Source organism: Ktedonobacter robiniae (genome assembly GCF_016587375.1).
Lineage (GTDB): Bacteria > Chloroflexota > Ktedonobacteria > Ktedonobacterales > Ktedonobacteraceae > Ktedonobacter > Ktedonobacter robiniae.
Genome location: NZ_BNJG01000002.1, coordinates 173,015 through 230,046, shown reverse-complemented (window position 1 = coordinate 230,046; position 57,032 = coordinate 173,015). Strand labels below are relative to the sequence as shown.

52 protein-coding genes and 4 pseudogenes (2 of these 56 running past the window's edge) are annotated in these 57,032 nt (G+C 53.7%); 19 read left to right on the top strand and 37 right to left on the bottom strand.

Annotated elements, in window-relative coordinates; genetic code table 11:
- On the bottom strand, positions 1-474 hold the 5' portion of the coding sequence (locus JMJ04_RS21695) for a DUF2071 domain-containing protein (RefSeq protein ID WP_236038260.1). It extends 180 nt beyond the left edge of the window; only the first 474 of its 654 coding nucleotides appear in the window; the start codon lies at positions 472-474; its stop codon lies beyond the left edge, outside the window.
- A 1,275-nt stretch (positions 475-1,749) separates the two neighbouring features.
- Here JMJ04_RS21695 and JMJ04_RS21690 point away from each other — a divergent pair.
- Entirely contained in the window at positions 1,750-3,207 is a 1,458-nt protein-coding gene (locus JMJ04_RS21690; protein WP_201372578.1) for a sensor histidine kinase, read from the top strand.
- 356 nt (positions 3,208-3,563) lie between these two features.
- Here the strand turns inward: JMJ04_RS21690 and JMJ04_RS48770 are convergent.
- Positions 3,564-4,573: pseudogene (locus JMJ04_RS48770) on the bottom strand (NADP-dependent oxidoreductase).
- 117 nt (positions 4,574-4,690) lie between these two features.
- Positions 4,691-4,816: pseudogene (locus JMJ04_RS21675) on the bottom strand (zinc ribbon domain-containing protein); the annotation flags it as partial.
- 380 nt (positions 4,817-5,196) lie between these two features.
- On the opposite strand from JMJ04_RS21675, the gene JMJ04_RS21670 reads away from it, so the two are divergent.
- Positions 5,197-8,244: a PAS domain S-box protein gene (locus JMJ04_RS21670; protein ID WP_236038254.1), complete on the top strand. Its 3,048-nt coding sequence runs from the start codon at positions 5,197-5,199 to the stop codon at positions 8,242-8,244.
- On the opposite strand, the pseudogene JMJ04_RS21665 reads toward JMJ04_RS21670, so the two are convergent.
- The 3 genes and pseudogenes from JMJ04_RS21665 to JMJ04_RS21655 all read right to left on the bottom strand — a co-directional run.
- Positions 8,229-8,774 (bottom strand): annotated as a pseudogene (locus tag JMJ04_RS21665) (IS5 family transposase); the annotation flags it as partial. The gene JMJ04_RS21670 and the pseudogene JMJ04_RS21665 sit on opposite strands and share 16 nt — an antisense overlap.
- Positions 8,775-8,971: 197 nt before the next feature.
- Entirely contained in the window at positions 8,972-9,298 is a 327-nt protein-coding gene (locus tag JMJ04_RS21660) for a hypothetical protein (protein ID WP_201372575.1), read from the bottom strand.
- A 19-nt stretch (positions 9,299-9,317) separates the two neighbouring features.
- Positions 9,318-9,644 carry a hypothetical protein gene (locus JMJ04_RS21655; RefSeq protein WP_201372574.1) on the bottom strand — a complete coding sequence of 109 codons (327 nt, stop codon included), beginning with the start codon at positions 9,642-9,644 and terminating at the stop codon, positions 9,318-9,320.
- Positions 9,645-9,877: 233 nt separating this feature from the next.
- Between JMJ04_RS21655 and JMJ04_RS21650 the strand changes: the two genes are divergently transcribed.
- Both JMJ04_RS21650 and JMJ04_RS21645 read left to right on the top strand, forming a co-directional pair.
- Positions 9,878-10,780 carry a LysR family transcriptional regulator gene (locus JMJ04_RS21650; protein WP_201372573.1) on the top strand — a complete coding sequence of 301 codons (903 nt, stop codon included), beginning with the start codon at positions 9,878-9,880 and terminating at the stop codon, positions 10,778-10,780.
- A gap of 357 nt (positions 10,781-11,137) precedes the next feature.
- The gene (locus JMJ04_RS21645; RefSeq protein ID WP_201372572.1) at positions 11,138-11,878 is read left to right on the top strand and encodes a hypothetical protein; all 741 of its coding nucleotides are present in this window, start codon (positions 11,138-11,140) and stop codon (positions 11,876-11,878) included.
- A gap of 378 nt (positions 11,879-12,256) precedes the next feature.
- On the opposite strand, the gene JMJ04_RS21640 is transcribed toward JMJ04_RS21645, so the two are convergent.
- Positions 12,257-13,237: a GNAT family N-acetyltransferase gene (locus JMJ04_RS21640; RefSeq protein WP_201372571.1), complete on the bottom strand. Its 981-nt coding sequence runs from the start codon at positions 13,235-13,237 to the stop codon at positions 12,257-12,259.
- Positions 13,238-13,379: 142 nt separating this feature from the next.
- Between JMJ04_RS21640 and JMJ04_RS21635 the strand changes: the two genes are divergently transcribed.
- Positions 13,380-13,754, top strand: a complete 375-nt coding sequence (locus JMJ04_RS21635; protein WP_201372570.1) for a hypothetical protein — start codon at positions 13,380-13,382, stop codon at positions 13,752-13,754.
- Between the two features lie 335 nt (positions 13,755-14,089).
- Here the strand turns inward: JMJ04_RS21635 and JMJ04_RS21630 are convergent, their stop codons facing one another.
- Together JMJ04_RS21630 and JMJ04_RS21625 are read right to left on the bottom strand one after the other, a co-directional pair.
- Positions 14,090-14,908 (bottom strand): hypothetical protein, encoded by an 819-nt coding sequence (locus JMJ04_RS21630; protein ID WP_236038252.1) that lies wholly within the window; start codon positions 14,906-14,908, stop codon positions 14,090-14,092.
- A gap of 206 nt (positions 14,909-15,114) precedes the next feature.
- Complete coding sequence (locus tag JMJ04_RS21625) at positions 15,115-15,849, bottom strand: SDR family oxidoreductase (protein ID WP_201369414.1); 735 nt, start codon at positions 15,847-15,849, stop codon at positions 15,115-15,117.
- Positions 15,850-15,997: 148 nt separating this feature from the next.
- Between JMJ04_RS21625 and JMJ04_RS21620 the strand changes: the two genes are divergently transcribed.
- Both JMJ04_RS21620 and JMJ04_RS21615 read left to right on the top strand, forming a co-directional pair.
- The gene (locus tag JMJ04_RS21620; RefSeq protein WP_201369413.1) at positions 15,998-16,885 is read left to right on the top strand and encodes a helix-turn-helix transcriptional regulator; all 888 of its coding nucleotides are present in this window, start codon (positions 15,998-16,000) and stop codon (positions 16,883-16,885) included.
- Positions 16,886-17,261: 376 nt separating this feature from the next.
- Positions 17,262-17,981, top strand: coding sequence for a transposase (locus tag JMJ04_RS21615; protein ID WP_201372569.1), 720 nt, complete (start codon positions 17,262-17,264; stop codon positions 17,979-17,981).
- Positions 17,982-18,549: 568 nt separating this feature from the next.
- Here JMJ04_RS21615 and JMJ04_RS21610 read toward each other — a convergent pair.
- The 8 genes from JMJ04_RS21610 to JMJ04_RS21580 form a co-directional block, all read right to left on the bottom strand.
- On the bottom strand, positions 18,550-19,596 hold the full coding sequence (locus tag JMJ04_RS21610; protein ID WP_236038250.1) for a hypothetical protein: 1,047 nt from the start codon (positions 19,594-19,596) through the stop codon (positions 18,550-18,552).
- A complete protein-coding gene (locus JMJ04_RS46655; RefSeq protein WP_236038249.1) occupies positions 19,589-20,143 on the bottom strand; it encodes a tetratricopeptide repeat protein in 555 nt (184 codons plus the stop codon). Before JMJ04_RS46655 ends, JMJ04_RS21610 begins: the two co-directional genes overlap by 8 nt.
- Positions 20,041-20,526, bottom strand: coding sequence for a hypothetical protein (locus JMJ04_RS46650; protein ID WP_236038246.1), 486 nt, complete (start codon positions 20,524-20,526; stop codon positions 20,041-20,043). The genes JMJ04_RS46655 and JMJ04_RS46650 overlap by 103 nt, the downstream gene beginning before the upstream one ends.
- Positions 20,527-20,639: 113 nt before the next feature.
- Entirely contained in the window at positions 20,640-21,404 is a 765-nt protein-coding gene (locus tag JMJ04_RS21600) for a 3'-5' exonuclease (protein ID WP_201372568.1), read from the bottom strand.
- 208 nt (positions 21,405-21,612) lie between these two features.
- On the bottom strand, positions 21,613-22,026 hold the full coding sequence (locus JMJ04_RS21595) for an ArsR/SmtB family transcription factor (protein WP_201372567.1): 414 nt from the start codon (positions 22,024-22,026) through the stop codon (positions 21,613-21,615).
- Positions 22,027-22,035: 9 nt separating this feature from the next.
- Positions 22,036-22,746 carry a hypothetical protein gene (locus tag JMJ04_RS21590; RefSeq protein WP_201372566.1) on the bottom strand — a complete coding sequence of 237 codons (711 nt, stop codon included), beginning with the start codon at positions 22,744-22,746 and terminating at the stop codon, positions 22,036-22,038.
- Positions 22,747-22,841: 95 nt separating this feature from the next.
- Positions 22,842-23,618: a hypothetical protein gene (locus tag JMJ04_RS21585; RefSeq protein ID WP_201372565.1), complete on the bottom strand. Its 777-nt coding sequence runs from the start codon at positions 23,616-23,618 to the stop codon at positions 22,842-22,844.
- 134 nt (positions 23,619-23,752) lie between these two features.
- Positions 23,753-24,949, bottom strand: coding sequence for a tyrosine-type recombinase/integrase (locus JMJ04_RS21580; protein ID WP_236038244.1), 1,197 nt, complete (start codon positions 24,947-24,949; stop codon positions 23,753-23,755).
- A gap of 305 nt (positions 24,950-25,254) precedes the next feature.
- Between JMJ04_RS21580 and JMJ04_RS21570 the strand changes: the two genes are divergently transcribed.
- Complete coding sequence (locus tag JMJ04_RS21570; protein WP_201372564.1) at positions 25,255-25,899, top strand: hypothetical protein; 645 nt, start codon at positions 25,255-25,257, stop codon at positions 25,897-25,899.
- Here the strand turns inward: JMJ04_RS21570 and JMJ04_RS21565 are convergent.
- A complete protein-coding gene (locus JMJ04_RS21565) occupies positions 25,879-26,247 on the bottom strand; it encodes a VOC family protein (protein WP_201372563.1) in 369 nt (122 codons plus the stop codon). The genes JMJ04_RS21570 and JMJ04_RS21565 overlap by 21 nt on opposite strands.
- Positions 26,248-26,318: 71 nt before the next feature.
- The gene (locus JMJ04_RS21560; RefSeq protein ID WP_201372562.1) at positions 26,319-26,537 is read right to left on the bottom strand and encodes a hypothetical protein; all 219 of its coding nucleotides are present in this window, start codon (positions 26,535-26,537) and stop codon (positions 26,319-26,321) included.
- A 70-nt stretch (positions 26,538-26,607) separates the two neighbouring features.
- On the opposite strand from JMJ04_RS21560, the gene JMJ04_RS21555 reads away from it, so the two are divergent.
- A complete protein-coding gene (locus JMJ04_RS21555) occupies positions 26,608-26,760 on the top strand; it encodes a hypothetical protein (protein WP_201372561.1) in 153 nt (50 codons plus the stop codon).
- Positions 26,761-26,769: 9 nt separating this feature from the next.
- On the opposite strand, the gene JMJ04_RS21550 is transcribed toward JMJ04_RS21555, so the two are convergent.
- The 7 genes from JMJ04_RS21550 to JMJ04_RS21520 all read right to left on the bottom strand — a co-directional run bounded on the left by JMJ04_RS21550 (position 26,770) and on the right by JMJ04_RS21520 (position 35,965).
- Positions 26,770-29,982: a winged helix-turn-helix domain-containing protein gene (locus tag JMJ04_RS21550; RefSeq protein WP_236038242.1), complete on the bottom strand. Its 3,213-nt coding sequence runs from the start codon at positions 29,980-29,982 to the stop codon at positions 26,770-26,772.
- A 492-nt stretch (positions 29,983-30,474) separates the two neighbouring features.
- A complete protein-coding gene (locus JMJ04_RS21545) occupies positions 30,475-31,794 on the bottom strand; it encodes a hypothetical protein (protein WP_201372559.1) in 1,320 nt (439 codons plus the stop codon).
- Positions 31,787-32,701: a tetratricopeptide repeat protein gene (locus JMJ04_RS21540; RefSeq protein ID WP_201372558.1), complete on the bottom strand. Its 915-nt coding sequence runs from the start codon at positions 32,699-32,701 to the stop codon at positions 31,787-31,789. The genes JMJ04_RS21545 and JMJ04_RS21540 overlap by 8 nt, the downstream gene beginning before the upstream one ends.
- A 201-nt stretch (positions 32,702-32,902) precedes the next feature.
- The gene (locus JMJ04_RS21535) at positions 32,903-33,091 is read right to left on the bottom strand and encodes a hypothetical protein (protein ID WP_236038240.1); all 189 of its coding nucleotides are present in this window, start codon (positions 33,089-33,091) and stop codon (positions 32,903-32,905) included.
- Positions 33,084-34,658 (bottom strand): transposase, encoded by a 1,575-nt coding sequence (locus JMJ04_RS21530; RefSeq protein WP_201372557.1) that lies wholly within the window; start codon positions 34,656-34,658, stop codon positions 33,084-33,086. Before JMJ04_RS21530 ends, JMJ04_RS21535 begins: the two co-directional genes overlap by 8 nt.
- Positions 34,659-35,009: 351 nt before the next feature.
- Positions 35,010-35,318 carry an ArsR family transcriptional regulator gene (locus JMJ04_RS21525; RefSeq protein ID WP_201372556.1) on the bottom strand — a complete coding sequence of 103 codons (309 nt, stop codon included), beginning with the start codon at positions 35,316-35,318 and terminating at the stop codon, positions 35,010-35,012.
- Positions 35,319-35,335: 17 nt separating this feature from the next.
- Positions 35,336-35,965, bottom strand: coding sequence for a hypothetical protein (locus JMJ04_RS21520; RefSeq protein ID WP_236038237.1), 630 nt, complete (start codon positions 35,963-35,965; stop codon positions 35,336-35,338).
- 370 nt (positions 35,966-36,335) lie between these two features.
- Between JMJ04_RS21520 and JMJ04_RS46645 the strand changes: the two genes are divergently transcribed.
- Positions 36,336-37,031, top strand: coding sequence for an FUSC family protein (locus JMJ04_RS46645; RefSeq protein WP_236038235.1), 696 nt, complete (start codon positions 36,336-36,338; stop codon positions 37,029-37,031).
- A 139-nt stretch (positions 37,032-37,170) separates the two neighbouring features.
- Here the strand turns inward: JMJ04_RS46645 and JMJ04_RS21510 are convergent, their stop codons facing one another.
- The 3 genes and pseudogenes from JMJ04_RS21510 to JMJ04_RS21500 form a co-directional block, all read right to left on the bottom strand.
- Positions 37,171-37,941: a hypothetical protein gene (locus tag JMJ04_RS21510; protein WP_201372555.1), complete on the bottom strand. Its 771-nt coding sequence runs from the start codon at positions 37,939-37,941 to the stop codon at positions 37,171-37,173.
- Positions 37,942-38,083: 142 nt separating this feature from the next.
- Positions 38,084-38,905 (bottom strand): annotated as a pseudogene (locus JMJ04_RS21505) (IS5 family transposase).
- A 198-nt stretch (positions 38,906-39,103) separates the two neighbouring features.
- The gene (locus JMJ04_RS21500; protein WP_201372554.1) at positions 39,104-40,885 is read right to left on the bottom strand and encodes a CocE/NonD family hydrolase; all 1,782 of its coding nucleotides are present in this window, start codon (positions 40,883-40,885) and stop codon (positions 39,104-39,106) included.
- A 165-nt stretch (positions 40,886-41,050) separates the two neighbouring features.
- Here JMJ04_RS21500 and JMJ04_RS21495 point away from each other — a divergent pair, with 165 nt between their 5' ends.
- The gene (locus tag JMJ04_RS21495; protein ID WP_201372553.1) at positions 41,051-41,602 is read left to right on the top strand and encodes a PadR family transcriptional regulator; all 552 of its coding nucleotides are present in this window, start codon (positions 41,051-41,053) and stop codon (positions 41,600-41,602) included.
- Positions 41,603-41,631: 29 nt separating this feature from the next.
- Here JMJ04_RS21495 and JMJ04_RS21490 read toward each other — a convergent pair whose 3' ends face one another.
- The 3 genes from JMJ04_RS21490 to JMJ04_RS21480 all read right to left on the bottom strand — a co-directional run bounded on the left by JMJ04_RS21490 (position 41,632) and on the right by JMJ04_RS21480 (position 43,179).
- Positions 41,632-42,516, bottom strand: a complete 885-nt coding sequence (locus JMJ04_RS21490; protein WP_201372552.1) for a tyrosine-type recombinase/integrase — start codon at positions 42,514-42,516, stop codon at positions 41,632-41,634.
- A gap of 82 nt (positions 42,517-42,598) precedes the next feature.
- Positions 42,599-42,826: a hypothetical protein gene (locus JMJ04_RS21485; RefSeq protein WP_201372551.1), complete on the bottom strand. Its 228-nt coding sequence runs from the start codon at positions 42,824-42,826 to the stop codon at positions 42,599-42,601.
- 149 nt (positions 42,827-42,975) lie between these two features.
- A complete protein-coding gene (locus JMJ04_RS21480) occupies positions 42,976-43,179 on the bottom strand; it encodes a carbon storage regulator (protein WP_201372550.1) in 204 nt (67 codons plus the stop codon).
- Between the two features lie 198 nt (positions 43,180-43,377).
- On the opposite strand from JMJ04_RS21480, the gene JMJ04_RS21475 reads away from it, so the two are divergent.
- Positions 43,378-43,962: a helix-turn-helix domain-containing protein gene (locus JMJ04_RS21475; RefSeq protein ID WP_201372549.1), complete on the top strand. Its 585-nt coding sequence runs from the start codon at positions 43,378-43,380 to the stop codon at positions 43,960-43,962.
- Between the two features lie 20 nt (positions 43,963-43,982).
- Complete coding sequence (locus JMJ04_RS21470) at positions 43,983-44,429, top strand: VOC family protein (protein WP_201372548.1); 447 nt, start codon at positions 43,983-43,985, stop codon at positions 44,427-44,429.
- 45 nt (positions 44,430-44,474) lie between these two features.
- On the opposite strand, the gene JMJ04_RS46640 is transcribed toward JMJ04_RS21470, so the two are convergent.
- From JMJ04_RS46640 to JMJ04_RS21460, 3 genes are all read right to left on the bottom strand, one after another.
- Positions 44,475-45,146 (bottom strand): transposase, encoded by a 672-nt coding sequence (locus JMJ04_RS46640; RefSeq protein WP_236038233.1) that lies wholly within the window; start codon positions 45,144-45,146, stop codon positions 44,475-44,477.
- Positions 45,073-45,693 carry a helix-turn-helix domain-containing protein gene (locus JMJ04_RS46635; protein ID WP_236038232.1) on the bottom strand — a complete coding sequence of 207 codons (621 nt, stop codon included), beginning with the start codon at positions 45,691-45,693 and terminating at the stop codon, positions 45,073-45,075. Before JMJ04_RS46635 ends, JMJ04_RS46640 begins: the two co-directional genes overlap by 74 nt.
- Before the next feature lie 262 nt (positions 45,694-45,955).
- Positions 45,956-46,909 (bottom strand): LLM class F420-dependent oxidoreductase, encoded by a 954-nt coding sequence (locus tag JMJ04_RS21460; RefSeq protein WP_201372547.1) that lies wholly within the window; start codon positions 46,907-46,909, stop codon positions 45,956-45,958.
- A gap of 410 nt (positions 46,910-47,319) precedes the next feature.
- Here JMJ04_RS21460 and JMJ04_RS21455 point away from each other — a divergent pair, with 410 nt between their 5' ends.
- Entirely contained in the window at positions 47,320-47,712 is a 393-nt protein-coding gene (locus JMJ04_RS21455) for a winged helix-turn-helix transcriptional regulator (RefSeq protein WP_201372546.1), read from the top strand.
- A 418-nt stretch (positions 47,713-48,130) separates the two neighbouring features.
- On the opposite strand, the gene JMJ04_RS21450 is transcribed toward JMJ04_RS21455, so the two are convergent.
- The gene (locus JMJ04_RS21450; protein WP_201372545.1) at positions 48,131-49,498 is read right to left on the bottom strand and encodes a CoA transferase; all 1,368 of its coding nucleotides are present in this window, start codon (positions 49,496-49,498) and stop codon (positions 48,131-48,133) included.
- A 286-nt stretch (positions 49,499-49,784) separates the two neighbouring features.
- Between JMJ04_RS21450 and JMJ04_RS21445 the strand changes: the two genes are divergently transcribed.
- The 3 genes from JMJ04_RS21445 to JMJ04_RS21435 all read left to right on the top strand — a co-directional run bounded on the left by JMJ04_RS21445 (position 49,785) and on the right by JMJ04_RS21435 (position 52,648).
- Positions 49,785-50,834 (top strand): leucine-rich repeat domain-containing protein, encoded by a 1,050-nt coding sequence (locus tag JMJ04_RS21445; RefSeq protein ID WP_201372544.1) that lies wholly within the window; start codon positions 49,785-49,787, stop codon positions 50,832-50,834.
- Between the two features lie 502 nt (positions 50,835-51,336).
- Positions 51,337-52,011 (top strand): transmembrane-type terpene cyclase, encoded by a 675-nt coding sequence (locus JMJ04_RS21440; protein ID WP_201372543.1) that lies wholly within the window; start codon positions 51,337-51,339, stop codon positions 52,009-52,011.
- Between the two features lie 124 nt (positions 52,012-52,135).
- Complete coding sequence (locus JMJ04_RS21435) at positions 52,136-52,648, top strand: hypothetical protein (RefSeq protein ID WP_201372542.1); 513 nt, start codon at positions 52,136-52,138, stop codon at positions 52,646-52,648.
- A 674-nt stretch (positions 52,649-53,322) separates the two neighbouring features.
- On the opposite strand, the gene JMJ04_RS21430 is transcribed toward JMJ04_RS21435, so the two are convergent.
- Complete coding sequence (locus tag JMJ04_RS21430) at positions 53,323-53,619, bottom strand: alpha/beta fold hydrolase (RefSeq protein ID WP_201372541.1); 297 nt, start codon at positions 53,617-53,619, stop codon at positions 53,323-53,325.
- A 389-nt stretch (positions 53,620-54,008) separates the two neighbouring features.
- Between JMJ04_RS21430 and JMJ04_RS21425 the strand changes: the two genes are divergently transcribed.
- Both JMJ04_RS21425 and JMJ04_RS21420 read left to right on the top strand, forming a co-directional pair.
- Positions 54,009-54,452, top strand: coding sequence for a hypothetical protein (locus tag JMJ04_RS21425; protein ID WP_201372540.1), 444 nt, complete (start codon positions 54,009-54,011; stop codon positions 54,450-54,452).
- On the top strand, positions 54,449-57,032 hold the start of the coding sequence (locus JMJ04_RS21420; protein ID WP_201372539.1) for a HEAT repeat domain-containing protein. Its footprint extends 2,807 nt past the window's final position; 2,584 of the gene's 5,391 nt are visible here — the first part of the coding sequence; its start codon is at positions 54,449-54,451; the stop codon falls past the right edge of the window. The genes JMJ04_RS21425 and JMJ04_RS21420 overlap by 4 nt, the downstream gene beginning before the upstream one ends.

The window sequence follows — 57,032 nt, the reverse complement described above, 5'->3', positions numbered from 1 at the left end:
CACCTGCAGGGGCTCGACCTTCCAGTTCCTGCATCGCAGTTCTAAGCAATCGAGTTTTCCCACCTGATTAGTTACTGAATAGCCGAGCGAACCGTGTTCGAAAAACGCAGAAGCCTCTTCCAGAGACGCAAAAATCGAGTGCTCAGGCAGGTGTGAAGCGACACGAGCCTCAACTGTCACCCTGGTTTCCCTATCGTCGCTTGCCAGTTGCACGGAGAAAAACTCGTCCTCTTCCCTCACCTGAAAGCTCGCATGATGATGAACGCCGGGAAACAGTCTTCCCCCGATAAGAATATTGAACTGCGAAGAGGTATCTCGCCTGGGAATATAGACCCCTTCTCGATGTTGGCCATGCTCTTCCCATTCCACTGCAATGCGGTGAGCGGCATTCTCCGAAGAGAAACCGAGTAGCGCAGGGAGCAGGCGGGGGCGAAGCTGTTTGAGGCGAATGAGACAGATGCCTGCGATTCCCATTCCATGGATGCGTTTTGGCCGAAATGGGTCAGGTAAGAGTTTTTTGGAGATAGTCGGGATCAACACGGTAATTCACGAGGAGACGCCGATCAATAGTGCCTTGGAGGGTTGGAATGTACATATGCTACCTCGCCGTCTGAAGCAAAGAGTGCCTGAAAACAGGACAGAAGACTCTTTCATCTGTTCATCAGATTATAGCTGATGAACAGATGAAAAAACCAATGAGCCAGCTTTCGTTTGATCAGGACGCATACCTCCATACTGACTCTTCAAGAACCAACTTTTTACTTTTATATGCGTTAGCAACGAAAATACATAGAATAATCCTGCATAGCCCACGGGATGCGCAACGAGTTCTACCTCATTGGCCTGAAAGCGCCCATCATTGCTAGAAAAAATTGAGAACATGGAATGGGCCTGCGGAGCCACCTCAGCCGAAGATACATCTCGTTGCGCATCCCGTGGGCAGTTCCACATTTTAAATCTGGTTCGTTAGTTTGTGCAAGGGATTGAGCAGGATCGTGCCTCAGTAGAAGTAGCACGATCTCGCTCAGGAAGCAATGGGCGAACTGAAGGCTAGGTGACCAGCTTGAAATTGATCAAGCGTGAAATGTATTGTTCGAGCCACGTTTGACGTACTCCGCTCATGAAGAAATTTAGATTGTGCACAATATTATTGACAACAATACAATTTTGGGGTAATCTTTTTTATACGTTGACCATTGTCTGTTGACGTTTGTGAACAAGGCTGTTCTCGACAGGAATAGTCATGGGAACTCTTGCTCAGGAGAGAGCGTCTTTCACCTCTATTGCGCATGGTACCCCTCCTTTCAAAGAGAGGAAGACGGTACTTGTCGTAGAGCGCATGCGAAGTTGCAGAATACCTTCTCTTGAAGAAGGGTGACGTGGTGAACGTCCAGCTAGGTTAGAACATATCGTTTCATTGAGCGAGCACGTCTGCTCCTTTTGTCCAAAGGACTGAGCAGGGGGAAAGGAGAGAGGTCATGCTATGTGCCCAGCTGATACATCAGTGGGCGCACTGCTCACATCACGTCCACCTCTATTGGAGGCGCTTCCCCGTGCCTCATGTGTCGTCGATGGCATCGAGACGGTTGTGTATGCCAATACGAGCGCACAGGCCGTGACTGGCAATATGACGTGCCAGCTCGCTTGTTTCTCGAAGAGAGTAGATCATTTCTGTAGACATCTTGAGTTCAGAGCAGGTACGCATCTTCACCACCAGGGATGGGGACACGTGAAAGGGAGGTTTCCCGTATGCAGAAGACAAAGCAAACCAGGCGTGTTACTCCTGCGTCATGTGACGCACTGATCAATGCTATCCCCCAGTTGGTCTGGGTGAGACGACCCGACGGCCTGCACGAATACACGAATCAGCGCTTGCGGGACTATACCGGGCTTGTGCTTGAGCAGGTACAACCCGACCGATGGGCTCATCTCCAGTTCATCCATCCTGAGGATCAGGAAAGTAACCGAGCGCGCTTGCAGCATGCCCTAGACACGGGAGCTATGTTTGAGCACGAAGAGCGTGTCAGACAGAGCCAGACGGGGAAGTATCGCTGGTTTTTAGTCCGCGGCATGCCGGTCCGTGATGAAACAGGCCAGATCGTCAAGTGGGTTGGCACCCACACCGATATTGAGGAGCAGAAGCGGATCGAGGACGTCTTGCGAGAGAGTCAGGAACGCGCAGACGCCTTGATGCAATCCAAGATTATCGGCATCATTATCACCCAAGGCGAGCAGATTGAGGACGCCAACGAGACCTTTCTGCGCATGACCGGCTATAGACTAGAAGACATGCGTGAAGGGCGCATCAACATATTGCAGATGACGCCTCCAGAATATATGGCCCGGACCCTGCAGGCCCTGCAGGAGCTGGGCACCCAGCAGTCGATGACTCCCTATGAGAAAGAGTACATTTGTCAAGATGGCAGTCGCCTACCGGTGCTCGTGTGCGGGGTCGTCTTCCATCATCACCCCCTCCAGGCCATCAACTTTGTTCTGGACAATTCGGCGCGCAAAGAACTGGAACAACGCAAGGATGACTTTATCAATATGGCCAGCCATGAACTGCGGACCCCGCTCACTGTGGTCAAGCTGCAGACCCAACTGGTGCACAAACGCCTCGAAAAGCACTCCCAGCACGAGGCGGCTACCGCGCTTTCCAGAGTGGAGACGCCGATCAAGCAACTGGAGCGTCTGATCGGAGAGTTACTGGATGTCTCCCAGATGCAGACAGGGAGACTGAAGTACATCCGGGAGCGGGTGGATCTCGACGAGTTGCTGCGAGAGATCGCCGGCACCATGCAGCACATGAGCCCCAGTCATACCATTGTGGTGCGTGGGACTGTGCAGACCAGCGTGACCGGGGATCGTGACCGGCTCAGACAGGTCTTCACCAACCTGCTCAGCAATGCCATCAAGTATTCTCCCAATGCAACGACCGTTGAGGTGGAGCTCTCCGCTTCCGAAGAGGCGGTCACGATTCAGGTGCAGGATCATGGTCTGGGCATCCCGCGTGAACAGTACAAGAAGGTTTTTGAGCGTTTCTATCGGGCCGCTGGTCTCAGCCATGAAACGATCCCTGGTCTGGGCATGGGGCTCTATATTGTGGCCGAGATCGTCAAGGGCCATGGGGGAACCATCACGGTAGAGAGCAACGTTGGAAAAGGCTCCACATTTACGGTGACCCTTCCCAGGAGGAGGGATGCCTGAGCCTGGAAAGGACGCCACACTCGTCATCTGAGCCGGTGAGGGTGGCGAGATCGGTGTGTGAGCACGGATGGTACTGTCTGTCGCGCTTGCGGCGGATGCCCTTGCGCGTTTCGTACCATCTGGAAATCCCTCTATGGCGCGGGCGGAGCTGGTAGACCACTCCGGTTTAGCAAGCTGTCTGAAGTATGAGCTTTTGGGACGAAGCGACCCACAGAGAGAGGCAAGGTCCGCCCGCGCCATAGAGGGATTTCCAGATGGAGATGACTCAAAAGACTGTGCGCTCGGTTCATTGACATTGACACCACTGCATACCATCCCCCCAGATAGGGAGCAGTATGGCGGTGCATACCAACGCACTAATGCTCGACCATCTGCACGACCACTTTTCCTTTGGCATGCCCCTGCTCGAGGTAGGCGAATGCATCGGCGATTTGCGCAAATGGAAAAATATGGTCAATCACTACCTCAAGTTTTTGCTGATCGATGAGGGTAGCCAGTTCTGAGAGCTGGCTACCACTCGGGTGCATGAAGAGGTACCGATAGGCAACGCCATGCTTGCGCGCCTGGCGGCGGATTTTCCAGCTTGCGGCCCAGAAGAGCGTCGCAAGTGTTGATCCGGCTTGTAGATCTTTGCTCGCTGTCTGCGGTTCGGGAACTCCTGCGATTGAGACCACCTTTGCGCCATGCTTTACGACCCCGAACGTCTTCAAGAGAGTGTCGCCGCCTATTAGATCAAGTGCTCCATCGTAATCGCGTAGCACCTGATCGAAGTGCTCCCGAGCGTAGTCTACCACGACGTCTGCTCCAAGTTTGCGCACCATCTCCTCACCTCGTGCCGAGGCAGTAGTTGCGATGTGAGCTCCAAGCCACTTCCCAAGCTGAATCGCGAACGTTCCCACCCCACCAGCCCCCCAGAGATGAAGATATTCTGGCCGCTTGTCACCCGCAGTTCGTCTCGTAACGCCTGCAACGCGGTGAGCCCTGCCAGCGGCACCCCCGCCGCCGTTGTGAAATAGACAGAAGATGGCATCTTTGCGACGAGATCCTCGCGAACCACGGCGAATTCGGCAAATGCACCAAGCACCCTCTTATCTACGCGGGTAAACACCCGGTCACCTTCGGCAAGGGAAGTGACACCTGATCCCTTGGCTACGACGACTCCAGACAACTCGCACCCAGCAATGATCGGGAATGGGTAGCGGTAGATCACTCGCAGCATTCCTTCACGCATCTTGAAATCAATCGGGTTCAGTCCGGCAGCGTAGACGTGAATCAACACTTCCCCGGGCCCAGGCGATGGTCTGGGAACATCACGGAGTTCCATTGCATCAGGCCCACCATAGCGGGTGAGAACGAAGGCGCGCATATTCATCGCTCCTGTCCTCCTCCCTTATGTGGGATCAACAGTTTCATTGTACTTCCTTTTGTTGTGTTCAAGAAGAAGGTGGGCGTGACGACTCCCCACTGCTCAAGCCGGGGGTTCTCAGGAGGCTTGCGTCCCCTGAAGGCTCCGCCCGAGCCAAAGTTGTTTGATGTTCAGTGCGGCATTGTGGTCGCGGTCAAGCTCGCACCCGCATTCACATGAATGCCAGCACTCTGAGAGTTCCTTGACTTCTACCATGCTTTTCTTTTCCTACACTTGTCTCAATGACATCCAAAGGCCTTAAGAGCGGTCTTTTCTATAATATCAACTCTATTGTATCAAGAGAAAATGCCTTTGTGAAGTAAGAAACCTGAATCACCAAGAGTGATACTGATGGCGAACCCCTCTCAACGCGGTGAGGAAGCAATATTGCCAGCGAGGCACGGATTCCTTCCCTCGACAATGGCCCTCTTGCTACCAGAAATGCTGGAAGAGAACATATAGTACAGCTTGCTTGCTGCTCGAAGATAGCATAGTATTCCTTCAATAGTCTTCTTGAGGTCAGAGTAGGTACGCATCTTCGCTACCAGAGATGGGGGCAGGTATAAGGGAGATTGACCGCATATATGTCGAATATAAAGCAAACCAAGTGTCTCATGCCTGTCTCACATGAGACACTCCTCACTATTCTCGAGACACTTCCTGGTGCCTTGTTTGTGCTCGATGAGGCCGATACCATTGTGTATGCCAATGCGAGCGCACAGGCCATGCTAGGCGCCGCACCAGAGACCCTTGTTGGAAACAGCTTCTGGCGCTGCGCTCCTCAACTGGTGAGCACTTCGCTCTACCAGGCTGTGCGCAAAACGAAACGGACTCGAGCACTGACCGAAGTGGAGTATGTTTCTCCCGTGATCCAGATCTGGCTGCATGTGCATCTCTCTCCGACCATTGGGGGACTTACGTTGCAGTTCCACGAGATGGGAGCACCAGCCCACTGCCAGGAGACGATTCCCCAGCGCGAGTCCCTCTGCATGGATGTCCTCGATAACGTGCATGCCGGGATCGTCTTTCTGACGCCTGAGGGGATCGTATTGGATATCAATGAGATCCCGTTAAGCAGTGCGCACATCCGACGCGAGGAAGTGGTTGGCAAACCCCTGGTCGAAGGCCCCTGGTGGTCATCTTCTCCTCCCAGTCAGGCGCAATTACGCGCCGCCATCGCGCGAGCCAGCAAGGGCGAAACCGTGCATTTCGAGGCCCTGATTCAGCCCAGAGAAGGGATGAACCTTCACCTTGCATTCGCGATTACCCCCCGCATGGATGCGGAGCATCACATCGAATACCTCGTCATCGCTGGCATTGACATCACCGCACGCAAACGAGCCGAAGCAGATATTCATACCCTCATCGATGCTATCCCCCAACTGTTCTGGACCGGACGACCGGATGGTTATCCTGACTCGTTTAATCAACGCTGGCGCGACTATACCGGCCAGAGCACCGAAGAGGCCCAGGGGGAGGGATGGATGCAGTGTCTCCATCATGAGGACCGGCAACACGTCCGCTCCGTCTGGCAGCGCGCCATCCAGACCGGCGGGGTATATGAAACGGAACTGCGCCTGCGCCATGGCACGACTGGGGAGTATCGCTGGTTTTTAGTCCGTGCCTTGCCAGTGCGCAATGAAACAGGTCAGATTGTCAAATGGGTTGGCACTTGCACCGACATTGAGGAGCAGAAACGGACGGAGCAGCAACTCAAAGAAAGCCGGGAGCATTTGCGCGTGCTCACCGAAATGGTACCACAACTGGTGTGGACGACGTCGCCAGATGGCCGTGTTGACTACTGTAATCAGCGCTTTCAAGAGGTGACGCGGGCCGATTTTGAGCGGGTACGGGACTATGAATGGCGTCAATACCTGCATCCTGAAGATACTGAGCGTGTGCTCACGCTTCGGCAACATTCGCTCACAACGGGTGAGCTCTTTGAGAGCGAACATCGTCTCAAGGACGGTCAAACTGGAGCCTATCGCTGGTTCTTAGCCCGCGCCATGCCGGTGCGCAACGAAGCAGGCCAGATCGTGAAGTGGTTTGGCACCTGTACCGACATCGACGAGCAGAAACAAACGGAACAAAGGCTGAAAGAGAGTGAAGAACAATTTCGGGTGTTGGTCGAAACAGTGCCACAGCTCGTGTGGGTGGCACGACCCGACGGTCAACACGAGTACATGAACCAGCACTGGTGTGACTACACCGGGCTCACGTTAGAGAACGCACAAAGCGATCTCTGGGCGTATCTCCAGGTCATCCATCCCGATGATCGGGAAGGCAACCGAGCGCACTTGCAGCGCGCTCTGGACACGGGAACCATGTATGAGCATGAAGCGCGTGTCAGAAATGCTCATACGGGAGAGTATCGCTGGTTCTTAATGCGCGCCATGCCAGTGCGCGATGAAACCGGCCAGATCGTCAAGTGGTTTGGCACTGGCACCGACATTGATGAGCGGAAACGAATGGAGGAAGCCTTACGCCAGAGCCAGGAGCGCATCCGCGCCCTTATCGACTCCAATATTATCGGGATTGTTTCTGTTGAGGGGGAGGAGGACGTGCTGGTGGAAGCCAACGATGCGTATCTCCACATGACTGGTTATACCCAGGAGGATGTGCGCAGCGGAACGCTGAGCGTGGAGAGTACCACTCTCCCAGAACATGCGTCTCTCTTCCAGCGCGCGCTCCAGGAATTAGTCACACGCGGGCAACATACGCCCTTTGAAACAGAACTGGTGTGTCAAGATGGCGGTCGCCTGCCAGTGTTGGTGGGAGGCGTCATCTTCCAGGAGCGTCCACGCCGGGTTGTCGCCTTTGTGCTGGATAATTCGGCGCGCAAGGAGCTGGAACAGCGCAAGGATGACTTTATCAGTATGGCCAGCCATGAACTCAGGAACCCACTCACGGCCTTGAAAATGCAGACCACCTTGCTGCACAGACAACTGGCAAAGCAAGGCATCCAGGCTCCGGCACTTTCCAGCATGGAGATCCAGATCAACAAACTCATCCGGCTGGTGGAAGAGTTGCTGGATGTCTCCAAGATCCAGGCAGGAAGACTGGAGTATCGGCAGGAGATGGTGGCTCTTGACGCATTGCTGCAGGAGATTGCCAATACTATGCAGCAAACCCATCCCAGCCATACCATTGTGATGCGTGGCGCGGCGCAGACTAGCTTGCTGGCGGATCGAGACCGACTGGGACAGGTGTTCACCAACCTGATCAGCAATGCCATCAAGTATTCCCCCAGCGCAGAGACCGTCGAGATGGATCTCTCCGCCACCGAAGATGCGGTCACGATCCGTGTCCGCGATCATGGCCTGGGTATCCCGCGAGAGCAGCGCGACAAGATTTTTGAGCGCTTCTATCGGGTCGCAGGTTCCACACAGCGAGCGATCCCCGGTCTGGGCATGGGACTCTACATTGTGGCCGAGATCGTCAAGCGTCATGGGGGAACCATCACAGTGGAGAGCGACGTCGGAAACGGATCGACCTTTACGGTCATTCTTCCCAAGCCCACGAGATGCGCAATGAGCAACGAACCAGTAGCATGGAGGAGAAAAATGTGCCTTTTTGAGAGAGAAAAATCAAACACATGCTCTCAAGGAGGCACCTACAAGCAGAGGTGCTGAGGCTGCCCCTCGATGGGCTCGGGACGGGTAATCACGATGCCATCCAGGGTAGCACACAACAGTTTCACATCATGACGATTAGCCCCATCAATAACGATAGCCAAAGGAATCCCAGCTCCATCAGTCAAGAGACTGCGCTTGACTCCTGACTTACCACGATCGGTGGGATTGGCTCCGGTTGCACCCTGTCCAAAAGGAGCCTTTGTCATTGCTCCATCCACGGCTTGCCACTCCCATTGAATTCCTTCCAACTCATCATACATCTGCAGTCCTGCTTGCCACAAAGCTTTGAACAGGCCAACCTGCTCCCATTCCTGAAAACGGTCATGCACCGTCGATGAAGCTCCCAACTCTCTCGGTAACGCATTCCATTGGATACCCGTACGCAGGACATAGATGATGGCTTCAAACGCTCGTCGATCATCCATTCTGGGACGTCCACCTTTTGCATGGGACGGTGCGGCTGGAAGCAACGGTTTGATCTGCTCCCAGAATGGGTCGCTGACTTTCCATGGATGAGTTCGTGCCATACAGATTGTTCCTCTTGAGGTTTCTAGTAAGGAGAATCATTTTCACTCTTGAGATAGGCAATGATCTTGCAAAAAGTGCAGGTGACAAAGCTTGTGTTCTGTTGAGCCGTGAAAGGTGTCGGAGAGTGTTATCAATCAGAGTTTATGAATGCTTTTTGTGAGCACCCCTCTTTGCTACATGTGGCAAAGAGGGGTGCTCACAAAAAGCATGTGATCAGCGTTGTGTATGCACACGAATGCTCCCTAAGCGCATTGATCGGTGCAAATTGGAGCGCAACCCCACCAAGAGCTGCCCCTCCAGCAATTCCCAGGTAGAGGGTCGAGTTATTGAGGGCCAGGATCACATTGGCGTGTTCAGCAGCCAGGTCGAGGAGACGGCGCTGTTGTGCAAGAAAAGCCAGCGATCCCAGGACTCCCCAAATGAAGAGCACGATCAGCGCACTCACCGGATTGACATCGGTGAAAGAGAAGGTCGCATAAATGATCGTCAACACAATTCGGATGGGCAGATGTGAGCCTGACATCGGCTACACGATTGCTGCGTTAGATGGCCCAACAAAGAGGATAGTTGACGATCGGAATAAAATCCACGCCAGCTGCCTTCCCATCGCGCCTGGCATCGACAATCATCTCTTTGAGCCTGCTCATCTGATCTGCATGTTCTTCGCTATCCCAGATGCTGACATGAACCATAGAGCCATCTGGCGATGCGCCGGCGTAGTAGGAAAGCAGGCCAGGGAGTTTTTGAATCGCAGGAATAAGGTACGTACCGGTTTCTTTTGCCATACGATCAACTTCTTCAAAACGTGCAGGATCAAAATTGCCGCGTGAGACGCGAATAACTGCCGTGGGAGGAAGAGATTCAGTCATTGCTATTCCCTTTCATATTGCGCTATCATTGACTGATAGCACGAGAAGCGCTTCTAGCGCTCCGTTGACAGATAGACTATACATTCCATCATTGTATAGTTTCGCAGAAAGAAGAGGTGGTGTGTCTCTCTCACCACACCTCTGTTTCTTCTTTGGAAGAGTACACTGAGAGCAGCACGCGTGTCCAATATCATTTCTAGACATATTCATATTGAATGTGATATAAAATCGGCATGGATCTCATCGCCTTACGGTATTTTCTGGTCATCGCGGAAGAGCAGCATATCACGCGGGCAGCAGAGCGCTTGCAGATGGCTCAACCCAATCTCACGCGTCTCATGCGCAAACTGGAGGAGGACCTCGGCTTCACGCTGTTTGATCGGAGCAATAAACGGCGGTTTGCGCTCACGCCCGCCGGAAAAACCTTTCTTCAGCAGATCATTCCTCTCCTGCAGCAGTATGAGGATGCAGTACAGGTAGCCAAACGGGTGGCACAGGGTGAAGGAGGCAAACTGGTCGTCGGCTATACGCCCTTAGCGATGTTCATTGGGGTGCTTCCTGCACTGGTCCAGGTCTATCAACGTTCTCCTGAGGTCGAACTGCTCCCTCGCGATATTTCTGCTGTTTCGCGGCAGATGGTCTTGCGCATGCTGCGCGATGGTCGCCTGGACGTGGCTTTGCTGCCACATGGTTCTGAGGAGCCAGGATTGGCGTGTGAGCTGCTCTCCACGAGTTCGCTGGTTGTGGTCTTGCCAGTCAATCATCCGCTAGCCGATCAGCAAGCTATTCCTCTCGCCGCGCTTGCTCGGGAAGCCTGGATACAGCCATCACGGTCGCTCAATCCACGTTGGCACGATGATCTTGCGCATCTTTTCCAGCAGGCGGGATTTGAGCCGAAGGTGGTTCACTGGACCCCGCAAGCCCATACGTTGGTGAGTCAGGTGGCTGCCGGGCTCGGCCTGGCCATCCTGTCTACCTGGACGTCGCAGCAGCTTCCCCATCAGGGTGTCGTCTATCGCCCACTTCAGGACTGTGAGTATCTGCTGGAATTCCATGCCCTGTGGCGTCGGAACGATCGCTCTCCTTTGCTCCAGACCTTCCTCAGGAGGTGCAAAGGCGAGAATGAAGCCAGCTAGTGCCAAGGCCCTCCTCTGCCAGTTCCTCATCATTTGAGAGAGGCTTTCTTTACCTGTTTTCGGATAAGGTCTTAGTGTAGATTCCAGAGACCTGTAGTGCAATAGAGCCAGCGTTCCTCTGTCAACGAAGATGAGGGGCGCTCTCTCTTACACATTAGGTCTCCTGAGATTGCACTAGGTCAACAGTTTGTATTCATGTCACGATGAAACGGTATTCCACTCCCCAAAAACACAGCCACATCGGAGACGCTGCTCCAGTTTGGCTCTGCCATATCAAAACGTTCAGATCTCTTTCAGGAAAAACTGGTAATCTGGGTAAGAAAGCCTTGCTTTGACCAAAGAAAGAAGGAGAAATCGATGGGTTTCCGACGTCCACATCCTCATCTTGCTGGACTCTCGTCCCTCTTTTCAACATGTTGGGCTTGCTTGCTGATCGCACTGCTGTTCATAAGCTGCTCTTCCCCCAACACGGGCATTCCAAACGCTACTTCAACGGAGGCATCGGGAAGTTCACGCCTCACTGCCACCGTCCCCGCGAGCATTCCACAGATAACCTCAACAGTAATCACGAGCCTCGCGCCGGTGACGACACCTCTGGCTCCGCCTCCCCAGGATTGCACCACCAAGCCCCCACCGCAGCAGAAGCACCTTGACAGCCTGGGCTCCAATACCAATGTGCGTTTAGTCGGAGGTGGAGCGTTCTGGATCTATGACGGCTTCTATCAGAATGTTCTCCACTTGAGCCAATTGGGCTCTGATCAGAGATGGCCAATGACGAAATGGGTCGTTGAAGTCGGTCCAAACGCTTCTCTGCCGGTCACGTTGCGCCTGCGAGATAGACAGACGAAAACACTGGCCTGGTGGACCGATGGCCAGACTCCCCCCAGAGCTGCCACTCAGACGCTGATCCTGAACCCGCTCACAGATACAGGGGATCTCGGCTCCGTACCCGGCATACCAGATATTCCACATGGCTCATCAGGTCCCAGCTGGTCGGAATGGGGGCTCTTCCCCGTTTTCTCCACTGCTGGTTGTTACTCTCTGGAGGTAAGTTGGTCTGGCGGTTCCTGGCAGAGCATCATAGCTGTCGGGAGCTAGAACTGGGTCAAGAGACCTGCTGTAGAAGCAACTCAAGCAACTCGCACGCAAAGGAATCGCAGACGTGTTGCTTGAGCTCGCTTGCCATCAGCAGCCGAGCCGATTCAACAATGGCGCATTTGCCATGAACCCATTTGGGCTCAATGCGGTTGAGCCAGGGACTCTTGGTAGGCAGCCAGCACGGGATAATACGCATTTCAGCTTGGCCCGTACAAGCTTGTTCCTGGTTAGCCGTTCTTTTCCCCTTTGCACAAGAGCTTTTTTGAACCTGCATTAGTTTACCTCTAACTTTGCACTTTTCCTAGAGAGAGTTGAAGGCAAGCAAATGCCCAATGAGGAGGTTTGGAAAAGTGCAAAGTCAGGGCAATCAACTACCAACTACAGCGGTTTGCGATAGCGCGGAAATTCTTTGACCACAGAGAAACCGATCTTCTCGTACAGCGACCTGGCGCCATGGCGGTTGTTGGCGTCTGTGTGTAAGCGGACGCGTTGCACACCACGTTCGCGCAGGGCCGCGAGCGCGTACAGGATGAGAGCTTTGGCAATGCCCTGACGTCGATACATGCTGTCTACACTGACCTCGTCAATATAGCCACAACCATTGGAGACACGCCCAAGGACCATGCCAACCGGCTGATCTTGATCCCAGGCCACCTGCCAGAGTGTCTGATCAAGATCAGGTTGGTGGTGAAATTCCTGGTACTCTTCCTCAGACGGAACCGCCGTGCCCCAAGAGGTTCCAGCCCAAAAACGAGCAATCGCCTCCCAGATCAAGCGAAGTTGATCGGGCCTTACGGAACGCCGTTCAATCTTCACGGGCAGATGCGGCTGGGTGAGCTTGCGAAAGTCATTGAAATCCATTAGGGCATTGATGTGAACACACCGATACCCCTCGTTCAACAAGAGTTCTGTGGCGGTTTTCTCCGTACTCGAAGCGTTCGCCCCAAAAACACCCTTGCCATTGGTGGGATGCTCGTTGGCAAGCGCGCGGATACGCTCCTCCGCCCAGTGTAGCATCGCTGTGCCAAGCCCGCGCCCGCGCCATTGTGGAACAACCTGACCCAGATGCAGGTAGAGCCAGGTGCCATCTGCTTCTGTCCACCAGGAAAGACGGATGGAGGCGATCATTTCATTGCCATGCAGAGCAAAGAGCACGTTCTGCGGATCGCGATCAGCAAAATCGGCTCGCATCCCCTCAACGGTCGGGATTTTTTCCAGTGTAGAGAGGGGATCAATTTCATCTGTATCGCGACATGCTTCGATGAGCGAGACATAGGCGGGGGCATCTTCTGGACCATAGAGATGACGAAATGTGATCTCGGGGAGAGATGGCAAATATGGAAATGGTATTTGTGTCATACGTGCGTGCTTCCTAAACCTTTCTTTCTCATGGTTTGCTTGTCATTCTAAATACGCTGTGAACGGCCATCTTCTGTCTACAGAGGACACCATGTGGTATCAAACAGGTAAGGAAAATCCCTTGAAACCACGGAGGTGTCCGATGCCACAGCCCATTATATGCCTGGATGAAGAAGTCTGTCACTTTGCCGAGCGTTTTCGTTCGGCGTTTAGCAAGCCACAATATCAGTACTTCGTGACCGTACTGCTGGGATTGCTGGAGTGCGAAGGCAAGCGCACGCTGAGCGGGATCGCAAGCAAGATTGCTCAGTCTCCCAGCGTGAGTGGGTTGAGCCGGTTTCTCGCAGTGGCCCCGTGGGATCAGCAGGCGTTGGTTGTCATGTGGCTGGAGCATTTCCGCACCGAAATGCAGTCGCTGGTGGAAGTCGAACGAGAACAGCAGCGTACGGCTCAGCCGAAGCGCCGAGGTCGCCCGAAACAGCCCTTGGTGACCGGGTATGTGATTCTCTCTCCCTGACACATTTTAAAAACGCAGAGAGAAAGCCCAACCATGGTTGGCTCGACGGAAAGGTAGACATTTGGTAATGCTTGCGGCACCGAATGGGGAGAATGCGGCACGCCGGAGGAGATCAAGGAGCCACAAACGACCCAGACGAAAAATCCCTTTATCGCGTCGATCGGTCCGATCAAACTGATTTCGTTTGCCATGATGAATGCAGGAAGCAGCCAGATGGCTGACCCACCACAGCGCCAGAAACAAAGCCAGCAGCAGGCGATCAAGTCAAGCCTCCTCTTTGATCCAGCTAGCTTCGATCTTCCACCCACGACTTTTGCTATCCTGAAACGTCGCTTCTACGCGCATACGTTTGGCGTAGGTAACCACGCATTGCTTACTCGCTTTTTGATCGGAAAGCAAAACCACGCCTCTTTGCACCCATCTTGCCAGCATGCACTGATAAACGCATCGATCGTTTTGTCTTGCCACACCCTGGTTCGGCCATACCATTGTTGCCCCACTTTATGTACGAAGGTATCCAAACGGCACCAGGAACTCCACTTGTTTTTCATTTGGCGTTGACACGTGTGTTCTTTGCTGATGCGCAAGAGATAATGCCAATGCCGAGCGCGACAAATCCGCACGAGCGGTTCACCAGCTAGCCCACGATCAGCGATCAACGTGCATTCCATTTCCTGTAAATACGGCAAGACGCGATCAAGCAATCGCTCTATAATCACCCATTGCCCTTCCTCCCATTTCTCCTGCCCTGGCAGCACAGCCCAGGCAACTGGCAAAACCCGCGAATGCACCAGTACCCCCAAATAGAGGATTGTGGCATCTTCTCGGAACGGCGTTGCATCCAACACAAAGAGCAGCTTTTTCCCTTTCCAGAACGGTAATACCTGTTGAAGAAACACGTTCCACGTGTCCGCCACATTCACACGCGCATTTGCCACGAAACGTGCCAATCGTCGTTCAATGCTGGTCATCTTTGTTTCGCTGATTCCTTGTAAGTGGAGTTGTTCGGCTACCCGTTGCAAGACTGCACATCCCGACAGCACGATTCCAAGGGCAAAGAGTGCCAATGTCTTCTTCTGATGACCATGAACACTCGGCAATAGCTCACTTACTTGCTTCATCCAATCTTCCCACAGGACAAGAGTCGTATTCAAAGAGAGTGTTCTCCTCACGTTTTTACTTTTTGGGAGGTCGAGACCATGCGTGATTGACATCCAAGGGGGTATTTTTGCACCAACTCGCATCGCGGGAAAAGCTGGAAGGCTCCGAATAGATGAGTATGGCACACGTATCTATTCAGAGACTTCTACCCGCACTGAGGTATTCTCGAAGACGAGAAAAGAAACTGAGAGATTGCTGGTTAAATCAGCCCACCGCCAGCTCGAAGCGTTTGCCCTGTTATCCAGCGCGCCTGATCGCTCACTAAGAACGCAATGATATCGGCAATGTCGCGAGGCTGCCCGAGGCGACCAAGCGGAGTCTGCTGAATGAGTTGTGCAATAACTTCATCGGGAAGCACTAAGGTGCCAGTATCGACGATAGCCGGTAAGACGGTATTGACGGTAATGCCACGTGGCCCCAGCTCTTTCGAGAGCGCCAGGCTGAACTGTTCCACGGCAGCTTTGCTCCCTGCGTATGCCCCAAAGCCTGGGGTTATGGCGATGGTGGCTCCGGTTGAGATGCTTACAATATGTCCGCCATCGCGCATGCGACGGGCCGCTTCCTGTAAAGCGAAAAAGGTTCCTTTCGTATTGAGCGTAAAGAGGCTATCAAACTCTTCTTCGGTCATCTCTGCGGTTGGTCGAAGGAGTCCGATGCCTGCATTGTTGATCAGGATGTTAAGTTGCCCAAGATGATCCTCTGCCTCTTGAAAAAGGCGACGTACCTCTGAAAGTTTGCTGATGTCGGCTTGTAGAGCCAGAGCTCGTCCACCTTTAGCGACAATAGTATCAACCACTTCCTTGGCGAGGTTCTCGCTCTGATTGTAGTTGACAATCACAGATGCTCCATCCTCGCCGAGCCGCTCAGCAATGGTTCGGCCGATGCCACGACCTGCACCGGTTACCAGTGCGACTTTTCCTGTAAGAGATGTCATAGGAGTAAAACCCTTTCTCTTTCTCATTGCTCAGATGACATATGACTGAGCAGTGGGATATGATATGTTCATAAGTGTACCGTGTACGATATTCTGGGACCAGAAAGAGATTATCCTGGGATAAATTCTTTCTGGATAAGGAGAAGGGATGAATGAGCAACAACGCCGCGCGGAACTGAGCGAATTTTTGCGCACCCGTCGAGCGCGCTTGACACCTCAGCAAGTGGGCATGCCTCTCACGCGTCGTCGTCGCACGCCTGGCCTACGACGAGAAGAAGTCGCTGAACGAGCAGGAGTCAGTACTGCCTGGTATACGTATCTGGAACAGGGACGCGATGTGCACGTTTCCAAGAGCGTGCTGGAAAGTATTGCAAATGCGCTGCAACTGACCAGAGATGAGCGTATCCACCTCTCTTGGCTCGCTGATCAACCCTTGCCTCCAGAGCCGCCACCATTTGTTGAGGCAATCAGCCCTGCCTACCAGAGAACGCTTGATTTGATGGAGTGGAGTCCTGCCTACATTACCGGACGGAGGACAGACATTCTTGGGTGGAATAAGGCGGCCAGCACCGTTTTCGGAGATTTCGTGATGATCCCGGAGGAGGAGCGTAATATGCTCTGGCTGCTCTTTACCGAGAGCGCTTTTCGCCAGCGCTTTCCAGCTAGAGAGACATTCGCTCTAGAAACGCTCTCGTCATTTCGAGCCACAGCGAGCCAATATCTCGGGGATCCTCGCATCACAGCGTTTCTTGACCGGCTTCGGCAAGCGAGCCCGGAGTTTTGCCTCGCGTGGGAGCAACAGGACGTACAGAGGCAGTGTTCACAGTGGCGCGAGATCGAGCATCCACTAGTCGGACGCCTCACGCTGGAAATCGCCAGCTTTCAAATCAGTGGAGATCCTGATCTCAAGTGCTGTGTCTATTCAGCAGCACCAGGATCAGAGACAGAAGAAAAGCTGAGAGGGCTTCTTGGCTTCCAAAAAGATGATGTGGGTGAGCAGGATTCTCTCCTGTCAAAAGCACTGATGAGGAGATAGACACGTCGTATATGCCGTTGTTAAGCGAATCTTTCTCTTCCTAACTCGCTTATCCTCTTTTGTCCCTCGTCGAGAGTCTGGAAGCAATAATACATCGACGTTCAGGATGTTTTTCCCTCATTCTCAAAATGTGTCAGGGAGAGAGGGTATGTGATTGGGGATGACTCGACCATGAGCAAGCCGAAAGGGCGCAAAATGGAAGGGTTGGGCAAACAAACATCATTCGACCACCTATGACCAGCGCATCGTCGGTCACAGCCTGGTTGCCGGACTCTATGTCTTGCTGGATCGTCGGTGTCCTCTGGCTCCACAGTTGTACCGGCAGGCGAAGGTGTGTGAAACTGAAGAGGTGATATTCCAAAGCAAGATCGAGTTGATGGAAACGCTCATTCGCGCGTTCGAGCCAGTCGTTGGGACGAGAACGCACGTGTTGCTGGACAGTTGGTACTGCGCCAAATGCCTGTGGCACGCCGCACGTGAACGGGACTTCCTCATTACGACCGGGATCAAGAGCAACCGTTGGCTGCGCGTGCCTGACAAAACCACGCAGCAAGGCTGGCGCTGGCAAAAGCTCAGCGAGTATCTGGCAAACTTGACGGAGCAGGACTTTGTACAGACGTGCTGGCTACGGGGCGGGAGATCGGTCTACGTCCATGTCGTGACGACCAGCGTGCGCAAGCTGTATCGCTGTCAGATTGTGATCGTGCGCCAGACGCTCGATGCCCTACTCTCCCAGGCGCGGTACTGGGCCTCTAGTGATCTAGAGGCCGATACCGAGACGCTGCTGGCTCACCTCTCGGCTCGCTGGGACATTGAGGTGCTTTTCGGCGATGGCAAAGAAGAGCTTGGTCTGGATCATTACCAACTCATGAGTGCCCAAGCCCTGGTGCGCTTTTGGACGCTGGCGATGCTGGCTTATGCCTTTCTGGAGGAAGAGCAGCAGCGCTTGCGGGCCGCATGGCAACGTCCAGTGACCATTGGCGAAGCTCGACGCGAGATCCAGCGTCGCCATCGTCGCGGCTTGCTGGTGTGGCTGCATGAGCAGTTCCTTTCCGGCGTTCACCCTGAAGCGTTGTTTGATCTGTTTGCCGCCTGATGCGGCTCAGCCAAAATATGCAAAGATAGAGGTTTACTCTAGAAGGTGAAAAGCAACGAAATACCGTTTTCCATAAACTACTACTGCTTCTTGATCTCTGGTGATCATACAAATAACAGCACCCAGGGGCCAATTATACTCTGGGTGTTTTTGTTACTTTTCGATACAGGGGCGTGGTAGGTATGTCAAGCATTGCCATTATCTCTTTTGCATTGTAATAGTGTCCACTCATTTTATCCCCCTTTGTTTGCTTCTCCCCAGTTTTACAACACTTCCATACGCGAACTATGAGCTTCGCTCTGCTTTCCCCCTCGTATGCGTTGAGAGGTAGACACGCGGTGGGCAGCAGAGAATGGCGGTTGGAATAATGAACATGTGCATGGACGAAAGCAATCCTTTGACTCCCAACTCTTCGGGGGCAATTTTACCAAAATTTGGTATTCTACTATTTATAGAATACATCTGTGCAAAAAAAGAATGCGGCCATGCCTCCAGGGATAGCCTCAGGAGGCTATCCCTGGAGGCATGGCCGCATTCTTTGCCTTTAGATAGAAACGCTTATCTCTCCTCAGAAGAGAGGACCCGCTACGTGTTCGTTGTCAGCAGTCTCTAATGACTGGTTCATATGAGGTGTTCCCGTTATACGCTGACAATAACGTTGCGCAGCCTCTCCTCCAAAGAACCCGGTGAGGATCGCCTGAGCCTCCTGGAGCGAGGCCTCATCCTGGATCACCTGGCGACTTCGCTCATAGGACATGCTGCCCAACGTCACTACCTGCCAGGAATGTGCGGCGAGACGGGTGTGCAGCGCCTCTTCCTGACGAGCACAGGAGGCGAGGGTCCGCTGGAGCAGGACTACCGCGCTCGCCAAGCGTGTGCCTTCTCCCAGGCGAGAGAGGGGGCCAAAGAGCATGTCAGGGTCAGGATCATCCTCGAGCTCATGCACGATTTCCCAGCAGGCATGCAGCACGCAGCGATCAAAGGTAAGCACCTCCATGAGCAACCCGGGATCAGCGTTGGCCCCTGTGAGCATGTTATGGAGCAACTCACTCGTCCATCCCCGTGCATTGGCCTCACACCAGAGTTGCTTGAGGGTACGCTCTGTCAGCGCCATATCGCTACTCCCAAGAATGGCAGAGGCGGCGAGGCGTTGCTGCAAACAGGCTTCCACTTCTTCCAGGAGCGTTGCAATGATCTCTTCCGAGAAGAGATGCTCCATCCTCCACGCACGCGCCAGGACAATGGCGCGTTTCCAGGTTGCCCGCTCTTCCTCCCACTCCTCCTTGAAGGACGCATAGGGCAGTGTAGGAGGGCACTGGGCGTGAGCCAGTTCATGTAACAGGGTTCGCAGGGCCTGCTCCTCTGGTGCGTCAGGGGCATACCAAACCCAGATGTCATGATCTTCAACAGAATAGGCTCCTGCAGCGCGGAAATCCAGCGGTTGGCGAACGACCAGAAGGTTACGTATCTCTATCCTCGCATCTTTGGCACACTCCCACAGGTGGAGGAACGCGTCAGGAGGCGGATCGATCAAGGGATCGGGTGCCTCTGGTGACAGTGACGCACGCAGCTCCTGAAGCTGACGAGTGAACGTGGACGGTGGGCGGTTATGCACGCCTCATCCCTCCTTTCGTTCGCATGGTAGGTGTGGTCGTAGACACTGCAAGCTGAGTACCCAGGCGTTGCATCACGACGAAGAGGCAATCGGCCAGTGCCTGGTCTTCTGGCATCTCGTGCAAGGCACGCCAGAGGTCATGATAGGCCGTCTGCCAGTGCTGTTGTTTGGCATGGAGCAACCCACGAATGTGAAAGAAACGCGCACACGTGGGATGGAACCTAATCGCAGCGTTGAGGTCCCTGATGGCCTCCTGATGGGAGTGCAAGAGGGAACAGACCCCGCCACGCTGGGCATAGAGCTCGGCATGGGCCTCCGCATGTTCCTCTTGTCGTGGCAGGCGTGGATCAGGGCTGACTGGCGAGAGGATGTTTGAAAGCGCCTTGTGGGCCTTGTGCAGATGTCGGAGCTGAATGAGGACCTTTGCGTCGTACCAGGTCCACGCTAACAGGTCATACTCCTGTGGTTGGAGCCAGGCCTGGGCCTGTTTCCAGAGTGGGAGCGCATCTGGGTAGCGTTCCTGTGCTGTGGCGAGGACGGCGAGCACCAGACAGGCGAGCCCTTCCAGTTGCCTCGTTGCTCCCCCTCTACAGCCGTTCGTGAGCCGTTCGTGCGTTGCAGGAGTGCATGCAGATCCTGCCGTGCCTGCTCAGGGTTTCCAAGCAGGGCATAGGCAGTCCCACGTTGCAGTAGCAGGTGTTGTGTGTGCTTGTTGTGTTGAAAGAAGAGCACGCGTGGGTTGGCTTGAGGACGCCTCAATTGTGAGGACCAGATGCTCACGTGCTTTGTAAGTCGTGAGCGCTCAATGGTGCCGTCGTCGTTCACGCAGGAGCATACCTCTATGAGCGGATGGGTTGGATGCAGGATGAGGATCTGGTGCAAGGCGTACCCGATCTCTGATGCGAGCGTTGGTGCTGATATGGTGGACATGATGGAACTTACTCCTTTCAAAACTGAGAGCATGGTCTGATGGTGAGGTATCAGAGAAAGAGGGCCGCATTGTCGCCCTCTCCCTGGCATGGCTTGTGTTGTGTGGCCAACGGTTAGTCCTCTCCGGCGCGGGCCATGGCGCAGAGCACAGCATGGAAAGCCTGGGCACATTGGAGGGGATCAGGCGTGGGTGGAAGGGTAATCCCACAACGTTCGCAGAGATCTGAGAGCCGCAGACTCAGTTCCCCGAAGTAGGCCCGGGTGTGGGTGCGCAGATCCTCCATCTGGACGCTGAGGGGTGGAAAGTGCAACCGTGTGGCAGCCTCTTCGAGTCGTGCCAGGTTATAGTCGCGCTGGAAACTAACCAAGAAGCGATCCTGGCAGGCCTGGACAAGCTGATCCCACACCTCAGGGAAAGAGGGCGCCGACGCCAGCCGCTCTGCGCTCAGTCCATAGGTCTCCCCGCGTGCAAAGGAGACAGGGTCTGTTGGGCGAACCAAGAGATGCTCGATGGGCAGACCTGTTCGATCAACCAGGGTGACCGCGATGATTTCAGCGTCGTGTGCGAGCCCGGCGGTGGTCAGGTGGAAAATGGCCAGATCGGGGCGTGCCAGTATCTCCTGTGCCCACCGGATTTCCTGGAGCGGTGGCAGTGGTGGGAGGGTGTGCAGGGCGTAACGCAATTGCCCAATCTCCTGCTGCATGCGGATCTGGATCTGCATGAGCAGTTGCCCGAGCCGTTCGCGTCTCTGGGCTCGCGCTTTGCGAGAGAGGCCCGAGGGCATGAGGCTTGCCTGCTGCTCTTCTTCCAGGAGGGCTCGTGCTTGCTCGATGGCCTGCTGGTAATTAAAGGGGAATGGGTTGATGATATGCGTCATATGTATGTCCTTTCAGACAAAGGACGACAGCCTCCCACTATGTATGGAGAAAGCTGTCGTCATCAGAAAACAATGGGAACATGTTGCATGCCTGAGAGATCGTGAGGTATGCTCAGAGGAGAGAGAGCGTGAGTGGAATGCGCTCCCTCTTCGTGGTGCCTCTTCAGGGGTGATATTGCAGATCCAATCCTGAAGAGGTTCTTTTTGTTTAAAGCTGCTCCTCACGCCTCTGCTGAAGCAGGTGCTCAACGGAGGCAAGGGCATCGCGTATCTCTTTGAGCTTGTCGGGCAAGATGTAGTAGTAGTTATGCGTTCCCTGTTGTTTTACTCCAATCAGCTTAGCAAACAGTAAGAGCCGCAAATGGTGCGAGACGACGGGCTGGCTGCGTGGGATCCGTTCGACCAGCTCCCGGACACAGAGATTTCCTCCTTCCTGGGCGAGCAAACGGAGCAAACGAAACCGGATGGGGCTCGCGAGGGCCTCAAGCAGGAGCACGAGGCCTGCATCCTCTTCCAATCCTGCTTCTCGCCAGTCTGTGTTCCCACTCGACTCTGAGGCTGTCTCCGCGACGGAAGGCATGAGCGAGAGATGCAGGGAACGTTGTTGCTGCTGTGTGTTCATGAGATATGTTTATCCTTTCTTCGGTGCGTTGGTTGAAGGAGTGCGAACCTCGTTTCGGGTAAAGGGGCCGTCAGTGTACTGACAGAGCGGGCAGACCAGGGCCAGGGTGCGCTGTGTTTGCTGATCCACATGGGGTGTGAGCCAGCTTTCACAATGGGGACAAGAGGGAGATTCCTGCATGAACCCCAAGGTCGTGGAAGGCAGGCTGGCAACCGGCTCCAGCGGCACAATGACCTCTGTCTGCGCCGCGAGCCAGTGGCGAACCGCATCGGCGGTCTGTCCTCGCAATTCCAGCGTTTGGATGGAAGAGGTTGCGGCATCTCCCATGAGTGGGTCTGGTAGTGAGATATAGCGCAGGAGGAGGGTAGTGTCGCCCTCAATGGCACTTTCCAGCAGTTCGCAGATGTGTGCGCGTGAGAGTAGGTGGGTGCCGAGCTGGAGAAACGGTCGAGGGATCGAGGGGCGCGTGTGGAGATACCAGTTGAGCAGGACCTCCTGGTCGGCTTGGTTTTGAATCAAAAGCGGGGCCAGCCGTTCGCTTGCGAACACGATCTCGATCCCTGGTGCAAGCAGGCGGGAGCGGTGGTCGATGAGGGTGATCATGTGTTCGCGATCAAGGATGCGCCCACCCAGTGGGAGGTACCGGTAGGGCTGGTCCTCGTCGTGGGCCTTGTGGTCGGCGTCAAGAGATGTATGTGTGTCATTGTGGGTCTCAGACATAACGGTATGATGTCCTTTCTCTACATGCGTTGTTGGTGAGACGTTGATTGTGTGAGAGGCGCGATGGAGGGCTGCGGCAATGGGGAAGGGAAGGGCTAGTCATGGACAGTAGCTCTCTGCATGGTCTGTTGTTGTGGGATGTCCTGGCAGGGCGATGTGTGCGAGGGCAATGGAAACGGAGTCACCTGAAGAGGACGCGTGATATAGAAGGCGATGAGTTGTGCCGTACGTCTGCTCAGTGCGCGACTGACTGGCGGGGGAAGGTGTTCGACCTCTCGCCAGTCAGTAAGGGCGGCCAGCCGATGGAGTCGTGGAAGCAGGAGTTGAGGGAGCAGATGTAAGGGTGTGGGAGGGAGTGGAAAGCGCCAGATAACGTAGCTTGTATAATATGTGCTCACCTGGCATTGGCGTGTTCTCATCCCGCCTTCTATCCTGATCAGGAACTGATCGGTATAGTGCCAGGTACGAAATCCAGTGGGGGTGAGTGACCTGGGACGTGTCGGTGACGCTGGTGGAATGTGGACAAAGTCAAGATGCTGGCGTCGCCACTCATGCTGCCACCATTCGGCAAGGCGCTGTTCCATCCCATCATTGAACGGCGTCAGGACCTTATCGTGATAGGGCAGAAAGATGCGCGTGGGTTGAGGGAGCGGACCAAAGGGTTGAAAGAGCCGTTTGGGCGTGTCAAAGCCCTCGATACAGGCGAGGACCTGCCCGGGAAAGACGTGTCGGTACCCGTGTTCCTGGTCGGTCACGTGAGATGGATCGCTGGTAAATTCCACGAACCAATCCCGGGCCGTCGTTTTGTAGAGGCTGGTGAAGGCCTCTAGTTCTTTGAGTAGAAAGCGATAGCGGGTATCTTCTCGACGCATAGGGGATGTTCCTTTCATAAAAGACATGAAAAAACTGGCTCACCTGCCTGTCAGTGCAGGCAGATGAGCCAGTACGTACGAAGAAAGAATCTATATGCACAGGAACAGCAGTGTTCCTGGGGAATGGTGTCTACTTAGCGCAGGTAGGAGGTCAAAACCACGTCTCGACGGTTATGCCCCAGCGCGCGTGACACGATCAGGACGGCTTCCTCATCAAGGATGCCACGGGGCAGTCGCCCCTGTGGCAGGGGCAGAGGACGACCAGAAAGGGATTGATAGAGTGCCTGGGCATACGCTCGACGATAGGCATGGATATCGAGGTGCTTGGGGAGGCGAGGAAAGACTTTCTCCTCGCCCCGTCGACCCTCTACCAGGCGGAGTACGGTTGTCTCTTGCCCTGGAAGGACAGGAACCTGGCGTATTTTGCCCCCTTTACCGTGGACGTGGGCGAGCATCACCTGTCCATCTGGCAGCCTCTCGATCTGTCCAACCCGCAGCGCTCGCGCTTCATGCCGCCGTAAGCCGGTTGCGCCAAGAAAGGCAAGCAGATCCTGCCAGGCTTCTGGAGACATGTAGCGAGGCCGTTTCTGGTGCGAAGAAGGGGTACGGGAGCGACGAATGGCCTCTCGATGCCGTGCCGGTAATGGCACCTCGCTGGCAAGAGTCGGAGAGCCAAAGAAGAGGCGCAAGGCGCTGCGCGTGGTTGCAAGTGTCCAGGGACTATAGCCCTCTTGCACATGCAGTTGCAAGTAGGCAGAGACGAGTGCATCCGCACGTTGGTCGATCTCGTGCAGGCGTTTTGTCCCATGCGTTGCGCGGCACCAGCATAAAAAGCGCATCACGATGTTCTGGTACGTTGTCCGTGTAGTATAGGCGTGAATCTTTCCATCAGAAAACGGCCAGTGATAGGTTCCCAGGACGCGAGCCTGGGCTTTGGCGTGCGCGCGGCTCTGTCCCAGCGCCATCAAACTGTCCAGCCTCTGTTGCGCTTCATAAAGGAGCCCTGGTCGTTTCCCCATCGCGGGTACACTCTTCTTCGCGTGAAATGACGTGGTTGACCTACAAGGCCTGTCGTTGCGTTCAGTAATTGCGAAGCCGTCTGCCTGCACAGGATTGCCTCTGCAGAGCAGGGAGAAGACGGTGAAGAGGGGCTCCGTGATCTCTTTTGTGCCCTGTGTTGTGCTGACGCCTGCCTCCCAGAGAAGGTGGGAACCATGCACCAGTCGACATAGGACACGTGTTGTCTTCTCGTAAGGTGCAGACAGAGAGCCAGGCTCAATCTGTTGCACGTGCAGCGCCAGGATAGCAGGATAGATGGAGGGACTCAACATCCACTCTTGCTATCCCTTCTTATGCACTGCGGCTCTCATGAATGAGAACGCATGTTCTCCTGTAATACGGATGGGTAGAGGCTGCGGTTACATGTTTCCCTCGCTTTCTCAAAACGCGACTATTCTCCTGGAAAAGAGTATACGCGCTTTATTTACCAGTTGGCTCTTCTGAAGCATCCAGGAAAGCGAAAAAGGGGACAAATGACCCATGACCCTCCCTCACCGATTCAGGTAGAGTATAAAGGCAAGTGACGAGTACTCTGCCTCACTTGCTTGTTGTTCTTGAAACCGTTTGGAGGCGTCTTATGGCTCATATCACTTCCTCTTTTCCTCAACAGCGCGTTCGGCGGGGGCGTTGGCTCATGGGTGCTCTCGTTTTGTTTTCAGCATTCTTTTTCCCTCCTCATTCGCTTCATGGCAGACTCAGTATCGAGGCAATGAATTTCTCGCACATTTTTCCCTATACCTATGTGGGTGGCATTGGGGGACAATTGGTGAATCTGCTGCGTTTATTCAGAGATACTCCCGTTCAGGCAAGGGATTTTCTTGTCGTGTTCGTGCCATTTTGTCTCTCTGCTGTCACCTTGACCCTCTGCATCATCCTGTTCTGGGGACATGTTGTGGATCGTGCCGTTCGTCCAACGTTGGCACGAGTTTTGCTGTCTGTGTTGGGAGCCATCAGCACATCGCTCCTGCTCACGTTGGTTTGGATCCCGGTGGAGTTTCTTCTGCTGGCCAACGATGAGAGCCGAGGGGGGACACTCCTCTTTACAGTCACACCTGCACTACTGGTTGTCCAGTTGGTGTTCGCGCCGTTCCTCTTCCTTGGGGGTGTAGCTCTCGTCAAATGGCAGCAAGCCAGGGAAAATCAGATCAAAGCCAAGTGTCACCGAATCATTCTCTGTGGTCATGAATGCACCTCGACTGGCCTAAGAATGCCCTGGCGTTGAAAACAAAGCGATGCGATTGCCGGCTGGATCAGCAAAGACTGCGGTCCACCCATACGGGACTTCGGTTTTCGGCGTCAGCGTTGTTGCTCCAAGCTCCTCCGCTTTCGCCAGGGTAGCATCGATGTCCTCGGTAAAGAGATAGATTAAGACGTGACCAGGCTGAATTCCTGTGTTTTCTCCCGCTTGAACAAAAGCGCCCCCAGGACCGCGCTGCACGTGGAACAGATGAGCGTTGCGAGTTGGATCGACGCCCTCAATCTGCCAATCAAAGACCTCTGTGTAGAAGGTGCTGAGAGTTGCGGGATCGGTAGCTGGAATTTCGATATGACAAATTGGATGATCTGACATCTTTTTTCCTTTCTGATCTTCTTACACCCAGAGATTGCTTGCTTCCACTGCCAAGCAGATGCACCTGGATGCTATTGAGACGTATTGTCTAAACTTTCCCTTGTTTCGAGCGCAAGTAGCGGTAAGCTCAAACGACCAATCTTCGCAAGAACGCCTTGCAGTGCTGGCTGATCGGGAAGTGTGCCAGAAAGCCAGGAGATACCATCAGGTTCATGGAGAATCTGTAATCCCTCCAGAAACGTTTGCCAGGATGGGTCCAGGTGCCCCCGTACCCGGATCGAAACATGCATCGCGTTAGCCTCCTGATAAGATCGTCTCTGCTGTTTTGCCGTCACAGCCTGAGAAAAGCATAGCTGGAAAATGGAGGAAGAGGCATCGCCCGAGTTCGTGATTGAGGAGGTGATTGTGGGGAGACGCCAACCTCGCCACTCCCGGCGCGAGAGGTTCCCCAACGGCAGGCATGCGCCTGCTGGTAAAGAGCGCGAAACATTCGCGCTCTTTACCACCTGCTGAACGCGGCTGCTAGAGGAGTTGCAAACGCTGGCTTATGGCAATGGCTTCAGCGCGTCGGCTCACGCCGAGCTTGCGATAGATGCTGCTGACCTGAGACTTGATGGTATTGGGAGAGACAACGAGTGTCTGAGCCATCTCCTTGTAGGTCTGCCCCGCTACCAGCATCTGCAATACCTGCTGCTCTTGCCGAGAGAGCGGACTGAGAAGTGGGCTCCTCTTCGAGGAAGCAGAGAACGCTTCGCTCTCCTGGGTAACTCCTGGTGTGTTCCGCTCCAGAGTTGCAAGTAGGCGCAGGATAGCAGACTGAGAAAAGACAGATGTGCTTGCTTGGGAGATCTCTTCGTGGCGCACTTGCAACCAGACCTCCAACACCTCTCTCATCAAAGGAGATCCGCTATCAAGGTCCAGACGAACACAGTCCTCTGGCTCGACGAGAGCAAACAGGCGCGCCGCTATTTGAACGGCGTGTTCACGCATCTCACACCGCGAGAGCACGACAACCGAGAGCGCCATCCATTCGATCGCAGCGTCAAGCAACCCTGGCTGGTCAAAGTACTCCTGGAAGCGAGAGAGGAGTTCAGCGGCCTGAAGATACTGCTGCTGAACGAGCAAAACCCGCACGCCCATCAGCACTTCCCAACGGGACATGGGGTTCCAGGCTCTTTTCGGCAAGATGGTTCGCACGGTCCAGGCCAATGCCGCTCCCACATTGCCCTCCAACAGCCACAGTTGGACGCGCAAGATGGGTATCCAGGGGGCTCGTGCGGCAAAACGCTCGCGCTCCATCAGTGTTTCAAGTTGTTGAAAAGACTGTTGGGCCGCGACACGATCCCTTTTCGTCAGGGCAAGTCGGAAAGAGAAAACTTCTCCCATAACCAACAATTCCACCTGTTGCCAGTTGTGTGCGATCTCAAGCATCAGCTTCAGCCCGTTTGCCGCTTCTTCCAGCCTCCCTTGAGCGTAGTCAACGAGGAAGAGGGCATAGTACAGTTGTCCTTCCCACGGAGTTCGCCCACCAATTCGTTCGAGAAGAGCAAGTCCCGCCTTCGCTTCCTTTCGTGCTCGATGCAGTTTTCCAGCTTGGACAAAGGAATGAGCGAGCCAAACACTGACGCGGATAGCCACCAGGGGATCACCTGCCTCCCTCATCTCTTGTTGAGCTGTCTGCAACCGAGAAATGAGACAGGCTCCCTCGCCCCCAAGGACGACGGCCAGGAAGAAAGGAAGCGTGAGCCGTATGACATTCCAGCTGATGTCCTCATCAGGGGAGAGCGCTTCTATCTCTTGGGTGAGCTGCTGCAGCTGTTCTCTGTCGCCCTGTTTGACAAGCACCCGTGTCTGGATTAAGGCTCGCAGCACGTGCAGACGCAACCTGATGAACCCCGCCTCCGCATCGGTCAGCGAGAATCTACTCGCTTGGTGCAGGATTTCTTCCAAACGTGTTTGCAGGCTCTCTACCTGAGCCCGCAGAGCGGCATGTCCCACGCTGGTAGTGATACTGGCGGAATTGAGCAAGCGAAAAGCAGCATTGAGGGTGAGACGTAAGTGCGCCCGTAGCACAGCATTGGGCAGAGCCAGTACCCAGTTGTGAATGGTTCTGGCTTCTCCATTGAGCCAGAAGACAGGAGCCGCCTGCTCCAGCAGGTCCGCTGCATACGAGAAGTCAGGCGCTGCCAGCGCGTGCATAATCGCTTCCCGTATCTCGCTTTGCCCCTCATACCAGTGGGCGGCTCGGATGTGCAGGAGTGGAAGAACGTCTGGCTGCCTCGCCAGCAAACGGGCAAGCAGCACCTCACGAAAGAGATCATGGTAGCGATACCACTGCCGCCGCTCATCGAGAGGCACGACAAAGAGATTCGCTCTCTCCACCTCTTCCAGCATGTGTTGGCAGGCATCTTGGGTCATTCCTACGGCGACGGCCTGACAGATGGCCGCGTTCATTCTGTTCACGACGCTTGTCTGGAGCAAAAAGTTCTGGAGGGAATGTGGGAGCTGTGCGAGAATATCTTGCTGCACATAATCCAGCAAGTAGCGGTGCGATCCCCCAAAGTCTGTGATCCAGGCCGAGAGATCCTCGCACGAGCGCGCCGAGAGTGCTGCCAGGTGGAGACCAGCAATCCATCCCCCCGTGCGCCGGTACAGGATACCGACCTGCTCTTCTGAAAGAGGCAGATCCATGCCCTGTACCAGGAAACTGGACGCCTCTGAGAGCGTTAAGGACAAATCCTGGTCTCGGATCTCGAGCAGTTGGCCATGCACACGCAACCTTGCGAGGGCAAGGTCAGGATCACGGCGCGTTGCAAGCACGAGATGCAGATGTGTAGGGGCATGATCAAGCAAGAAGCGCATGGAATCATGAATCTCAGCCTCCTCGATCAGATGATAATCATCTAGCATCAGAAGACAGTCTCGGGAAAGTGGTACCAGATCATTGAGCAGAGCCGTCAGAATCGTCGAGAGTGGAGGAGCCTGCCGAGCCTGCAGCAAGGCGAGCGCCTGCTCTCCAACGCTGGGCAGCGAGTTGCGCAGGGCTGCGATGACCACATGCCAAAACCGGAGAGGGTTATTGTCCAGGGAATCCAGAGAGAGCCAGGCCATCACCAGTTCGGCATCGCTCCCTGTGCCCATGAGCCTTCCTTCTCCCCGAATCTGCGAGAGGCGAGCCGTCGCCGACCAGGTTGAGAGCAGGGTGGTCTTGCCGCTACCAGCAGAAGCCGAAACGAGCGTCAGCGCGTGGGTCCGAACCGCTTGCAAGGAGGTTCGCGAGTCAGCCCGCTCCACCAGAAAACTCGGCAAACGAGGAGGGGAGAACTTGGTGGAGAGCAGCGGGCTCTGCTCTTGATGGGGATGTGCAGCAGCCGTCCTCTTGCTTCCTTGCTCAGCCTTTTCTCGTCGAGAGATGGGAATCGCGCGTGTGGGGGAAGGAGTGGGATTATTCAGCTTCCCCGCTACTTCCTCTAAGCGTGCAAACGTCAGCCGTTCGGATGGACCTAAATAGCCCTTGTGGGTATGCTGGCCGTGTTTGTGGTAAGCATACCAATAGCCACGCCCCCGCTCGCGGGCTTCTTTGAGCACCGAGAGCCGCCCGGATTGGCCCACGAAGGCAAACGAGATCTGGGATCTCACCCAGGCAGAAAAGGCTTCTCCGCCTTGTACAGAGAAGTGCTGCTCAGCCTGTCCGTGGAGATACAGTTCATAGCGCTGGTTACGTTGCGACCACATGAGTGTTGCTCGTGACAGTTCGGGCATCATCTCCCCCTACGCTGTTGGGGATCTTTTCCACGTCGGTTCCCCAACATTCACTATTATAGTACAAAGATGATCGACAAGAAAGTACAGCAGAGAACGAGCAGCTTCCCCGCTCATCCGCTTATTCCCTGGCAGAGCCATATGTCGCAGTAATCGACCGTTTCTTGGCACAGCGAGAAGCCCATCAGGATCAGGGTCTGGGGTGTTCATTCGTGTTAGGATAACCTGATGCTTTTGTGTCAAAAACCCATCTCACAATCAGCGTCTTATTTCATTCAGCACGAGATGAGTAAGTGAGACTAAATGTAGAGTTTATTCGCACCTATCAGTCAACGTCACTGCCGGGATTTGTAAACCCTCCGTGGCGAGGTTTCTGTTTCATCTTTTCCATTCTCCAAAGCACACGCAAGACGACACCTCCAACGAGGTGTCGTCTTGCGTGTCGATGTATCATCGGTACGTTTTTCATGCGCCTTCCATGCCCTCTGGAGCGATTGCCTTTTGAGACTCACCGCTGTCTTGCAGAGGCGACGTTGATGTGTGAAAGAGCCCTTCATAGCTGATAGCAGCACAATTGACCCAGGAGAGGACAAAGAGTTGCCAGGCCGCCTCAAGCGGGGTCGTGTCCTGCCCCGATGGAAACAGAAACCAGATGGCTCTGGGATGCCGTGGGGCACAGGAAGGAAGATCTTCCGTGTCCATCCAGGGGGCGATGGTGGTGAGCACTTCCGTCCACGGTGTAAAGATCAGCTGAAGACAATAGAGGTGCGCTGGCTGCCTCCCCTGATCATGCTGGGCGAACAGCGTCTCATAGCATTGCCAATGCATGCGCAGGGCGTAGCCACGCGCTCCAAAGCACAGCTGGTTGACTAGCGCAATGACCTCTTGCAGTGCGGTCTCATCGTGTATGATCTGTCGGCTTTGCTCACATGACACTGTGCCCGATGTCGTCGTGTGCCAGGAGCGCCGGGCAAGACGTGCTCGCAGTGCCTCTTCCTGCCGGGCGCAGGAGGCGAGCGTCCGTTGGAGCATCTCTACCGCGCGGATCAGTTGTGCCGCGTCATGGAGATGGGAGAGGGGGCCAAAGAGCGTCTCCGGGTCGGGATCTGCTTCAGGTTCATGTGCCGTTTCCCAGCAAGTATGAAGGGCGCAGCGATCAAAGGTGAGCACTTCAGCAAGGTATCCTGGATCAGCACATGTCCCTGTGAGGACCTCGTGCAGCAGTTGACCGGTCCATCCGCGGGCATGGGCTTCAAGTCGGATTTGTCTGAGGGCCTGTTCGGTGCGCGCCATATCGGTACTGCCAAGGATGGCAGAGGCGGCGAGACGCTGCTGCAAACACGCCTCCACCTCTTCCTGGATCTCTGCTATGCTCTCTTGCGGGAACAGATGAGCCATACCCCAACTGTGTGCCAGGGCAACGGCGCGCTGCCAGGTCGCTTGTTCTTCGGCCCACTCCTCTTCAAACGACGCATAGGGCAGATTCGGGGGACACTGGGCATGCGCCAGTTCGTGGAGAAGGGTACGCAGGACCTGCTCTTCCGGTATCTCCAGGGCGGACCAGATCCAAATGTCATGATGCTCAACGGAATAGGCTCCGGCAGCGTGAGGATCAAGCGGCTGGCTCACCACGAAGAGCTCGCTTACCACGATACCCGCAGCCCTGGCACATTCCCACAGGCGCAGGAACGCGTCGGGTGGTGGATCGATCAGGGGGTCAGGTGCTTCTGGTGGAAGCGATGCGCGTAACGCCTGAAGCTGGCGGGTGAAGGTGGAGTTATGCATGGGTGACGCTCTCTTTCGTCTGTGGTGTGGCAGGTGTCGCAAGTTGTGCTCCCAGGCGTTGCAGCACGACGAAGAAGCAAGCCACCAGTTCCTGGTCTTCTGGCATGTCGTGGAGCGAGTGCCACAGATCCTGATACGCTGCCTGCCAGTGCTGCTGCCTGGCATGAAGGAGTCCGCGAATGGAGAAGAAACGCGCACAGGTGGGGGTGAGCGCGAGTGCTCTGTTGAGGTCCCGAATCGCCTCCTGGTGGTAGCCCAGGAGGGAACGGACCCCGCCGCGCTGTGCATAGAGTTCGGCGTAGGCGTCGGCGCGTTCCTCCTGCCGTGGCAGGCGTGGATCAGAGGTGGCAGGCGTGAGGATCTGTGTGAGAACGCTGTCGGCCTTGCGTATGTGCTTGAGCCTAATGAGGACCTTCACGTAGTGCCAGGTCAATGTGAGCCGGTCGTATTCATGTGGCTGAAGCCAAGCCTGTGTCTGTTTCCAGAGCGGGAGGGCATCCGGGTAGCGTTCCTGGTGTGTTGAGAGGACCGCGAGCACCAGGCAGGCAAGCCCTTCCAGCCGCCTGTGTGTTTGGCTCCCGCCATGTGCGTGTTGTAGAAGCGCGTGAAGGTCTTGCCGTGCCTGCTCAGATGATCCAAGCAGGGCAAATGCGACCCCGCGTTGCAGAAGCAGGCGTTGCGTCTGCTCTCTTCTCTGAAAGCAGAGCGCGTGCTGGCTGGACTGAGAGTGCCGTAATTGTGATGACCAGGTGGCAATGGATTCAGAGAGGCGTGTGCGCTCAATCGTACCATTCTCGCTGACGCAGGCGAAGACCGCTGTGAGCGGATGTGATGGATACAGGGTGAGCACCTGGTGCAAGGCGTCTGCAATCTCCTGTGCCAGAGTATGTCTTGATGATGTGGGCATGATGTGATTTGTCTCCTTTCAAAAAGGACGACAGCCTCCCGGGCGCGCCGGGAGGCTGTCGTTACGCTGGAAACTGTGTTGTACGATGAGAGGTCGTGAGATATGCTTCTGAGGAGAGCGCATTGGCGTACTTCCGCTCTCTCCTCACCTTGTTTCAGTGGAGAGAGATAAGCTCTCGGCCCTTGAAGCGGGTGCTTTGGTTTAGAGCTGATCCTCGCGCCTCTGCTGAAGCAGGTGTTCAACGGAGGCGAGCCCCTCGCGGACCTCCTTCAGTTTGTCGGGCAAAATGTAGTAATATGCGTGATTCCCCAGGCGCTTGACACCCAGGAAACCGGCGAACACTGAGACCTCCCCGGCATGAATGCGCGGGGGTTCCTGTTGCTCACCCACCGTTTCCGGCCTCTCCCGAAGGAGAAATCGGCTCTTGGTGGAGATAGGCAGGACTTTTCAGCCGACGCGCTCCGGCACGGGCAGCTCCGCTTTTGCGTCGAGCCACCACGCCCATGCTTCGGGGCAAGACATGCCCTTCATTCGCACGTTGTTGCAGACCCTCCATCACGGCTTGCAGGCGCGGCTCCGCACCTTCCCAGTCAGGCTGGGTGAGAGAGGGGATAATCTGTTCATGTTCCAGATGAGCGAGCAAGAAGGCCGAGTACAGATCGCGCTGCACAGGCCCACAGCCACAGGGGCAGTGGTGCCAGCGCTGCGATCTGGGTTTCTTGACGTAGGCTCCACAGGCATGACAATATTGTGAGAGTCGGGTCTTGAAGGCAGAGACTTCGCTCAGGATGCCGCCAGTTTTCGCAACTATGCGGGCCAAATGCGCTACAAACATCCCTGGAGCGCGAAGTCCGATGCTCCGACCATACTGCTTCTGCCATCCTTTGAACGAGGTCTTTTCTATGTGGATCGTGTTTCCCACCGAAGCGATGCGATGAGCCAGCTTGCCATGCAGACTCTTGCGGTGAGCGGCGAGTCTGCGCTCAGCATTGGCGTGCTGTCTCCTGGTCGCCTGGTACCGCTTGCTCTCCTTCCAACGCAGGCGTTTGCCCCACTTCACTCGGCCTTGCTCATCGTAGTTTTCTGGATTGTTGGCGCGGCGTTGCCGGTCCATTTTCCGTTGGATGCGCCGCTTTTTTCGGGCGTTTGGGGTTAATTCCTGGCAGAACGTGACCAGATCAGCTTTGCCCTCGCGCGGCACAATGGCAAGGCTGGAGGGGCCGATATCCAGACCAATCGTGTCGGTTCCGGTCTGCTCGTGCTTTTTCTTGACGAGTGCGTGACCCTCTAAGATGAGCTGGACGAAATAGCGGTTGCCATCGTGATCGGCCCCTTGAGCGGATGGCGAGGAAGCCTTGCGGCGGACCAGGCGGACATATTTGATCTTGTGGCGCATCCCATGCTGGATCACGGGATCGTGCCAGTCGATGATCGCCGGAATGACCTCCTGGTTCCAGATCAGGAAGCCACCGTCTCCCGCATTGGGGTCCAGCACGAAGCGCATGCCGGCGTCGTTGCGTTTGCCCTCCACGCTATCGATGCCTCTGCCTTTACTCCGAAACCGCACCCGTTTGGCCTTGCCTACGCAGACCCGATTCGCAGCTTGATAGGCGCGTGTAGCGAGCGTCTGAGCCATTGTGCTATCAATGTGATCAGCGATCCACGAGACACGAGCAAGCTTGGCATACTCGTGTAGCTCGTATTCGGAGAAGTGGTATTTTGTGCGTAAGGCAGAAAAAGCCTGAGCGCGTTGCTGTTTGTGCGAGCGTGGGAGAGCCCGCGCCTTGTTCCATGCAGGATCATTGCGCATGCATCGGAGCCGCTTCATGGCTTCAGCAAGCAGAGCGTTATACAGGCACCGAGCCGCTTCCAGGTGCGCACGTACCTGGCGTTCCTGGCTCCAATCGATCTGGAGAGGGAGTTCGAGAAGAAAGGTCGGTGTCTTTGCTCGCTTCATGACGTGCTTTGCTTTCCAATGCAGAGGATCTCTTCAGAAAGAGAGGGGACTGCTACCCGCCCCTGGTGTCTTTCTCCACGTTCATATGCCTACACAGCTATTCCAGTTGAGCAGGCTTCTTCTGGTAACTCGACGACGTACCGTTCGGAAATGGATTCGTGAGAAGCAACTCCATGCTCTTCAGGGAGGTCGAAGAGGAGGATACTATATCCGGCGCTCTGACTGAAATGAGTTTCGCGCGCAAGCGTGAGACAAGAGAAGACGATGATCTTTCTTCATTCTGTGGAGAACACAGTACGAAAGAAGAGTGATGCTTCCCTTCCACCCAACCAGCCCGAAAGGAACGCCCATTCATCCCCGCCTGAGAAAGAGCGGGGCTTTCTGGGCCGTTCTCTGTAAATGGTGCGAGACGACGGGCTGGGTGCGCGGGATGCGTTCGACCAGTTCACGGACGCAGAGGGTTCCCTCTGCTCGTGTCAGCAAACGGAGCAGGCGAAATCGGACAGGGCTCGCGAGGGCCTCAAGCAACAGCACGAGGCCTGCATCCTCTTCCAATCCGGCATCTCGCCTGTCCTTGCCCTCACCTGAGTCTGAGGCGGTCGTATCATCGACTGAATGCATAAGGAGGGAGAGGTGGTCTCGTTGGTAATGGGTATTCATCGGTGGTATTGTTCCTTTCAATTGTTGTCTGATGTATGTTCGCCCTGCTTCGTGCAAAGAAAGGGGCCGTCTGTGTAGCGACAGAGGAGGCAGACCAGGGTAAGCGTGCGCGTTGTGGTATTCCAAAGCGGGGTCAGCCAGCTTTCGCAGTGCGGGCACATGGGGGTGTCCTGGGCTGCGTCCAGTGTGATTGAAGGCGCACAGGCGACAGGCTGTAGTGGCACGATGACCTCTGTCTGGGTCGAGAGCCACTGGCGTACCGCATCGGCGCTCTGCTCATGCAGTTCCAGGGTTTGGATCGAGGATTCTGCGTTGCCCATCAGTGGATCTGGCAGCGAGAAGTAGCGGATGCTACTCTCTATTACTTCACAGATGCATGCTCGTGCGAGCAGATGGGCACCGAATTGCAGAAACGGCCGGGGCGCCTGGGGAAGGGCGTTGAGGTACCAAGTGAGCAGCGTTTCCTGCTCGTCGTTGCCCTGGACCAGAAATGACGGCAGACGTTCGTGGGTGAACACGACCTCGATCCCTGGTGCAAGCTGGCGTGAGCGGTGATCAATGAGCGTGACGATGTGTTCGCGATCAAGAATACGACCACCAAGCGACAGATAGCGGTAGGACGGACGGGTATGTGTGCTCGGTGGCAACGAGGAAATGCTCGTGCTGAGGCGCAGGTGTCTCAGACATAAGAAAATGTGCTCCTTTCGTAGAGAGAAGATGCTGTGATATCTAGTGGTGTGTGACGTGTCACGGTGGGGTGGACCTCGGCATTGGGGAAAGCCGGAGACACTGTTCTTCATTGGTAGTCCTCCTTCTACTTGTCAGGGTTTCAGGCCACAAGGCGCATTTGCACAGCAAGAAGGGGATGGGGGGTCATGCTTTTGCTCAAGGGAAGGAAGCCAGTTCCACGTGAAAAGGTGGAAAGGAGGCTGAGATTCGAGGTTTTGCCAAGTGTGGCGTTTTTCATAGGCAGAGGGGCAAATATACATTTATACTGAGTAGGAACGTTGCGTTGTCATGATGGAGCGAGAAAATGATGGAGACGCTCCTCCTCTGATGAAAGGAAAAAAGAATGATTCTCCCCCTAGCAACTGCCCTGCCTGTAAGCGCAATGACCAGGTTCAGAAAGTCCCGGCTATTCATCGCAATAGCTCCTTCACGAGGATGGAAACCCAGGTCACCACCTCTACGACTGTCACCTATGATTCCGCAGGAAATCCTACCTACACCTCTGTCCCTCAGACGACTACCGTTCCAGTCACCCACCAGACGAGACTCGGGGCCTTGCTCTCGCCTCCTCAGTGCAAGAGGATTCCTCTTCCTGTTGGTGAGAAAATCATTTTTTGGCTCTGCCCTCTCTTCGCCTTCGTCTTTTGTTTTGGCCTGATGTCTTTTCTTGAGAGGAGTTTTCCTCATGTCCTCGATGCATTCGTAGCCTTTTCACCTCTTGTTGCTTGCTTCCTGCTTCCTCTCATCTTCGGTGGCATCCTCATCGGCCCCCCTCTGCTCCTCGCGTTCCTGACTCACAACGTATTTTTCCGTCAAGCGAACAAGTGCCGCCAAGAGCTACAACGGCAAGAGAGGGAGCGCTGGCAATATCTGGTGCGCCAATGGGAGCAATTCTGCTACTGCCACCGGTGCGATTGCGTCTTCTCTGCGAGTACCGAGAAAATCGCTGCACCTGCTCAAATACAGCAACTCTACCGTCAGTAGGTGTCTGCACGGTTTACCATCCTTTTGCCATCTAAAACTACCAGAGCCTGAAACTTCAGCACCTTTTCACGTGGAACTGGCTTCCTTCCCTTGAGCAGAAGCATGACCTTCCATCCCCTTCTTGCTGTGCAGAAACGTCTTACGGCCTGAAACCCTGCTTGGGTGGTTGCGATGGGCTGCTCAGATTGGATACCAGGGAGCGTGCAGGCAATGGAAGCGGAGTCACCTGAAGGGGACGCGTGGTATAGAAGGCGATGAGTTGTGCCGTGAGTCTGGCGAGGGCACGACTGACTGGGGGTGAGAGGTGCTCTACCTCCCGCCAATCGGTGAGGGCGGCCAGCCGATGGAGTCGTGAGAGCAGGAGCTGAGGGAGCAGGCGTAAGGGCGTGGGAGGGAGTGGAAATTGCCAGAGAACGTAGCCTGTAAGGGTGCTCACCCGATATCGGCGCGCTTTTGTTCCTCCCTCGATGGTGACGAAAAATTGATCGGTGTAGCGCCAGGTGCGAAACCCGCGTGGGATGAGAGCCTGAGGTCGTGTGGGTGACGCAGGTGGAATATGGGCAAAATCAAGCCACTGGCGTCGCCACTCTTTTCGCCACCACTGAGCTAACTGCTGCTCTATGTGGTCGTTGAAAGGGGTCAGCACCTTGTCTCGGTATGGAAAAAAGAAACGCGAGGGATGAGGGAGGGGGCCAAAGGGCTGGAAGAGCCCTTTGATCGTGTCAAAGCCCTCGATACGTGCAAGGACCAGCCCTGGAAAGACGTGTCGGTAGCCGTATTCCTGGTCGGTCACGTGAGATGGATCGCTGGTAAATTCCACGAACCAATCCCGGGCCGTCGTTTTGTAGAGGCCGGTGAAGGCCTCTATTTCTTTGAGCAGAAAGCGGTAGCGTGTATCTTCTCGACGCATAGGAAATGCTCCTTTCATAAAAGACATGAAAAAAACTGGCTCACCTGCCTGTCAGTGCAGGCAGATGAGCCAGTACGTACGAAGAAAGAATCTATATGCAGAGGAACAGCTCTGTTCCTGGGTGATGGTGTCTGCTTAGTGCCTATCCCAATAGGCCCACAGCGCGGTAAGTAATCCAAGCGCAAGCAAGATGGAGCAGGCCTAGATAGTTCTCGACCTTTTCTCCCAGCGGATCAACACCCCACGAAAACGGTTCATCCAGCTGTGTGTGCGCTCCACTACCCATCGCCTTGCCTTGAAACCAACTTGCTGTTTGAGGGCTTGTGCTTCTTCCTTTCTCGCCCGAATATGCAGGGTATAGCCAAATGCTTTTCCTCGCGTCCCGAACCTCGTTGTAGTCATACCCTTTATCCAGGCAAAGGTTCTGCTTTCGCGTGTCGATCGGCATTGGCCGAGCAATGGGAATTGTTGCCTGAAGCATCTTGAAATCATTGCGATTGGCTCCCTCTACTTCTAAACCGATAGGAATGCCGTGCCCTTCAACAAGCAAACTCCGTTTTACTCCTCGTTTGGCTCGATCCGTCGGATTGGGGCCGATTTTCTCTTTGCCAAGCGGGGCTTTGGTCATCGCGCCATCCATCGCTTGCCATTCCCAGTCCAGACCCACCAACTCATCGTAGTCGAGCAGACCTTGTGCCCACAACGCTTTGAAGACACCTGCTTGGGTCCACTCTTGAACACGTCGGTGCGCACTACTACTCGAGCAGATGCTCGTTGCATCAAGTACTTTCCATTGACATCCCGTCCGCAAGCGGTAGAAAATCGCATTCATCTCTTTGCGATCATCCACGCGTGGGCGATGGCACCCCAGTGAGTGCGGCTTGCCTGGAGGTAAGAGCGGCTGTATTTTTAGCCAGAGTGCATCTGGAATGCTCCAACATTGGCTGGTGCTTGACGACCCCATTCTGGCCTTTTTCCTTTCTGCAGGAGATTCAGACGAACAATGAAGCGTTTGATAGAGTCCTGAAATGCACTGGATCGAGCCTGACTCCCGCCTGACGTGAACAACCACTTCGGCAGTTTATGCCGAAGTGGTTGTTCATGGGTTCTGGCCTCCAGCAGTGCTGACTCAACACTGCGTGGAGGTACAGGCGGAGGGGCATCAGGAGACCGTGGGCACAATGGGCAAGACGACATGCGAAGGATGTGCCTCATCATGCAGGATCGCCTGATGGGCGACGGCCAGCTCGGCATCGGTGCCGAAGTCGTGACCGGTGTTGGGATTGCGATCCCAACGCGGGAAATTGCTGCTGGTGATATCCAGGCGAATGCGATGCCCGCGCTTGAAGAGATTGCTGGTGGACCAGAGATCGATCTCGTACTCGTAGGCGGTATTTGGCTTGATCAGCGACGGCTCTTCACCTCGCGTGAAGCCACGATAGCGAGCACGAATGATGCCATCAGTGAGGTTGCGCGCGTAGCCGTCGGGATGCACATCGATCAAGCGCACCACGAAGTCGGTATCCGGCGCGCTCGATGTCGCCCACAGCACGACTGTGATCGGTCCGGTCACCTCGGTGTCCTCTTTCAATGGTGGAGTGGTGTAGACTAGCACATCCTCCCGGCTCTCGGTGGTACGTTGGTCATAGGGACCAGCTGGATATTCCGCCGTCATCAGCAGCGCACCTCCGCGCGTGATAACCGGATGCGCTGGGTCATAATCGTACGTATCCGCGGCCTCCTCACGCGGCGGGATCGTGCTCAGCATCCCATCGCCATGCAGGGTATTGGCCCGCCCGCCGCTGTGCAGGTAGTAGCGCGTCTCAACTGCGCGCGCCAGCGGCCACTCGTTCTCCTCGCGCCACACATTCGCGCCCATCACGAAGAGCTTGATTGGCGCCTCCTCCGTGACGCCATTCTCAAGTCCCTTGAGCCAGCGATCGAACCAGCGCTGGTGGACGCTCTCCATGGAACTCTTCAGGTCAAGCGCTGCGCTATTGGCGCCGATGCCAAAATTGATCTCGCCGACGAGGTTGGTGCGGTTCATATGCGACCACGGCCCAATCAACAACTGGCTCTGGCGCGCAGCGCGCGTGCTGCCGCGCTCGTGCATGGCGCGAAAACTCTCAATGGTGCCCTGTAAGTAAACATCGTACCAGCCACCGATATTGAGGGCAGGCACCTGTACCTGCTCATATTTGCCCGCCAGCGTAAGCCCATCCAATCCCTCACGATCCATCACATGCTCAAGCTCCTCAAACAACGCTTGCCCCGTGCCGGTGCGCTTGAGCGGCGCAAACTCTTTGAGCGGCAGTGACCAGTAGCCCCGTGTGCCCAGTGCGTCAATCTCCTCCGCCAGTTCGCGCAGAGCCTGACCCAGTTTGCGCGGATCAGCCTGGCCCTGGTGTTGCTTGAGGATCACATCAGTTCCAACCAACTGTAAATGCCAGTTCGTATGCTTGCCCAGCTCAAAAGCCCCGGCCCGATACCGTGAGCCGTTCAGCGGGTCGCCCACGGTGATCATCGGCACAATGGCCTTGAGAGCAGCGGGCCGCAGGATGGCCGGTGCCCACTGGGCAAAACCAGAATACGAGGCCCCAAACATGCTGATCTGGCCATCGCTGTAGGGGAGACTCGCTGCCCACTCGATCGTATCCACCCCATCCAGCCACTCATTGACATTCGGTTCCCATTCTCCCTCGGACGCATAGCGCCCGCGTGTATCCTGAATAATCACCACGTACCCCTTGCGTACCATCTGTGCAGGATCGAAGAGGGACGTTGCCAGCGGCAAATGCTTGCCATACGGAATGCGCAGGAGCAGCACCGGCCAGTGCCCCTTGCTTGCCGGAAGATACACATTCGCGCGTAGCACTACTCCATCGCGCATGGTCGCAGGCACATCATACAGAACGCGAACTTCACTTTCCTGCTTCTGAGTCATAAAGAGATGTTCCTCTCGTCTTCTCCGGGCCGCTCAGGTCACGGGTTGCGTATTGTTTTCTGATTTACTATACTTATCTTATATTAGATAAGTCTAATATAAGAGCAGTTGTATAATAACGATTGGGCCCCACGTTGTCAAGAGGAAACTCAGGAGGAAAAAGAGATGTCGCTTGCCCACGCTATTCTTGGCTGGTTGCACAAAGAACCCATGACGGGTTATGACCTCAAGAAGCAATTTGATCAGGGGGTCGGTTATTTCTGGCTTGCCGACCAGATGCAAATCTATCGCACCCTGGATCGTCTGGTGGAACAGGGCTATGCCTCGGTTCACGAAGAGATCCAGCACGCACGGCCCAATCGCAAGGTCTACACCGTGACAGAGACCGGGCGCGTGGAATTTCGCCGCTGGCTAACCGAATCTCAGGATCTGCCCCTCTTCCGTGATCCTCTGCTCATCCAGGTCTTCTTCGCGTCCATCTTATCAAACGCTGAGATTATTCAATTGCTTGAACAACAGCGTATCGCTCACAGCGAGCGGTTGGCATCGTATCAACAGTTGGTCCATTTTCCCCTGGACGCGTTGGTTGGGACGCCAGAAGTGAGTCGCAGACAGATGCTCCGGCGCCTGACATTAGAGCAGGGGTTAAAACGAGAACAGGCGTATATTGACTGGTTGGAAGAGGCCATCGAAGTCGTGCGTCGTCTTCCAGAGTAAGAGGGAAATATACCTATTGGGATAGGCTCTTAGCGCAGGTAGGAGGTCAGGACCACGTCTCGACGGTTATGCCCCAGCGCCCGTGACACGACCAGGACGGCTTCCTCATCAAGGATGCCACGGGGCAGGCGACCCTGTGGCGGGGGCAGAGGACGATCAGAGAGCGATTGATAGAGTGCCTGGGCATACGCTCGACGATAGGCATGGATATCGAGGTGCTTCGGGAGGCGAGAAAAGACCTTCTCCTCGCTTCGTCGACCCTCTACCAGGCGGAGCACCGTGGTTTCTTGCCCTGGAAGGACAGGAACCTGGCGTATTTTGCCCCCTTTGCCGTGGACGTGGGCAAGCACCACGTGTCCATCTGTCAGCCTCTCGATTTGACCAACCCGTAGCGCTCGCGCCTCATGTCGCCGTAAGCCGGTTGCGCCAAGAAAGGCAAGCAGATCCTGCCAGGCTTCTGGAGACATGTAGCGAGGCCGTTTCTGGTGCGAAGAAGGGGTACGGGAGCGACGAATGGCCTCTCGATGCCGTGCCGGTAATGGCACCTCGCTGGCAAGAGTCGGAGAGCCAAAGAAGAGGCGCAAGGCGCTGCGCGTGGTTGCAAGTGTCCAGGGACTATAGCCCTCTTGCACATGCAGTTGCAAGTAGGCAGAGACGAGTGCATCCGCACGTTGGTCGATCTCGTGCAGGCGTTTGGTCCCATGCGTTGCGCGGCACCAGCATAAAAAGCGCATCACGATGTTCTGGTACGTTGTCCGTGTAGTATAGGCGTGAATCTTTCCATCAGAAAACGGCCAGTGATAGATTCCCAGGACGCGAGCCTGGGCTTTGGCGTGCGCGCGGCTCTGTCCCAGCGCCATCAAACTGTCCAGCCTCTGTTGCGCTTCATAAAGGAGCCCTGGTCGTTTCCCCATCGCGGGCACATTCTTCTTTGTGTGTAAAATGATGTGGTTTTACAAGGTCTGTTGTTGCGTTCAGTAATTGCGAAGCGTCTACCTACAGAGGATTGCCTCTGCAGAGCAGGGAGAAGACGGTGAAGAGGGGCTCCGTGCTCTCTTTGGTGCCCTGTGTTGTGCTGACGCCTGCCTCCCAGAGAAGGTGGGAACCATGCACCAGTCGACACAGGATACGTGTTGTCTTCTCGTGAGGTGCAGACAGAGAGCCAGGCTCTATCTGTTGCACGTGCAGCGCCAGGATAGCAGGATAGATGGAGGGACTCAACATCCACTCTTGCTATCCCTTCTTATGCACTGCGGCTCTCATGAATGAGAACACTTGTTCTCCTGTAATACGGGCGAGTAGAGGTTGTGGTTACATGTTTTCTCCTCACTTTCTCAAAAAACGACTTTTCCATTGAAAAGGGAACAAGCGCCTCACTCTGGTTGGGTGACAGGAGGCTTCGAGAGGGGTGTTTTCCGCTGCAATAATTCCTCGCGCACGATAGTGACCTCGGGGGGAGCGGTGATCCCGAGTTTTGCTCGTCCTTCATCCACCTCAAGGACTTCAATGAGAATGTTCCCAGAGAGGATAACGCGCTCCCCTTTCTTGCGTCGTATGACTAGTACATTGAGGCTCAAACAACTCCATGATCAGGAGAGAGTCCAGAGTAGAATAAAGAAATGTCGATTTTTGACAAGACTCCTGGTGGAGTTCTCTGGTATGATCTCTCTGAGAACATCACATGTGAAGACCCCTCTATCCAAGTGAAAATAGCCGTGTGGGAAGCTCTTCACAAAACTGATTCTCGTAGAACAGACGACGAGGTGAGATGCACGATGGAAAGACCTGGTACAGTTCATCAAAAACAGATGTCCCCGCCTAATCAGCAGACAATACCGCTGACTGTCCCACGGGATGGCATCTGGCTCCGCCTTGCCCTCACCTTGGAGGGGACGGTACGCCGCAGTTCTTCTGCCAAGCAGATGCTTTCCTCGCAGCACTTTAACGCCGCACGAACGTGCTGGACTCTTGCTGATGTGACGTTCCTGCGGACGGCACTTGAACTGCTTTACACCACACAAGGCCAAATCCGTATGAGTGCACTCGCCGCTGACTGCAGTCTCTCCTTGCGCCAATTTGAGCGACGATTTAAGCAGTGCATCGGTGTATCGCCCAAGATATTCGCACGTCTCCTCCGCTTCGAGGCGTTGCTTCACGCATTGATACACGAGCCAGCCTCTTCTCTCGCTGACGCCGCTTCCCATCTTGGCTATCAGGATCAGGCCCATGTCATCCATGAATTCAAGACATGGGCGGGCTGTACGCCAACGGCGTTTCTCGGCTTCGCCAAACAGCGGGCGCAGCAAGGGCCTCTCGTTCCCGACCCTCGCCATGTCGCTGTGCCTGTCTATATCGTCTAGAAAGAAGGAGCAGAAGAAGGATGTCTCTAGCAGAGCAAGCATTTCAGCTTCCATGGTATGGTATTCATCACATTGCCTTGCTCACCACTGACCTGGACGCGACTATTCGCTTCTACCGGGACGTGTTGGGAATGCAGACGAGTGATATCGCCCCGTCCAAAGAGGGACGCGGCAGGCATTGTCTCATTTTCGTCAAACCAAACGACGACAACGTCTGGGGCTTCCATTTCTTTGAACGCCCGCTCGAAAAAACAACGCTCGGCGCTTCAGACACTCATCCACAGAGTTTCGTCCCCCATGTCGCCCTGCGACTCCCAGATGGAATTGCCGCACGCGCCTTACGCGAGCGTTTGAGCAATGCCCATGTCTCCATCACAGAGATTCCTGAACTGGGATCCTTTGTGTTTTTTGACAACAATCAGCTGTGTTTAGAAGTCACATGGCCCAAAGAGAAAAGTGTCTCTTAAATGAAGAGGCGAGAGCAAGAACGCTCATCGGTATGACACTTTAAGTCAGTATGCGGTGTACGTCCACTTGATGGGCTTAGCCATTGTCCGATTGTAATAGGCCATAAAGGCCAGCATCTGGTCGCGCAAATCATCGAGCGAGATGAAATGGCCACGTTTGAGCAGCTTGCGGACCAAAATACTGAGCCAAATTTCCACCTGGTTCATCCAGGATGCATGTTTGGGGGTGTAATAAAACACCACACGATGCGTTGGGTCGTGCAAGAAAGCGGCACGGCTAGCCATCGAGTGGTGAATACCGCGTTTGTCTTTGACTCCCAGCATGTCTTGCTCAATCCCCTCCAGATCAGCAATCCAACGGACCAGAGACTCGGATTGGTGAATGTTCAGGTTGTCCAGCACAATGTGCCATTTGGTCGCGGTTGGATCGCTGGCGATCAAGCGCTGAAGGTGTGCGAGCGCATCCTCTTCGGTGCGCCTGGGTCCCCAGGAGGGTTCAATCACTTGTCCTCTGACCACATCAAATTTGATGAACCAGGACAAGGTCCCATGCCGAATGTACTCAAATTCGCGCCGCAGGACATGACCGGGCTGCATGGGCAGGTCGGGATGCTTGCGTTCCAGGGCTTGCACCCCTGTCAATTCATCCATGCTGATGGTGCGTTCGCCTCGTTTGGCTCGCTCGGCGGCTTGTGCATAGACCTGACAGCCCTCCACAATTTTCTCTTCTCGCTGCGGGTCTTCTTCCTCGGTCAGCCAATAGCGGAACCGGTGTGGTTGGAAGCCCCTTTTTGAGGAGTCGAGCTGCATGCCGAGGCGAGATCTTGGTGACGATCCCCCGTTGCTTCAGTTCGTCCGCGATTTCTCGACCTGTCCACTGGCTGATAGGCCGACCCGTTTTCGCGGGCGCCTCGCAGGCCAGAGCCGCCATCTGAGCCCGTTGCTCTGCCGTGAATTTGGGAACCGCTCCGGGACGAGGGGCATCCTGCAAGCGCTGGAGCAGACGCACCGACGGCTCTCTCCCCTCTTCGTGATCGCTCTCAGGCCCGCTCGCTCTCGCCCAGCGATCTCTCCACAAACGCACCGTATCCACGTTGATAGTCAAGTCGCGCGCAATCTGAGCATTGGAAGCCCCTTGCTCCGCCGCTAAGACGATGCGTGCTCTCAGCGCCACTTGTTGTTCGCTTCGATGACGCTTCGTCAACCGCGTTAACTCTTCCCGCTCTTTCTCACTCAGGCGAATCGCTGTCGCTCGTTTGGGCATCGATGGTGTGATCTCCTCGCTCTTTTCCCCTATTCTATCATGGGCCTTTCAATGCCTTGATGTACTAGTGGCTTTCCGAATACAGCAGTGCTGTACCCGTTGACAGAGGCCATCAAACGTGGACGTCCAGACGGCTTCAGGAGATGGAGGATGCATGCGTGAAACACTCTTTTCTGGCTCTTGTACTCAACCTGATGGAAAGTCAGGATGAAAGCACCTCACAGCGTTATCTCTTTTACGGTTTTTCCCTCTGTTTCAACGTTTACACGATGAACTCTCTGGCGAAGCGACGGATGGTATCCAGTTGCGTCACCTCTGAGAAGATGATCGCCAGTTCCTGGACGCCTGCCGCCTCGTAGGCAGCGAGACGCTGGCGAATCGTCTCAGAACTGCCAATGAGAGCATACGACTGAGAATCTCCAGGCAAAAGGGCCTTCATCCACTCTGGGATCAAAGCCTGAGCTTGCTCATCGGTATCACCAATGATACAGAACGTCTGTGCTGTACGATGAATGCTATTGTAGCTGCGTCCAACAGACTCACAATGCTGTTTGAGCACTGCAAACTTGTGAGCAACCGTGGCAGGATCGCCAAAGACGTTACAGGCATCGCCGTATTGAGCCACCAGTTTGAGTGTGACCTGCTCACCACCGCCAGCAATCAGCAGGGGGATATGGGGTTGCTGCACCCCTTTGGGCTGATTGATGGCACCGCGCACCTGGTAGTATTTGCCTTCAAAGACAGCCTCGTCTTCCTTCCACATCGCCAAAATGACTTGGACCGCTTCGCGCAACTGGCGCGCACGGACATTCGCCTCTGGATATTCGTAGCCATAGGCCCGATATTCAGACTCGTACCAACCTGCTCCTATGCCAAAGGTAAGTCGTCCATGCGAGAGCACATCGACAGTCGAAGCCATTTTCGCCTGTAACGCGGGGTTCCGATAACTATTCCCCGTCACCATCTGGCCGATACGCACCCGCTTCGTATCACGCGCCAGAGCCGCTGCGCTGGTCCAGCACTCAAAGGTCGCTTCTTGTGGAGACAGGGGGATCGTCGTCTGAAAGTGGTCCGCCAACCAGATCGATTCATAGCCATACTCCTCAGCCGTTTGTGCCACGCGAGTCAGCGTTTCATACGCTTCTACGGGATCCTTGATGCCTGCCAGTTCCGTCAAACCGCCCAGGGCAAGGTAAACACCATATTTGAGAGACATAACACATAACCTCTTTCTCTGCTGGCAGAAGTATTTCTGCCAGATTATCTGCAAGAATGAGCATCCTTCGAGAGGCGACATTCAGCTAAACGTGTATCATCTAGATATGCTACCTCTAGCACTCACTTTGATTGAATTGACAGCCCACATAGCTGTTGCTTTATGCCACATATGCAAACAGATCTCCCCAACACAGAACCAAGTCAGAGAGAATCGGTTCCCCTACATACGGTAAACATTATGTGCGCTACAGCGGTTGTCATCAGGGAAATGCAATTCCCAGATCCCTCGTTGTCGAAGTATACGTATTCCACACCACAGGCACAAGTACGTACAAAAATGTGCGATACTGACATAAATGATAGTATCGCGAGAGATGGAAACGACAACAGAAGAAAGAGGCGCCCCTTATGCAGCAAGAAATCAACACAACAGGAACAAAGTGTTATGTGGAAAAAACGGTTGACGTGATGGGAGGAAAGTGGAAGCCAATGATCTTGCATGCCCTGCTTATTAATGGTCCACGACGCTTCGGGGAACTCAATCGGTTGGTTCCCGAGGCCACCCAGCGGATACTCACCCTCCAACTACGAGAGTTAGAAGAGGATGGGGTGATTCATCGCGAAGTCTACAAACAGGTTCCTCCAAAGGTCGAGTACTCGCTCACTCCATTTGGCCTGACTCTAGAGCCCATTTTAGTGTTGATGAGGCAGTGGGGTGAGCGATATGCAGATAGCGTGGAAACAAGTCGGAATCATTCCCACAACGAGAGAGAGAGGCAACATGGAATGCAGCGTTTGTAGCAATTATCTTATTTGCTCATGTTGATTTATTCAGAGAAACGCGACGAATTCTCAAAGATGAGTAAAACGTTTCCATGTCATCACAGAATTACAACTGTAGTAATAGAAGAGAATGTGTCAATGGAGACTACACCTCTCATCCCTGATGGTTACAATGAGCCAATTAAGCAACTCACCTGTCGGATTTGTAAACATATCTTCTACCTTGCGATGGTTGATTACAACCGCCTGTCACCGGTATCCTATTGCCATGAGTGTAGTCTCATTCTGGCAGCGGAGCTTGAGAAACACCAGGGGACGCAAAGCAGCATCGCTCCACGACCAGTTCCTACCCCCGCTTCTTCCCCTCAAGAACGCACAACAGCCGTTTCTCCTCTGCCATCTCTTTTCATAAAAAACACAGGCAGGCCAGATAAACTTACATCCATTCGGCTGATGAAGACCCCAATCGCACCGATGGCAAATCCCAATACATTGGACAATCTTCTAGCATCAAAGGTGGCCTGAGGCGCTGGGCTGGTCCCCAGGCGGTCTCTTCGATAACCGGAGCAAAATCGTCGCTTTGCTCCGGCTCAATCTGTGCAATCAGTCCATTTTCCACAGGATAGCGAGTCAATAATGCAGCAGTTCGTGCCAGCGAGGCCCGTACTTCTACTCCCCTGCCATCCATCGCCCGCCTGGTCAAACCGCGTATGGCCGCTCCCGCAAGCAGGTATCCTGTGGCATGATCAAGAGCCTGTCCAGGCAGGGGAAGTGGATGCGGCTTATCGGCCTTCACCATCCCCATATGGGCAATACCACTCGACATCTGGATCAGGCTATCAAACCCTCTCCGCATTTGCCACGGCCCACTCCAACCATAGGCATTGAGCGAAATATCAATCAAGCCAGGCCGCAGCTTCTGCCGCTCTTCCCGATCAAGGCCAAGACGTGCCAGGGCATCTGTTCGATAGCCATGAACCAGGATGTCAGCATCAGCCAGCAGTTTTTTCAGCGTGATCATCCCATGAGAACTCTTGAGATCAAGCCGCGCACAGCGTTTCCCGACGACAACCTCTGGTACCGTTCCTGGCTCTTCCCATCCGAGAGGATCAATGCGCAAGATTTGCGCCCCATACCCGGCGAGAAAACGGGTGGCCACTGGACCAGCCAGAATTCTGGTTAAATCGAGCACTCGTACGCCCTCTAAAGGCCGTGTCGCTGCTTTGGACCAAGTTGGTACACAACCGGAATTCGTCAGAGAAACGTGCAGTAATGGCTCGTTGGCCACTGCTCGCCCCTGTTCGTGGCTCCTCCACTCCTCCACGGATCTCATCGCAGCCGCACACCCTTTGACAGAAACGATAGCATCCTCCAATTCGGTTGCCTGCCAACCGGCAACTGCCCGCGCGACAGCCTCCCGATCTTCCGCACACCCCAGCACGTGAAGTGCAGCACGACGATGATGTGGTGCGTTGGTGTGTAACCGTATCCAGTTGTCCCGTGCCTGATAATTCCCAGCAACGGTATCCCATTGCGGTGGCAACTGCCAGCCTATCGGATGCAAGGATTGAGAAAACCAGAGGGATGCCAACCGTCGATCCACCTGGATGGACGGTCTTTTGCCACGCTGGAGAGCGATAAATTCAGCCATTGCCATACCTGCCGAAGCAAGAGAGGCAATGGCCAGATCGGTCACAGCATAAACCGATGCCAGTGTCCCAACCCCGATTACCTTTGGAAAATCTCTTGCTGTGAACGATCCGCCCATTGCCTGCTGGATTTCTGCCATGAGAGCCTTATACACTTGAAGAGCCAGCTCCTTCATTGTGCTTGATTATCTGATCTATTTGAGAGTATAGGCTCCGAAAGAAGAAAAAGCTAGTGTTGATCGCGAGGAACAAAGCCAGGCTTGCAAATCATTTTGCGTTCAAATGGCGTTCCGGTGCTATTGTCTCTGTGAAGACGTTGCTTTTTGCAAAGTCAGGGCAACTGAGCAATTTCTTCCAATACTCAGCAAGCACTTCATCTATACAGAAGAAAGCTGATTAGCTAGAATGGGTAAAATACGAGAATATAGATGGAGAACGGCGATGAAATCGAATCGGCAGGTCATGGGGCAATTGCAACGACAGAGGCTGGTGAAACAGCTTCAACGACAGTTGAGAGGCTGGGATCCTGATACGCAATGCAACGTTCACTCCTGGATGAGTGATAGTAGGCAATGTCAATATGACAAGTATGGGCGAGTGATTGAACTGCATCTCTGCGAATGCGATTTGACGCAGATCCCTTCGGAAGTATGGCAACTCTCAACATTGCGATCGCTTTACCTGACCCACAATCAGCTGAGTACCCTGTCTTCAGACGTAGGCAGGCTTTTTTCACTGGAATGGCTTGAATTGGATCACAATCAACTGAGCTCTCTACCTGAGCAGGTATGGAGCCTTCAGCATCTGCACTTGCTCGACCTGGGCAATAACCAGTTTTGCTCTCTGCCTGGAGACATTGGCAGCCTCTCTGAATTGCAATCCCTTTACTTGGGCAACAATCAGCTCAGTGTGTTACCAGAGCAAGTGTGGCACCTCTCAAAATTAGAGGCACTCAGGCTATCTCATAATCAGTTCACCTCTCTCCCCGCGGAGATTGGCAACCTCTCTTCACTGCACATGCTTTGGCTCGATAACAACCAGTTCAGCTCTTTCCCTATGGAAATCGGCGATCTCTTTACATTGCGCTTTCTTGACCTATCCCATAATCAGTTTCGCTCTCTTCCTATGGAGATAGTTAACCTCCCCGATCTACGAACACTGCGCCTATCTCACAACCAGCTTACCTCTCTGCCTAAAGAAATAGGGAATCTCTCTGAACTAGGAATGTTACATTTGGAAAACAACCAGTTCAGCTCTTTGCCGATGGAACTAAGCAATCTCTCGTCGCTACGTTCGCTTTACCTGAACAATAATCAAATTTGCTCTCTGCCTATGGAGTTAGGTGATCTCCCGTCATTAAAACGCTTTCGTCTGGATGGCAATCCATTACAGACACCACCGCCGAAGATCATCGCCCAAGGCACCAAGGCTATTCTGGCCTATTTGAGAACAATGCAAGAGGCAGGGGCGAAACACCTGAAAGCAAAATAATCCATCTGGATGGATAGACTTCTTAATTTTGAAAAACGGGCTGAGGAAGCACGAAAAAGGGATGAGAATGAAATGAGTCGAATGAAACAAGTCCCTTCTCACTGGGAGAAACCTCTTCATAAATATAGGCTTAGAAAGAAAAAGGGCAAGCATAAATAATTGGCAGATGTTGCTCTAGCTTGATGATACTCAACGGAATACAGTCTGGCTAGAAGTAGATCCACCGCGGATGTTTTCACATGTGGTGGGCAAGATCTATTCCCCTATAGTCGTCCTATTGGGATTGGCGTTTTCATTGCGTCATATATGCGTTTGCGTGATTGCGAGCATATCCTCTCCCGGCTGGCATCACATGAGAGGTATCTAGACAGAGAAAGCTCCTCACGCTAAACTATTGAGTAACATTTGGTCTGGAGAACCATTTCATCTACGCACTATAGCTCCAAATATTCTTCACCCGCATTCTTAATGCACGGAGTTTGCCCACGAAAGGGATATCAAAATGTACTTTACCCTCCTCATGCTCGGTTCGGGCCTCTTCTGGACTATTACCTATCTTTTGATCATCCAACGTAGCTGGCGCGACCGCTCCTATGGAATGCCCCTGGCTGCACTCTGCGCCAATATATCCTGGGAATTTATCTTCTCGTTTCTTCTTCCGCCTCAACTTATCCAACACATCGTCAATCTCATCTGGTTCGTCCTAGATGCTGTCATTTTTGCCTTGACGATCCGTTATGGCCCCAGGGAATTTCTCAATCTCTCGAAGAGGGCTTTTTATACTGTGTTGGGCCTGGCACTCGTCACCAGTTTCTTTGCAGTGCTCCTGGTCACACTTGAGTTCCATGATTCAGGAGTGTATGCTGCGTTTGGGCAAAATCTGATGATGTCGATACTCTTCATTACTATGCTCTTTCGTCGCCGCTCCTTACGTGGCCAATCGATGAGTATCGCTTTGTGCAAATTACTTGGCACTGCCTGTGCGTCGCTGGCCTTCTATTTGTATTCCGCACCCTGGCACCATTCTGTGCTCTTGCCGTTCCTCTATGTTGCCACGTTCATCTATGATGTGGTGTATGTAGGCATGGTCTACGTTCGGATGCGAGCAGGAACAAAGATCGTCCATACGTCTCCCATAAAAGGGGATCAAACAGAAGCATCGATACAACCGAGTTAGAGGGCAGCGCTATTGGAGAGTAAGACATTCACTAGAACGTCGGTCAAGAAATGCGAAGGAATGATCGATAAATAGAAAAGCGCGAAGCAAATGAGGGATGGAAACCACAAGGAGGCAAGACAAGATGTATACGTGCCGCTTCGCGCGAACCATTGAAGAGCCCTGGACGGCTGTAGAACCGATCTCATTGGGAACTGTCCCATCCGGGCGTGGTACGCCTGAGAGCTATTGCCTGGTTGAGCAGCAGGAGAGCCAGGTGATGAGGTTCGATGTGTATGGAGAAGACAGGGCATTTGCCGATGCGCAGATTTGGAAAACGTGGGTGGTGATTGGCTTTGCAGATGCGGTCCACTTCGTTGCTCTTGATACGAAGCAGCGCTATTCCTATCCTCTGCGCGGGTACTTTGACCACCTCTATCCGACAGAAGCGTTTCTTCTTGTCGCATCAGCATCAGAACTCCTGTGTTTTGATCCAGAGATCAGGTTACAATGGAGGGCGGAAGACCTTGGAATTGATGGAGTGGTCATCAAAAGCGTCGAAAATGATATGATACGCGGAGAAGGCGAGTGGGACCCTCCTGGTGGCTGGAGACCATTTACCGTCTCGTTGCGCTCTGGACGTATCATTGCAGAATGATGTTCCTATTATCTCATGAGTTGATTTGGATAGGCAAAAAAGCGTCCAATTTCATGGGGTCACTACATATCGTTCATCAATACGATAGAGCGCAGCATACTCAGGTAGGAGGCGATAGGCATTGATGGCTTTGCGCAAGGTAGCAAATGCGTCCTTTACAGATTGGCGAACTTCTCGATTGTGTGAATTGATACCGTGATCCTCAATATGGATCCTATAATAATCATTCCCTGCATCATAAATATTTTTTACACGTAGTAGATACATCCATTATCCTCAACCATGCATGATACATCGTGGTTCTTTCTTTTTTCTCTCTCTGTTCGGCAAATGCGGGATGCATGACAAGTATATCATGAGCGACGACCGAATCCAGCAGAGATACGAACGCTGGCTTTTTGAAAATCATCCAGAGTGAGTTCCTCCCAAGCCTTAGCGTCGAGCGAAGTTTTTGGTTCTTCATTATCTTCCGGGCGAGGAGACACACTGCGTGAGGGACCCTTTTAAGAATGCCCTGTTGGAGCCAATGAGGGCAAACCACTTTTTCTATGCACAGGTCTAGCACAGAAGATAATGAAAACCATTTTTGTTGGATTTGACACAAAAAGCGAATATCAAACTATAAAAAGGGCCAGATAGAATATTTGTGATCCTTTACCTGACTGCTACTTGATTTAATTGTGCGTCAGGGTAAGGAGGCGCTGCACGGCCTGCTCATATGCGGCTGGCGCCTCCACCATTGGTGTGTGGCCTGCGTCCAGCAGACGTAATTCAGCGTGTGGCAGGTGTTCTACCAGGAACTCAGCGTGAGCAATTGTTCGCGCCTGATCATGTGTCCCATGCACGACGACGGTGGGCATCGTCAGCTTTGGCAGGTCACCCGCCAGGTCGACCATAGATTGGCTGGTGAGCACTTGCAGGGCCGCTTCACGCGGTACACGACGAGCATAGGCGAGGAGACGTTGTATCAATGCCTGTTCCGGCTGATAATAGAAGCTACGACGTAAGAGACGCTCGTAAAACTCCGTCCCTCCGCCCGCCTCTATGGTCTTGATGATGCTCGTTATATCCCCATGCCTATGGGTATTGGCTCCGGTATCAGGTCATCCACCAGATCTCTGGGAAATGGTCGGGATGTGTGGTGTCGAGTCCAATACGTATCAATGTAAGAGAAAAGTCTGCTTGCCTTCCATTATAGGTATGCTGAAAATTTGAAAAAGAGATTTTTTGCAGGATAGGCACTTTGGTGCCCAGTCTATATGCAGGCCCATTTCCGCCTCTTATGGCTGTTAGCATTGATGATAATATATTTGTATGTTAAATTAATAAATGCACATAATTTAGAATATAAGAGGACACTATGGACGGTACAGTATCGGTTATTTTGAGACTATCCGAAGTAACACTTGTGTTACTTGAGCAGCAAGATCTTAATTTATATGAAGAGCTTCAGCAAGAATTGCCTTCACTCCAATTTCGCATTGAGCCAGATCCAGATGCACCTTCAGGTAGTCGGGATGCAATAACGGTGATTCTGGCGATATCTACACTTGTGGGAAGCCTCTCACCCATTATTATTCGTATCCTCAATCAATGTACCCCACCAAATCGCAGGGTTCAATGGAAAACGGATGAAACGACTGAAACCCATCACCCTGATGGATCTATCACTACTGTTCATCGCATATACGTGTATGCAGATGATGAGCAGCGTCCGTGGGCCTCTCTCCCCTATCCTAAGCCATCCCAACCACACATGGAGCAGCAACCAACCTTCCAGAAAGATCAAGAGAACGACGTATGAGTCAAAAACGGTATGCCTATCTTATTGGGGCCAATGGTCCTGAGGGGATGCGTCTTAAACATGCTGAGGAGGATGTCCTTCGTCTGGCTGAAGCCCTAAAGACTCCAAATCCCTGCCACTTTGCTGAGGCAGTACCTGTTATCGCTCATACGCGCCAGAGTGCTTTAGGAAGCTTTAAAGCTATAATTGATCAATGCAACCCCTCAGATCTATTGTTGGTGCATTTCTCTGGACATGCCATTTTTGATGAACAGCTGTATTTATTATGTAATGAAACGAATCTTGATGATATCTTCTCCTCAGCCCTGGAGATTACCACTCTCAAAACCATGCTGCGTCGGTGTAAAGCACGCAACAAACTGCTCATTCTCGATTGCTGTCATGCAGCAGGCGCTTCAGGAGGAGCGCTTGGCAAGAGTGAACATGATATTCGTGGCGTCCTTAATGAAGAAATGAAAGGGAGCGCTACGATCATTCTTTCGGCATGTGCCCGCAAAGAACGAACCCGTGAATTTGATGACCTTGATGGTGGATCTGGCTTCCTTTCCTGGGCACTTCGGGCTGCCTGTACCACTCATTTTGAGGAAGTCACTTCAGATAGGCATGCCAGAACGCTGTCATTTCATGATATTTGGAAATGGCTTCCCAATGCGCTTGAGTATGTGAATACAACGATGTGCCAATCGAAGCCCTTACCACCTCCTATCCTTGTCAGTGAACTGGAAAGTGGAAGTGGCAGTGAAATCTGGCTCACTGACCTTCCTCGTACTAGTCAGCCTATCTTGCAGAAGAGAAATGAAACGCGACGGAAGTACCTGGAAGCTGTTTATCAACGCTATAGCACCTTGGCTCTTCCTATTGGCCCAGCAGAAGGACTTCCCCTACCCGCTCTCTTTCAGCCCCTTTGGCTCCGTTCAGACCCACTCGTGGCAGGAGACCTAGAGCATGCTAGCCGCCGTCTTCTTCTAGGTGAGGATTGGTTGGAACAGCATGGTGCTTTAGATTTCAAAGGAGACGAAAAAGAGCATGGGATTGCTGAATGTGCGGAGTCTGCACTCCAGCAAAGTCAGCATGGACGAATCGTAGTTCTTGGTGGGCCTGGAACCGGCAAAACAACAACATTGAAGTATCTCATTGGGCGCCAAGCCAAAAAAGCCCTTGTAATGTCTGATGAGCATCTTCCTATTTTTCTTTCTCTTGCTGATCTTGCTCGAACGGAAAAAACATTTCCCGAGTATCTTGTTTTTCTTGTGGAAGATATGGGAATAGAGCGAAGCTTTGCGACAACACTCTGGGAAGAACTTGAGCAGGGAAGGGTTTTTGTGGCTTTAGATAGTCTGGATGAAGTTGCACCTGACCAGCGAAACAGAATGTTCAATATTATTCATGGACTCTCAGCAAAAGCTGGTAATACGTGGATCATTGGCTCTCGCTTCACAGAATATAAAGGAGGACAGTTTAAGCAAGGGTTATTTTCAGAGTGGGAATTATTGCCAATGACCTCTCAACTGTGCATTGAATTAGCCTCAAAGCTATTTCCCCTTCTTCAAAGTACACTTGCGACGCTCGAGACATTTGTTCCTTCACCTAAACACTTTGTTGAGGAACTCGATGCCCATCCCCAAACGAAGGCTTGGGGCGAAAATCCTTTGCTTTTCAGCTTGGCGAGTATTGTGTACATCAAAGCGGGAGGGCTACCGGGGAGTCGCGCAAAGTTATATCAGGAAGTAATAGATGCAATTATTGCATTCCGAGAGCCGCATAGTTTTAATAGAAAACATATACTACGTGAGCTAGCTGGATTCGCTCTCTGGCTACACCAGCATAAAGGTCGTACATTTACCAGTGATGATGTATTGGCCTATTTCAAAGATGAGCAGCAAAAAAACTGGCACGAAATTGAAGATATTTCTCAGCGAATGATGTCATCTGGAATACTTGATATTGTCGCTCGTGATACCTATGGGTTTCGGCACCAAACATTTCAGGAGTATCTTGCCGCTACTGAATTAAGCCGCCGTATTTTATACACAAATGGCACAAGTCAACAGCAAATCTGGGATTATCTTTGGAGCAAGCGAAGATATAGTCGGTGGGCTGAAGTATTGAAGCTTTTTGTGGAAGTACTCGTTATCTCGTCGAAAAGGGGTGTTACGGAGGCAACTCATTGGCTGAAAATGTTGTCGCAGGAACATGTGACAACTATAGGAGATCCAGGTTTATTAAGCTTGAAATTAGCCCTAAAAACATTGAATGACGTCGCGCTTATAGACGAATGGCGACAACCACAGACACTTTCTTTAGAGAAGGAACTCTTATGGTATTGGATACAGGCATCTTTGCAATTGAAAGAAGGACCCTTTCATAGAAGGACCGAAAAATTTAAGGAGCTGATTCCCAATATAGATTTCTTTCGAGGGGAAGCAAGTGACTTCTTAAGAGTCTTCTTCACAGATGAACTTTCCAAAGCACTTGACCAACAAAACATTTCAAGAGCCCAAGCATTATTGAGTTTAGGTACAGACTTCCCGATTGAACTTTTGGAGCGCGTTCTTCACGATAAGTATGCCTCCCTGAGAA

Bases quoted from the DNA above. Each gene is read 5' to 3' on its own strand.
- JMJ04_RS21555 (WP_201372561.1), top strand. From the start codon at position 26,608: ATGGAGGAAGAGGCATCGCCCGAGTTCGTGATTGAGGAGGTGATTGTG.
- JMJ04_RS21445 (WP_201372544.1), top strand. From the start codon at position 49,785: ATGAAATCGAATCGGCAGGTCATGGGGCAATTGCAACGACAGAGGCTG.
- JMJ04_RS21580 (WP_236038244.1), bottom strand. From the start codon at position 24,949: ATGTTGAGTCCCTCCATCTATCCTGCTATCCTGGCGCTGCACGTGCAA.
- JMJ04_RS46650 (WP_236038246.1), bottom strand. From the start codon at position 20,526: ATGTCCACCATATCAGCACCAACGCTCGCATCAGAGATCGGGTACGCC.
- JMJ04_RS46635 (WP_236038232.1), bottom strand. From the start codon at position 45,693: ATGCCCAAACGAGCGACAGCGATTCGCCTGAGTGAGAAAGAGCGGGAA.
- JMJ04_RS21565 (WP_201372563.1), bottom strand. From the start codon at position 26,247: ATGTCAGATCATCCAATTTGTCATATCGAAATTCCAGCTACCGATCCC.
- JMJ04_RS46645 (WP_236038235.1), top strand. From the start codon at position 36,336: ATGATGGAGCGAGAAAATGATGGAGACGCTCCTCCTCTGATGAAAGGA.
- JMJ04_RS21570 (WP_201372564.1), top strand. From the start codon at position 25,255: ATGGCTCATATCACTTCCTCTTTTCCTCAACAGCGCGTTCGGCGGGGG.
- JMJ04_RS21460 (WP_201372547.1), bottom strand. From the start codon at position 46,909: ATGTCTCTCAAATATGGTGTTTACCTTGCCCTGGGCGGTTTGACGGAA.
- JMJ04_RS21690 (WP_201372578.1), top strand. From the start codon at position 1,750: ATGCAGAAGACAAAGCAAACCAGGCGTGTTACTCCTGCGTCATGTGAC.
- JMJ04_RS21635 (WP_201372570.1), top strand. From the start codon at position 13,380: ATGCCACAGCCCATTATATGCCTGGATGAAGAAGTCTGTCACTTTGCC.
- JMJ04_RS21640 (WP_201372571.1), bottom strand. From the start codon at position 13,237: ATGACACAAATACCATTTCCATATTTGCCATCTCTCCCCGAGATCACA.
- JMJ04_RS21495 (WP_201372553.1), top strand. From the start codon at position 41,051: ATGTCGCTTGCCCACGCTATTCTTGGCTGGTTGCACAAAGAACCCATG.
- JMJ04_RS21470 (WP_201372548.1), top strand. From the start codon at position 43,983: ATGTCTCTAGCAGAGCAAGCATTTCAGCTTCCATGGTATGGTATTCAT.
- JMJ04_RS21595 (WP_201372567.1), bottom strand. From the start codon at position 22,026: ATGAACACACAGCAGCAACAACGTTCCCTGCATCTCTCGCTCATGCCT.
- JMJ04_RS21670 (WP_236038254.1), top strand. From the start codon at position 5,197: ATGTCGAATATAAAGCAAACCAAGTGTCTCATGCCTGTCTCACATGAG.
- JMJ04_RS21545 (WP_201372559.1), bottom strand. From the start codon at position 31,794: ATGCATAACTCCACCTTCACCCGCCAGCTTCAGGCGTTACGCGCATCG.
- JMJ04_RS21645 (WP_201372572.1), top strand. From the start codon at position 11,138: ATGGGTTTCCGACGTCCACATCCTCATCTTGCTGGACTCTCGTCCCTC.
- JMJ04_RS21620 (WP_201369413.1), top strand. From the start codon at position 15,998: ATGAATGAGCAACAACGCCGCGCGGAACTGAGCGAATTTTTGCGCACC.
- JMJ04_RS21650 (WP_201372573.1), top strand. From the start codon at position 9,878: ATGGATCTCATCGCCTTACGGTATTTTCTGGTCATCGCGGAAGAGCAG.
- JMJ04_RS21425 (WP_201372540.1), top strand. From the start codon at position 54,009: ATGGACGGTACAGTATCGGTTATTTTGAGACTATCCGAAGTAACACTT.
- JMJ04_RS21660 (WP_201372575.1), bottom strand. From the start codon at position 9,298: ATGTCAGGCTCACATCTGCCCATCCGAATTGTGTTGACGATCATTTAT.
- JMJ04_RS21625 (WP_201369414.1), bottom strand. From the start codon at position 15,849: ATGACATCTCTTACAGGAAAAGTCGCACTGGTAACCGGTGCAGGTCGT.
- JMJ04_RS21530 (WP_201372557.1), bottom strand. From the start codon at position 34,658: ATGAAGCGAGCAAAGACACCGACCTTTCTTCTCGAACTCCCTCTCCAG.
- JMJ04_RS21590 (WP_201372566.1), bottom strand. From the start codon at position 22,746: ATGTCTGAGACCCACAATGACACACATACATCTCTTGACGCCGACCAC.
- JMJ04_RS21475 (WP_201372549.1), top strand. From the start codon at position 43,378: ATGGAAAGACCTGGTACAGTTCATCAAAAACAGATGTCCCCGCCTAAT.
- JMJ04_RS21435 (WP_201372542.1), top strand. From the start codon at position 52,136: ATGTATACGTGCCGCTTCGCGCGAACCATTGAAGAGCCCTGGACGGCT.
- JMJ04_RS21485 (WP_201372551.1), bottom strand. From the start codon at position 42,826: ATGTTGAGTCCCTCCATCTATCCTGCTATCCTGGCGCTGCACGTGCAA.
- JMJ04_RS21585 (WP_201372565.1), bottom strand. From the start codon at position 23,618: ATGCGTCGAGAAGATACCCGCTATCGCTTTCTACTCAAAGAACTAGAG.
- JMJ04_RS21490 (WP_201372552.1), bottom strand. From the start codon at position 42,516: ATGGGGAAACGACCAGGGCTCCTTTATGAAGCGCAACAGAGGCTGGAC.
- JMJ04_RS21600 (WP_201372568.1), bottom strand. From the start codon at position 21,404: ATGACGCATATCATCAACCCATTCCCCTTTAATTACCAGCAGGCCATC.
- JMJ04_RS21655 (WP_201372574.1), bottom strand. From the start codon at position 9,644: ATGACTGAATCTCTTCCTCCCACGGCAGTTATTCGCGTCTCACGCGGC.
- JMJ04_RS21550 (WP_236038242.1), bottom strand. From the start codon at position 29,982: ATGTGGTCGCAACGTAACCAGCGCTATGAACTGTATCTCCACGGACAG.
- JMJ04_RS21540 (WP_201372558.1), bottom strand. From the start codon at position 32,701: ATGCCCACATCATCAAGACATACTCTGGCACAGGAGATTGCAGACGCC.
- JMJ04_RS21500 (WP_201372554.1), bottom strand. From the start codon at position 40,885: ATGACTCAGAAGCAGGAAAGTGAAGTTCGCGTTCTGTATGATGTGCCT.
- JMJ04_RS21615 (WP_201372569.1), top strand. From the start codon at position 17,262: ATGGAAACGCTCATTCGCGCGTTCGAGCCAGTCGTTGGGACGAGAACG.
- JMJ04_RS21510 (WP_201372555.1), bottom strand. From the start codon at position 37,941: ATGCGTCGAGAAGATACACGCTACCGCTTTCTGCTCAAAGAAATAGAG.
- JMJ04_RS21455 (WP_201372546.1), top strand. From the start codon at position 47,320: ATGCAGCAAGAAATCAACACAACAGGAACAAAGTGTTATGTGGAAAAA.
- JMJ04_RS21525 (WP_201372556.1), bottom strand. From the start codon at position 35,318: ATGAATACCCATTACCAACGAGACCACCTCTCCCTCCTTATGCATTCA.
- JMJ04_RS21560 (WP_201372562.1), bottom strand. From the start codon at position 26,537: ATGCATGTTTCGATCCGGGTACGGGGGCACCTGGACCCATCCTGGCAA.
- JMJ04_RS21440 (WP_201372543.1), top strand. From the start codon at position 51,337: ATGTACTTTACCCTCCTCATGCTCGGTTCGGGCCTCTTCTGGACTATT.